This is a genomic window from Trichocoleus sp. ST-U1 (assembly GCF_039961835.1).
GTDB lineage: Bacteria > Cyanobacteriota > Cyanobacteriia > Cyanobacteriales > FACHB-T130 > FACHB-T130.
The window spans coordinates 1-45,449 of the sequence record NZ_JAMPJZ010000046.1; the positions used below are offsets into that span (position 1 = coordinate 1).

At 47.0% G+C, this 45,449-nt stretch carries 42 protein-coding genes and 2 pseudogenes; 24 read left to right on the forward strand and 20 right to left on the reverse strand.

The genetic code is table 11. The features are described 5' to 3' along the window. Window positions 1-396: 396 nt before the first annotated feature. Together aroC and NDA06_RS16540 are read left to right on the forward strand one after the other, a co-directional pair. Entirely contained in the window at window positions 397-1,491 is a 1,095-nt protein-coding gene (aroC, locus tag NDA06_RS16535) for a chorismate synthase (RefSeq protein ID WP_190414330.1), read from the forward strand. A gap of 7 nt (window positions 1,492-1,498) precedes the next feature. Then, entirely contained in the window at window positions 1,499-2,353 is an 855-nt protein-coding gene (locus NDA06_RS16540; RefSeq protein WP_190414328.1) for an MBL fold metallo-hydrolase, read from the forward strand. Between the two features lie 41 nt (window positions 2,354-2,394). Here NDA06_RS16540 and NDA06_RS16545 read toward each other — a convergent pair whose 3' ends face one another. After that, a complete protein-coding gene (locus NDA06_RS16545) occupies window positions 2,395-3,333 on the reverse strand; it encodes a phosphodiester glycosidase family protein (RefSeq protein WP_190986141.1) in 939 nt (312 codons plus the stop codon). A gap of 168 nt (window positions 3,334-3,501) precedes the next feature. Here NDA06_RS16545 and NDA06_RS16550 point away from each other — a divergent pair, with 168 nt between their 5' ends. Beyond that, the gene (locus NDA06_RS16550; RefSeq protein WP_242047480.1) at window positions 3,502-4,563 is read left to right on the forward strand and encodes a hypothetical protein; all 1,062 of its coding nucleotides are present in this window, start codon (window positions 3,502-3,504) and stop codon (window positions 4,561-4,563) included. Window positions 4,564-4,722: 159 nt separating this feature from the next. Next, complete coding sequence (locus tag NDA06_RS16555) at window positions 4,723-5,871, forward strand: isomerizing glutamine--fructose-6-phosphate transaminase (RefSeq protein WP_347277039.1); 1,149 nt, start codon at window positions 4,723-4,725, stop codon at window positions 5,869-5,871. Window positions 5,872-5,898: 27 nt separating this feature from the next. Here NDA06_RS16555 and NDA06_RS16560 read toward each other — a convergent pair whose 3' ends face one another. Together NDA06_RS16560 and NDA06_RS16565 are read right to left on the reverse strand one after the other, a co-directional pair. Further along, window positions 5,899-6,759 (reverse strand): SH3 domain-containing protein, encoded by an 861-nt coding sequence (locus tag NDA06_RS16560; RefSeq protein ID WP_190986140.1) that lies wholly within the window; start codon window positions 6,757-6,759, stop codon window positions 5,899-5,901. A 930-nt stretch (window positions 6,760-7,689) separates the two neighbouring features. Then, window positions 7,690-8,805, reverse strand: coding sequence for a serine/threonine-protein kinase (locus NDA06_RS16565; protein WP_190687509.1), 1,116 nt, complete (start codon window positions 8,803-8,805; stop codon window positions 7,690-7,692). A 235-nt stretch (window positions 8,806-9,040) separates the two neighbouring features. Between NDA06_RS16565 and NDA06_RS16570 the strand changes: the two genes are divergently transcribed. Next, entirely contained in the window at window positions 9,041-9,790 is a 750-nt protein-coding gene (locus NDA06_RS16570) for a DUF561 domain-containing protein (RefSeq protein ID WP_190414319.1), read from the forward strand. 183 nt (window positions 9,791-9,973) lie between these two features. On the opposite strand, the gene NDA06_RS16575 is transcribed toward NDA06_RS16570, so the two are convergent. Beyond that, the gene (locus tag NDA06_RS16575) at window positions 9,974-11,098 is read right to left on the reverse strand and encodes an aminotransferase class I/II-fold pyridoxal phosphate-dependent enzyme (protein WP_190986139.1); all 1,125 of its coding nucleotides are present in this window, start codon (window positions 11,096-11,098) and stop codon (window positions 9,974-9,976) included. A 346-nt stretch (window positions 11,099-11,444) separates the two neighbouring features. Between NDA06_RS16575 and fetB the strand changes: the two genes are divergently transcribed. Beyond that, on the forward strand, window positions 11,445-12,224 hold the full coding sequence (gene fetB, locus NDA06_RS16580) for an iron export ABC transporter permease subunit FetB (RefSeq protein ID WP_190414315.1): 780 nt from the start codon (window positions 11,445-11,447) through the stop codon (window positions 12,222-12,224). Window positions 12,225-12,519: 295 nt separating this feature from the next. Here fetB and NDA06_RS16585 read toward each other — a convergent pair whose 3' ends face one another. Beyond that, complete coding sequence (locus NDA06_RS16585) at window positions 12,520-14,442, reverse strand: hypothetical protein (protein ID WP_190986138.1); 1,923 nt, start codon at window positions 14,440-14,442, stop codon at window positions 12,520-12,522. Between the two features lie 243 nt (window positions 14,443-14,685). Between NDA06_RS16585 and NDA06_RS16590 the strand changes: the two genes are divergently transcribed. The 3 genes from NDA06_RS16590 to NDA06_RS16600 all read left to right on the forward strand — a co-directional run bounded on the left by NDA06_RS16590 (window position 14,686) and on the right by NDA06_RS16600 (window position 18,179). Further along, entirely contained in the window at window positions 14,686-15,603 is a 918-nt protein-coding gene (locus NDA06_RS16590; RefSeq protein WP_190427258.1) for an SDR family oxidoreductase, read from the forward strand. 134 nt (window positions 15,604-15,737) lie between these two features. Next, window positions 15,738-17,039: an ATP-grasp domain-containing protein gene (locus NDA06_RS16595; protein ID WP_190427262.1), complete on the forward strand. Its 1,302-nt coding sequence runs from the start codon at window positions 15,738-15,740 to the stop codon at window positions 17,037-17,039. Window positions 17,040-17,249: 210 nt separating this feature from the next. Beyond that, complete coding sequence (locus NDA06_RS16600) at window positions 17,250-18,179, forward strand: CoA-binding protein (RefSeq protein ID WP_190535721.1); 930 nt, start codon at window positions 17,250-17,252, stop codon at window positions 18,177-18,179. A 64-nt stretch (window positions 18,180-18,243) separates the two neighbouring features. Here the strand turns inward: NDA06_RS16600 and NDA06_RS16605 are convergent, their stop codons facing one another. The 3 genes from NDA06_RS16605 to NDA06_RS16615 all read right to left on the reverse strand — a co-directional run bounded on the left by NDA06_RS16605 (window position 18,244) and on the right by NDA06_RS16615 (window position 22,762). After that, a complete protein-coding gene (locus NDA06_RS16605; protein WP_190986137.1) occupies window positions 18,244-19,863 on the reverse strand; it encodes a hypothetical protein in 1,620 nt (539 codons plus the stop codon). A 111-nt stretch (window positions 19,864-19,974) separates the two neighbouring features. Next, window positions 19,975-21,705: an ABC transporter permease gene (locus NDA06_RS16610; protein ID WP_190535724.1), complete on the reverse strand. Its 1,731-nt coding sequence runs from the start codon at window positions 21,703-21,705 to the stop codon at window positions 19,975-19,977. 106 nt (window positions 21,706-21,811) lie between these two features. Beyond that, window positions 21,812-22,762: an ABC transporter ATP-binding protein gene (locus NDA06_RS16615; RefSeq protein ID WP_190414301.1), complete on the reverse strand. Its 951-nt coding sequence runs from the start codon at window positions 22,760-22,762 to the stop codon at window positions 21,812-21,814. A 909-nt stretch (window positions 22,763-23,671) separates the two neighbouring features. Here NDA06_RS16615 and leuB point away from each other — a divergent pair. The 11 genes from leuB to NDA06_RS16670 all read left to right on the forward strand — a co-directional run bounded on the left by leuB (window position 23,672) and on the right by NDA06_RS16670 (window position 30,757). Further along, window positions 23,672-24,763: a 3-isopropylmalate dehydrogenase gene (leuB, locus tag NDA06_RS16620; protein ID WP_190986136.1), complete on the forward strand. Its 1,092-nt coding sequence runs from the start codon at window positions 23,672-23,674 to the stop codon at window positions 24,761-24,763. Window positions 24,764-24,866: 103 nt separating this feature from the next. After that, window positions 24,867-25,130: a hypothetical protein gene (locus NDA06_RS16625; RefSeq protein WP_190414298.1), complete on the forward strand. Its 264-nt coding sequence runs from the start codon at window positions 24,867-24,869 to the stop codon at window positions 25,128-25,130. 87 nt (window positions 25,131-25,217) lie between these two features. Next, complete coding sequence (locus NDA06_RS16630; RefSeq protein ID WP_190986135.1) at window positions 25,218-26,039, forward strand: A24 family peptidase; 822 nt, start codon at window positions 25,218-25,220, stop codon at window positions 26,037-26,039. A 54-nt stretch (window positions 26,040-26,093) separates the two neighbouring features. Further along, entirely contained in the window at window positions 26,094-26,306 is a 213-nt protein-coding gene (locus NDA06_RS16635; protein WP_190414294.1) for a hypothetical protein, read from the forward strand. A gap of 42 nt (window positions 26,307-26,348) precedes the next feature. Continuing rightward, entirely contained in the window at window positions 26,349-27,287 is a 939-nt protein-coding gene (gene accD, locus NDA06_RS16640) for an acetyl-CoA carboxylase, carboxyltransferase subunit beta (RefSeq protein ID WP_190414293.1), read from the forward strand. 72 nt (window positions 27,288-27,359) lie between these two features. Beyond that, the gene (locus NDA06_RS16645; RefSeq protein ID WP_190414291.1) at window positions 27,360-27,554 is read left to right on the forward strand and encodes a translation initiation factor IF-2 N-terminal domain-containing protein; all 195 of its coding nucleotides are present in this window, start codon (window positions 27,360-27,362) and stop codon (window positions 27,552-27,554) included. 179 nt (window positions 27,555-27,733) lie between these two features. After that, entirely contained in the window at window positions 27,734-28,225 is a 492-nt protein-coding gene (gene psbV / locus NDA06_RS16650) for a photosystem II cytochrome c-550 (RefSeq protein WP_190414289.1), read from the forward strand. Window positions 28,226-28,302: 77 nt separating this feature from the next. Further along, on the forward strand, window positions 28,303-28,794 hold the full coding sequence (gene psbV2, locus NDA06_RS16655; protein WP_190414287.1) for a photosystem II cytochrome PsbV2: 492 nt from the start codon (window positions 28,303-28,305) through the stop codon (window positions 28,792-28,794). 138 nt (window positions 28,795-28,932) lie between these two features. After that, the gene (gene petE / locus NDA06_RS16660) at window positions 28,933-29,352 is read left to right on the forward strand and encodes a plastocyanin (RefSeq protein WP_190414285.1); all 420 of its coding nucleotides are present in this window, start codon (window positions 28,933-28,935) and stop codon (window positions 29,350-29,352) included. 157 nt (window positions 29,353-29,509) lie between these two features. Beyond that, window positions 29,510-29,842, forward strand: coding sequence for a cytochrome c6 PetJ (gene petJ, locus NDA06_RS16665; protein ID WP_190414283.1), 333 nt, complete (start codon window positions 29,510-29,512; stop codon window positions 29,840-29,842). 189 nt (window positions 29,843-30,031) lie between these two features. Next, window positions 30,032-30,757 (forward strand): rhomboid family intramembrane serine protease, encoded by a 726-nt coding sequence (locus NDA06_RS16670; RefSeq protein WP_190414281.1) that lies wholly within the window; start codon window positions 30,032-30,034, stop codon window positions 30,755-30,757. Between the two features lie 228 nt (window positions 30,758-30,985). Here the strand turns inward: NDA06_RS16670 and NDA06_RS16675 are convergent, their stop codons facing one another. The 8 genes and pseudogenes from NDA06_RS16675 to NDA06_RS16710 all read right to left on the reverse strand — a co-directional run. After that, complete coding sequence (locus NDA06_RS16675) at window positions 30,986-33,160, reverse strand: tyrosine-protein kinase domain-containing protein (protein WP_190986134.1); 2,175 nt, start codon at window positions 33,158-33,160, stop codon at window positions 30,986-30,988. Between the two features lie 167 nt (window positions 33,161-33,327). Beyond that, window positions 33,328-34,620 carry a polysaccharide biosynthesis/export family protein gene (locus NDA06_RS16680; protein ID WP_199324116.1) on the reverse strand — a complete coding sequence of 431 codons (1,293 nt, stop codon included), beginning with the start codon at window positions 34,618-34,620 and terminating at the stop codon, window positions 33,328-33,330. 394 nt (window positions 34,621-35,014) lie between these two features. Then, window positions 35,015-35,749 (reverse strand): cyanoexosortase B system-associated protein, encoded by a 735-nt coding sequence (locus NDA06_RS16685; protein ID WP_190986133.1) that lies wholly within the window; start codon window positions 35,747-35,749, stop codon window positions 35,015-35,017. Next, window positions 35,746-36,630: a cyanoexosortase B gene (crtB, locus tag NDA06_RS16690; RefSeq protein ID WP_190414275.1), complete on the reverse strand. Its 885-nt coding sequence runs from the start codon at window positions 36,628-36,630 to the stop codon at window positions 35,746-35,748. Before crtB ends, NDA06_RS16685 begins: the two co-directional genes overlap by 4 nt. An 86-nt stretch (window positions 36,631-36,716) precedes the next feature. Further along, the gene (locus tag NDA06_RS16695; RefSeq protein ID WP_190986132.1) at window positions 36,717-37,862 is read right to left on the reverse strand and encodes a DegT/DnrJ/EryC1/StrS family aminotransferase; all 1,146 of its coding nucleotides are present in this window, start codon (window positions 37,860-37,862) and stop codon (window positions 36,717-36,719) included. Between the two features lie 265 nt (window positions 37,863-38,127). Beyond that, window positions 38,128-39,096 (reverse strand): hormogonium polysaccharide biosynthesis glycosyltransferase HpsE, encoded by a 969-nt coding sequence (gene hpsE, locus NDA06_RS16700; RefSeq protein WP_190428898.1) that lies wholly within the window; start codon window positions 39,094-39,096, stop codon window positions 38,128-38,130. A gap of 246 nt (window positions 39,097-39,342) precedes the next feature. After that, window positions 39,343-39,504, reverse strand: a complete 162-nt coding sequence (locus tag NDA06_RS16705) for a hypothetical protein (RefSeq protein ID WP_190428899.1) — start codon at window positions 39,502-39,504, stop codon at window positions 39,343-39,345. A gap of 360 nt (window positions 39,505-39,864) precedes the next feature. After that, window positions 39,865-40,026: pseudogene (locus tag NDA06_RS16710) on the reverse strand (Uma2 family endonuclease); the annotation flags it as partial. A gap of 8 nt (window positions 40,027-40,034) precedes the next feature. On the opposite strand from NDA06_RS16710, the gene NDA06_RS16715 reads away from it, so the two are divergent. Continuing rightward, complete coding sequence (locus NDA06_RS16715; RefSeq protein ID WP_190435874.1) at window positions 40,035-40,178, forward strand: hypothetical protein; 144 nt, start codon at window positions 40,035-40,037, stop codon at window positions 40,176-40,178. A gap of 77 nt (window positions 40,179-40,255) precedes the next feature. Here the strand turns inward: NDA06_RS16715 and uvrB are convergent, their stop codons facing one another. Continuing rightward, window positions 40,256-42,253: an excinuclease ABC subunit UvrB gene (gene uvrB, locus NDA06_RS16720; RefSeq protein ID WP_190428900.1), complete on the reverse strand. Its 1,998-nt coding sequence runs from the start codon at window positions 42,251-42,253 to the stop codon at window positions 40,256-40,258. Between the two features lie 734 nt (window positions 42,254-42,987). Here uvrB and NDA06_RS16725 point away from each other — a divergent pair. The 3 genes from NDA06_RS16725 (at window position 42,988) to NDA06_RS16735 (ending at window position 44,431) form a co-directional block, all read left to right on the forward strand. After that, a complete protein-coding gene (locus NDA06_RS16725; RefSeq protein WP_190414269.1) occupies window positions 42,988-43,176 on the forward strand; it encodes a CsbD family protein in 189 nt (62 codons plus the stop codon). Window positions 43,177-43,306: 130 nt separating this feature from the next. Next, window positions 43,307-43,759, forward strand: a complete 453-nt coding sequence (locus NDA06_RS16730) for a hypothetical protein (protein WP_190414267.1) — start codon at window positions 43,307-43,309, stop codon at window positions 43,757-43,759. Between the two features lie 147 nt (window positions 43,760-43,906). After that, window positions 43,907-44,431 carry a hypothetical protein gene (locus NDA06_RS16735; protein ID WP_190414265.1) on the forward strand — a complete coding sequence of 175 codons (525 nt, stop codon included), beginning with the start codon at window positions 43,907-43,909 and terminating at the stop codon, window positions 44,429-44,431. Between the two features lie 128 nt (window positions 44,432-44,559). Here the strand turns inward: NDA06_RS16735 and NDA06_RS16740 are convergent, their stop codons facing one another. From NDA06_RS16740 to NDA06_RS16750, 3 genes and pseudogenes are all read right to left on the reverse strand, one after another. Further along, window positions 44,560-44,814, reverse strand: coding sequence for a DUF2283 domain-containing protein (locus tag NDA06_RS16740; RefSeq protein ID WP_190687545.1), 255 nt, complete (start codon window positions 44,812-44,814; stop codon window positions 44,560-44,562). A 12-nt stretch (window positions 44,815-44,826) separates the two neighbouring features. Beyond that, complete coding sequence (locus NDA06_RS16745; protein ID WP_190687548.1) at window positions 44,827-45,081, reverse strand: hypothetical protein; 255 nt, start codon at window positions 45,079-45,081, stop codon at window positions 44,827-44,829. A gap of 43 nt (window positions 45,082-45,124) precedes the next feature. After that, window positions 45,125-45,394: pseudogene (locus NDA06_RS16750) on the reverse strand (protein kinase); the annotation flags it as partial. Window positions 45,395-45,449 lie beyond the last annotated feature (55 nt).

Consider the following 45,449-nt stretch of genomic DNA (forward strand, 5'->3'; position numbering starts at 1 on the left):
CGACTTGGCAGCAGGTGAGTCCACCCCAGTGGCTCTGATGGCTCCCAGCATCAATGGCTAATCGCTAGAAACTCTAGCTAAATAAAAACGCTCTCCGCAAGGGGGGCGTTTTTTGTTTGGGGAAATAGAGAAAGCAAAGGACGTACAAGAAGCGATCGCACCCGATACAGAACTTTGCTTGATAAGGTGAGCAAGCGTGCTGGAGTACGTGTGGCTGCTGATAAGTAGATAGGAAAATTAAAAAAATATAAGCTCTCTCTCCTCTTACCTCTGCGCCCTTTGCGTCCTTGGCGGTTCGTTTAAATAAAAACAGTTGCAGCGAGAAGCGCGATCGCTTCCCATCTCAATCGCGATCGCTGTTAAGATACAAATCGCTATGCATCCTCCTTAAGTATTATGGGCAATACCTTCGGGCATCTATTTCGCATCACTACATTTGGCGAGTCCCACGGCGGTGGCGTCGGGGTGATTATCGATGGGTGTCCACCGCAATTGGAAATTTCTGCCGAAGAAATTCAGGTAGAACTCGATCGGCGGCGTCCGGGACAAAGTAAAATCGTCACACCCCGCAAAGAAGCTGACACCTGCGAAATTCTTTCCGGCGTATTTGAAGGCAAAACCTTGGGAACGCCAATCGCAATTTTGGTGCGAAACAAGGACACTCGCCCCCAAGATTATGATGAGATGGCGCAGAAATATCGCCCTTCTCATGCTGATGCGACTTACGATGCGAAATATGGCATTCGCAACTGGCAAGGTGGCGGCAGATCCTCAGCGCGGGAGACAATTGGACGAGTAGCCGCTGGCGCGATCGCTAAAAAAGTCCTTCATCAAGTTGCTGGAGTTGAAATCATCGCCTATGTCAAGCGCATCAAAGACTTAGAAGGCGTTGTCGATCCCAATACTGTCACTTTAGAACAAGTAGAAAGTAATATTGTCCGCTGTCCCGATGCCGAATGTGCAGAGCGGATGATTGAAAAAATTGAGCAGGTAGGGCGAGAAGGCGACTCTATCGGTGGAGTTGTAGAATGTGTTGCCCGTCATCTACCCAAAGGGCTAGGTTCGCCAGTATTTGATAAGCTGGAAGCAGACCTGGCTAAAGGTGTCATGTCTCTACCAGCAAGTAAGGGATTTGAAATTGGCTCTGGTTTTGCCGGTACTTTGTTATCGGGCAGCGAGCATAATGACGAATTCTCGATTGACGAAAGTGGCGAAATTCGCACCAAAACGAACCGTTCCGGCGGGATTCAGGGGGGCATCTCCAACGGAGAAAATATTATTCTTCGGGTGGCATTTAAACCAACAGCCACTATTCGCAAAGAACAGCGCACCGTGACCCGCGAGGGTGAAGAGACTATACTAGCAGCTAAGGGGCGTCACGACCCTTGCGTTTTGCCCAGAGCGGTGCCTATGGTAGAGGCAATGGTGGCTTTGGTGCTTTGCGATCATTTGCTACGCCATCAGGGTCAGTGCGGTACTTTAAAGCCTTGAGAGTGAAATGGAAACCAGCCCTTCTTCCGAGTTTTTGCTTCAGTTTTGGGGTGTGCGAGGCAGTATCCCCTCCCCTGGAAAAGATACCGTTCGCTACGGTGGCAATACTTCTTGTATAGAAATGCAAATCGGTGGAAAACGCCTGATCTTTGATGGCGGCACCGGCTTGCGTCTTCTATCTAAGGATTTGATAAACCAGCAGCAGTCAGTAGAAGCTTATATGTTTTTTACTCACTACCACTGGGATCATATTCAAGGAGTACCGTTTTTTAAGCCAGCTTTTATGGAAGGCAATTGCTTCCACATTTATGGGGCAGTACCACCAGATGCAGACTCCATGAAACAGCATTTCTGCGATCGCGTGATGCACTCAAATTCTCCAGTGCCACTGCAAGGCATGGAAGCTGACTTGAAGTTTTACGAGTTAATTTGTGGCGATACCTTTCAGGTGGATGATATCACCATTGAAACCGGCCCGCTGAACCATCCCAACGGCGCGATGGGATATCGGGTGACGTGGCAAGGGCACACAGTCTTCTACTGTACGGATACGGAACATTTGCCGGATCGTCCAGATGAAAATGTGCTGCACTTAGCCCGCGAAGCCGATGTCCTAATTTACGATGCCATGTACACCGATGAGGAGTATAACAACCCCAAATCTCCGAAAGTCGGCTGGGGACACTCTACTTGGCAGGAAGGGGTGAAAGTGGCGCAGGCAGCAGGAGTCAAGCGGTTGGCAATTTTTCACCACGAACCGAACCACAGCGATGACTTTCTCGATCAAATTGAAACGCAAGTTCAAGAAGTCTCGCCGGGTTCGTTCCTTGCCCGTGAAGGGATGATTGTGCAGGTAAATTAAAAAATGCAAAATTAAAAATTAAAAAATAAGATTGTTTATTTTTAATTTTTAATTCTTATCGGTCGCGCATAAAAGCCCAGATGGTTCGCCACTGGGCGCTGTCGCATGGGGATTCGAGTATGAATCGGTGAATTGAGCGATGCTGCTAACACTTCGCTAGGCTTCTCTCCACGACGCGCTACCACCAGCGTTGTCGAACCGCCGCCATCCAAGTTCAGCGCCCGATAAACACCCAACTCGGCAAGAATATTTTGCAGCTCAATTATACTGACACCCTCACTATAGAAACGCTGGCGACCATCAACCAGAATTAACCACAATTTCTCGCCGCTTTCATCAGTCGCAACCACTGTGCGCGGAAATAACTTTTTTTGATCGCGGTTATCTTTCATCACCACTAAGTTGCCGCGTTCGATGATGATTTCGCCGCCTGCCAAAGCTTGAGCCGTATCCGCAGGACAACTCGCCATGCTGATTTGGGCACGATTATCCTGAGAAAAACACAAAACAGGCCAGCCTCGCTCAAACGCAGAGTAGGTGACGCCGTTAGAAATCGCCTGCCCCAATACGTTCACGGGTTCGCCACTGTGGGGATAATATAACAGCCATTGCTCTTGGAATGGGTAAAAAAAGCTACCATTGATTGCCAATTGCAAGTTAAATTCCCGCAAAAAGTCACTGGTCGTTTGTGCTACGGTTTCTTTTCCTTGGGTGGGTTTTCCTGGCGTTACTAACACCCCAATTCCTGGCGCTTTTAGGTCGATAGTGACAACGTGGATCGTTAGGGGGCGCGGTGTTGAGCGGGGAATGCGCCGATAAACGATACCTTGAAATAGCGGTTGCTGAACGTCGGTGCGGGGTGGACGACTGAGACACGAAACGCCATAGAAGACACCATAGAGTCCCAGAGACAACAGCACCAGACTAAGGGCAATGGCACTGAGCGATCGCGTCCAGGGAAATTTGCGTCGTTTGCTCATACTGGTTGAGGATTTTTCGACAGCCACGGATTATCCCAAGATATCCGCTAATTTTGAAGCAAGAGTCGCGATCGCATTCTGATTGCATTCTCTATTAATAAGAGCGATCGCGCATCATTGAATAGCACTTAGGATAAAAAAGAGTTTTAAGTTCGTAGGACGCAAGCCATGCGATTACAGTGGTTACTGTGGGGAGCAATCCTCAGCGTTGGGCTGTCAGCACTGCCCGCTCAAGCACAGATAACAGATGCTAAAGTAGCGGCATTCGCAGAAGCGCTCAGGAAGGCAGCACCCCAAACCGGAAAACAGGACGATGGACTCTACAGCGACTGGCAAATCAAACTAAACAACATTCCCCGCTGGTCAAAACAATGCACCGGACGTGCCCTAAGCATAGCGGAATTTGAAGCAAATCCCGCCACCGCACGGAAAGTTGTAGAGTGCATCATGGGCAATATTCTTCGCCAACAGTATCAAGCCGCGGGTAACAATGAATCCGTAGCGGTACAACGGGCGGCTGCTTGGTGGATGACAGGCGATCCCACCCGCTATAACAGTAAAGACATCGCTTCCTACATCCAAAAAGTTTCTGGTTTTTACCAGCAGTCGCGTTCAACTTCATCCGCAGTACCGCCTGCCTCAACCCCACCCAAACCTGCTACCCAACCAGCGGCTAAACCAACTCCAACTCCCACGCCATCACCATCACCCACCTCAAACCAGCCACCCGCAAAACCCCCTGTCACAACGGCGGCGGCTACCAATTCAGCAAAGATTTCTGATACCCATGTAGGGGCACTGGTGGAAGCGTTACGACGGGCAGCACCGCAAACTGGCACCGCTGATGATGGACTGTACAGCGAGTGGCAAGTTAAACCAGACAATATACCCGGCTGGTCACAACAATGTATCAATCGGGAACTAACACCAGCGCAATTTGAAAGCAGTCCCGTAACCGCACGAAGCATTCTGGTGTGTGTCATGCGCGACGTGTTGCGGGACGAGTTTCAGGCGAGTGGCAACAATGAGGTGGTAGCGGTACAACGGGCGGCTTCCTGGTGGATGACGGGCGATCCGACCCGCTATAACAGCAACGAAACCGGCCCTTATACAGAAAAAGTTCTTGGTTTCTATCAAGAGTTGCGCTCAACTTCATCGGCTTCACCACCTACCTCTAACCAGGCAGCTACAAATTCAGCGACAGAGCCGAAGTTATTTCCCCATCGCTAAACTGTTCGTAGTAGGGCATAGGAACCTAGAACAGGGAGCAATTTCCTTTTAAGGGTAGGTTATTTTTCCTTCTTCCCCAACTAAGTCCGGGAATACTGCTGATAGGAGGCTCTAGCTCCTATCGGCAGCAGCCAATCCAATTAACATTTCTAGTGCAGCGTGAATTCTCCTAAAGAAAAGGTATTTTCCCACTTCATGCTCAAGGAAATCCATGAGCAATCAGAAGTTGTCCGAACTTGTTTAGAGGCTTTCTCAGAAATTCGTTTCAACGATCAACAGCCACGACTTGAATTGACTCAACAACCTCTAAACTTAGGTTTATCATCCAACTTTTACGATGGTATAGACCAGATTAAAATTCTTGCTTGTGGCAGTAGTCTTCATGCCAGCTTGGTAGGTAAATATCTATTAGAGCAAGTGGCTAAAGTGCCAACAAGCGTACACTATGCCTCAGAATTTCGGGATGCACCATCGCCTGCAACTCCGAATACTCTCATTGTTGGCGTTACCCAATCTGGAGAAACCGCAGATACTCTCGCTGCCTTAGAAATAGAAAAACAGCATTGTTCTGGTGAAACTCGATTTTTAGGAATTACCAATCAGGCGGGAAGTTCCTTAGAAAAGCTGGTAGATCGTACAATTCATACTTTGGCAGGAAGTGAAGTAGCGATCGCTGCCACCAAAACCTTTGTCGCTCAGTTGATAGCGTTTTACTGTTGGGCGCTTGATGTAGCATACTGCCGTCAAACTCTATCGAGCGATCGCCTGCATCAAATTCTCACGGAATTGCACCGAATCCCCGAGCAAATTGATTTAATTTTACAAAGCCAAAAGCACGTCATCGAGCAGCTAGCCAAAGATTTTACCCATACCCAAAACTGCATTATTTTAGGGCGCGGGATTAATTTTCCTATCACTCTAGAAGCAGCACTAAAACTGAAAGAAACCAGCTATATCCACGCAACAGGTTATCATGCTGGAGAGTTTTTGCACGGCCCAATTGCGATGCTAGATTCTTCTGTGACTGTAGTAGCGATCGCAATGCCCGGAGTTGTTTATGAAAAAATCCTTGCTAATGCCCAAAAAGCAAAAGCAAGGGGGGTTCAGCTCATTGGGGTGACATCCACAAACAATCCAGAAATTACAGGCATCTTTGATCGGGTATTGACTGTCCCGGAGGTGGACGAATTACTTTCTCCGATCCTGACAGTTATTCCGCTGCAACTCTTAGCCTATTACGCGGCTGTTCATCGGGGATTGGATGTTGACCGCCCCAGAAATTTGACGAAGACTTTGGCTGTGGATTAACCTGTTGATTTCAGAAATTGCGATCGCTTAATTCCCATTTCCTGGCAAGAAGTAACGTAGCCGCCATTGTCCGCGAGTCCGAACAAAACTGACACGGTAATCGGTTTCTGAATCGTACACATAGCGGTTGAGAACCCAACCTTTTTTACCAGTCCGGAGTTTCACTGGCGTCCAACCATCGATAACCTTTTCCTTCACCGCTTTCTGCATCTGCTCTGGTAGGCTATTAAAGGTGTTGCCATCAAACGCTACAAAATCGTAAGACACAACCCCCACAACTTTGCTACCTGCCCCAGGGTTTGCACGGACATTCACATTTTGTCCTAAGATTGCCAGTTGTCCAACATTCGGTTTATCTGGACGAATCGACTCCAGTGCTTTTGCGATATCTGGACACACCCAAACATCAGATCCCGGTTCTTTGTTCGCCACTTTTGCCTGATTGTCGGTAGCACAACCTAAACTAAGTGCCTTATCCATATATGCCCAAAATTTAGAATTTTTGTCATCAATGTTGTAGCTGTCCAAATTGAGCGTACCGCCATAGTTCCATTCAGTTTCTGAGGTGACAAGCGTGCGAATAAAATTAGCATCCCGCCGACTAATGGCATCTAAAAGACGCACGCGAAACTGAGAAAACGAACTTTTGTCTGGCGGAGTTGTTTGAGTCCCAGTTGGTTTTGGAGTCGGCGGCGTATACGGTGGGGGCGATACCGCCACAGACGGGGGTATTTTCGGTTCTAGTGTCTCCGTTGTCGCTGGAGGAGATGGAACTTCAGTTGTGGGTTGTGGTGCTTGGCTGTTGCGGTAGCTAATCGTTGCTAAAGTGGAACCTGCGATCGCTCCTATAGCGATCGCGCATGTTATTAAAATTTGATAAGGTTTCATTCTACCCTCTTGTTCGGTATTCTAAGTTCCTACGTTTTCAATGCCTTATCTTTGGCGGAGTCAGTGCAAATCCTGCTTGTTTGTTTTTACTGTTTTCAGGATTAACTTGCTAAAGCGGTTGGGTATTTATTCCCATTTTTTTACTCATAGAAACACCCTCACCAATCATTTTTTGACGACTAAATAACTTATAAAACTGATTCTGAGCTTTCTAAGTAGCAAGCTTCATCAATGCGATGCCAGTTTGTTAAGTTGCCACATAATTTCTAAGTTATTTTCGTGACCAAAGCTTCTTCGATTGAATGCCCTTTCAAATAACTGTCACAACCTCATTGGCTTTTCTATGGTTAATGATTATGATCTAAAACAAATTATTTTCATAAGATTTTACTTTAGTCTTTGGTGATACACATCAGATACCTCACCCCCTGAGGTGGGAGTGCTGCTACGCTAGAAGGAAGATAGATAATAAGAAACTGAAGTGTAGCGCTTAAACAGGTGAATTGATATCAGCTCGCTCTCAAACTTTTTACTAAACTAGACGCTTGAGCGATCTAAATGTTTCCATCTGTAAGTTTGAGAAATCTAAAACGACTTTTTATATTTTATCAATTAATAATAGACCCGGATAATACAGTGAGCCTAAACGATTCATGAAGGTGATATCCTCGAATTCTTAGAGAAGTTGAGGATATGAACCGCTGGTTTGCCACTTAAATAGGATTGCTATATAAGCAAGCGTTCCCCTTTTTTTCTATCTTTAGGGAAAGAATTTTTTAGAAGATATCTGAAAGGAATATTGGCATCTTGTTTGGGCTTTCACTCTCAGGAAATAAACTGCTGCACCCAATAGGAAACTTCTGCTCAAAAGCGGAAGCCTTTGTCGAGCAATGGTGTAATAACCAACTATAATTTTTCCACTACCAATTTCTAAAGTCCTGAGTTACCAGAACTGCTAATGATGCTATGACGGGGTCTTTTCTTATGATCTCGTTGCTTTGCCTGCCACCTAGCTTTCCAGTCTCGAAGCGCGATCGCTGTTCTGGCGGTAGGAGAAACATAATTTGGTGAATTTGCTTCTGATTTTTTCTTATCTGAATCTTTCCCTGAAGGACGCTGAGTTGTCATAAACTGCGCTAAATTGTCTTGAGGCGATTCCCAGCCAAATGCCTGCATAATCGCTGTTGCAGATTGATAACGTTCGCGTAAAGAGATTTTCAGCATTCTGTTGAGAATTTTGCCAAAGTCTTTACTGACTGATATCGTGTCCTGCCACTGAATCTCACCCGTAGAGCGATCGCTATCAAATTCTAGCGGCGCTTTCCCACTCAACAAGTAAAGACACGTTACGCCTAACGAATAAATATCGCTGGCATAAACAGGACGCAGTGAAAATTGTTCCGGCGGTGCAAATCCAACCGTGCCGATAAACTGGGTGGTTTGCTTCTGACCTCCTGTATCGCTTAAAGGAACCATCTCCTCTTTGACAGCTCCAAAGTCAATCAGCACCAGCCTCCCATCGTCCTGGCAACGGATGATGTTCTGGGGCTTAATATCGCGGTGAATTACATTATTGCCGTGGATGTACTGCAACAATGGCAGGATTTGACGAAGGAAATATTTAACGCCTTCTTCCGATAAGGGACCTCCGCGCCGCACCAAGCGTGCGAGGGTATACCCTCGTACATATTCTTGAACTAAATAGAATTCTCCCTCGTTTACAAAGTAATCTAGCAGCATGGGAATTTGGGAATGGCTGCCCAACTTACTGAGGGTTCTTGCTTCTTGCTCGAAGCGTTTCCGCGCTGTTTGCAGTCCAATCGGATCGCTAAACTTGGGACACAGCTGCTTAATCACGCACAAAGGATCGCCTGGCAAGTTGGCATCTCTGGCTAAAAAGGTGATACCAAAGCCACCTCTTCCCAACATTCGCAGGATCTCATAGCGATCGCGGAACAACTGCTCGGTACCACACAGCTGCCCTAGTTCAGTTTGCTGTAAAACATCTGAGTGAAAAGTTGACAGATTTGTGGGTGGAAAATTCATGACCGTCACTGGCAGGAGGAGGGCAGGAGGGGGGCAGGATCTGCGCTATGCTCCTAGTCTAGATCCCAGTTGTGATAAAAAGCAGAGCGTAATTTTTATTTCCTGATGGTATGGCAATCAGCGGGGATGCACAACCTTCCGCAGTAATATTCCCAGGTAGATCGTTCTGAATGTAGAGACCGGATGATTCGGTCTGTACAATTAAGATGCAAAATTTGCGAGCCAAATCGGGCTTATGACCATGAATACTACACTACAGCGTGTCTTTGACCAAGGTCGTGCTTTAAAAATTATTACCGGATTGAATAACTTCAATCCGGAGCGAGTTGCTGCCACCGTTAAGGCAGCCGACTTAGGCGGTGCTACTTTCGTCGATATTGCCGCAGAACCCAATTTGGTGCGGTTGGCTCGTCAGTTGACAAGCCTGCCAATTTGTGTATCAGCAGTAGAACCAGAACTGTTTGCGATCGCAGTGGAAGCTGGAGCGGATTTGATTGAAATCGGCAACTTTGATAGTTTTTACGCGCAGGGACGGCGGTTTGAAGCAGAAGAAGTGTTGGCGCTGACGCAAGCAACGCGATCGCTGCTGCCAAATATCACCTTGTCTGTCACCGTGCCCCATATTCTGGAGCTAGATCGGCAAGTTCAACTCGCAGAAGCATTGGTAAAAGCCGGTGCCGATATTATCCAAACCGAAGGAGGCACTTCCTCAACCCCGACTCACGCCGGTACGCTAGGACTGATTGAAAAAGCGGCTCCTACCTTAGCAGCAGCTTACGAAATTTCCCGCGCTGTTTCCGTCCCAGTCCTGTGTGCTTCCGGAATTTCTAGCGTTACCGCACCGATGGCGATCGCTGCCGGTGCTGCGGGTGTCGGCGTCGGTTCTGCCATCAACCAACTCAACAGTGAAGTCGCGATGGTAGCGGCTGTTCGTAGCTTGGTGGAAGCACTATCCACTGTCAGCCGCGAACGTATTCATGCGTAATCCCTAAGCGGTCGGAGTGATGAGTGATGAGTTTTGAATTTTGAATAAATCTTGGCTAAGGAACGTGGATTAAAAAACTTACACTGATTCACGTTCTGTAGGGACATGGCAGTGCTATGCCCCTACGCCAGAAATCGAGGTTAATAAATCGACCCTCAAAACTCAAAATTCAAAACTCAAAACTTATCCCAAGCAGTCTTTCAAGCTGTAAACCACTTGCTCCTGTTCCTCCAGAGAAAGTTCTGGGAACATGGGCAAGGCCAAAACCTCGTGACAGACTTGCTCTACCACAGGGAAGTCCCCAGATTTATAGCCTAAATTCTTGTAGACCGGCTGTAGGTGTAAAGGCAAGGGATAGTAAACCATCGAACTAACGCCTTGCTGCTGTAGCTGATTGCGAACCTCGTCCCGATAGCTGCCGTTACTAGATTGGGTGAGGCGAATCGTGTATTGATTCCAGACACAGCGACCTCCTGGCGTTTCTTGCGGCTTCACCACCCCAGGCACCGGCTCTAACAATCGGTGGTACTGCTGTGCAACCGAGCGACGCAGGTCATTCCACGTATCCAGATAACGCAGTTTAATTTGCAGAATGGCGGCTTGTAGAGCATCCAAGCGGCTATTAATGCCAGTTGCTTCATGATGGTAGCGATCGCGCATTCCATGCTCCCGCAGCATCCGTATAGCAGAAGCGATCGCTGGATCGTTCGTCGTCACCGCACCGCCATCCCCACAAGCACCCAGATTCTTAGTAGGAAAGAAACTAAAGCAGCCAATATGCCCGATGCTGCCAACTTTAGATCCTGCCCACTCAGCGCCTGTGGCTTGGGCACAGTCTTCAATCACCGCTAGATTATGAGCCTGTGCTACGTCCATCACTGTCGTCATATCCACCGGCTGCCCAAACAGGTGAACTGGGATAATGGCGCGAGTTTTAGCGGTAATCGCCTTTTGCAGCTGATCGATATTGAAATTAAACGTTTGGGCATCAATATCAACAAAAACCGGCGTCGCCCCCACCACGCTAATTACTTCAGCAGTGGCAATAAAGGTGAACGGCGTCGTAATTACCTCATCCCCCGGCCCAATCTGTAAAGCCCTGAGAGCTAGATAGAGGGCATCTGTACCAGAGTTACACGCTACACACTCTGAAACGCCTGTGTAAGCTGCAAACTGTTGCTCGAAGCCTGCAACCGAAGGACCACCAATATAACGACCAGAAGCCAAGATGCCTAGAACGGCTGCATTCACTTCTTCACTGATAATTTTGTACTGCCGCGACAGGTCTAGGGGGGGAATATTATTCACTCGTTGACACCACAAATTTTTATCTACATAGAACCAAATTTTGCTCAGAAAGGGAATCCACGCCTCACCATCCTTTTTGATTCAGAATGCCGAACTTACAAAATTGTTTCGCAGAATTTGGCAGATAGAGGGACGATAACAGGAAAACGAAGCAGACCCACAGAGGACAAGGGGAGCATTCCTATTTTCACTCAGTCCTAACTCCTAACTCCTAACTCCTCAGCACTCAGTCCTCAGTCCTCAGTCCTCAGTCCTCCGCCCTCCGCCCTCCGCCCTCCGCCCTCCGCAATCAAAACTTCCTCAACCCTGGCAGAATTAGGGAGAAAGCAAGACCTCATTTTGAACTGTGGATTCTTTAATCGCACTGAACTTTACAGACCTTGTCTTGGCGTTGGGCATGATGGCAGTTGCCATTGGTTTATCCAGGATTCAACAACTCGGATTAGAAGGGCAATTGGCGATCGCGACTGGTCGCACTATTATCCAGCTGTTGGGCGTTGGATATGTATTAGCCTTCGTCTTCGCCTGGAAAAATCCTTGGGCAGTTTTGGCACTTTTGATGGTGATGCTGAGCATTGCCGCAATTGTTGCTCGCAATCGCATCGGCAAAAAAATTCCCCAAGTATTGCCCGTGGTGTGGGGGTCGATTTTGGTGAGTAGCGCCCTGACATTGAGTTACACCACTTTGTTGATCCTTCAACCGCCCATTTGGTATGAACCCCAGTACCTGATTCCCTTAGCGGGAATTGTACTCGGAAATGCGATGAATGGAGCAGCGATCGCAGGCGAACGTTTGAGCAGCACCGTCAACGCTAGTCGCGCCGAAATTGAAACCCACCTGAGCTTAGGTGCAACGCCACAACAGGCGGTTGCACAGTACCGCAAAGATTCCATCCGCGCCGGTTTGATTCCCACTCTGAACCAAATGATGGTTGTTGGAGTCGTGACACTACCGGGAATTATTACAGGTCAATTATTGAGTGGTGTTGACCCGCTGAATGCTGCATCCTACCAAATTTTAATTATGTTTATGCTTGCTTTTACCAACTTAGTGACAACTTTATTAGTCACTCAAGGGCTTTGCCGCCAGTTTTTTACTAGCGAAGCCCAACTCAAGAATCATTAAAAATAAAAAACGAGTTTTCTTAAAAAAATCCTAGGTAGTTTAACTCAAATTTTGCCCAGTTTTATTACGGCTTTGCATCTGTTGTTTATTAATTTGACAAATGCAAGATGTAATCCTAATTTCCCTTGATGATGCTACACATTTGATCCGCTCAACTGGGAAGGAAGACGAAGCAGTAAGTGTAGCAGCACAAAAGTGAAATGGTATAAGTAGCAACAGCAAAAGCTAACGCAACCTCAGGATTTGGTGGGTTGAGATAGAAAACATAACCGACCCTAATGTGAGACTTTTATTCCTAGCTAACTTTAGGATATTTGTTAATCAACGAACCATCTGGAGTATAGAGTTCAAGAGGAATACGGGCGTTATCGCTAATCGCTTCCAGTGCGTCTCCTAGCGTTCGCAAATGAGCGGCTATCCCAGCTTGAGCATTAGAATCTCCTCTCAATTGTGCGGCGTTTACGGTTTGCGTCACCATCTGCATATAAGCGGGTGTCAACTGAACTCTGATTAGCTGACTGGTGACAGTGTATTCACAGACTTTCGGCGTCCCAGCGCAGGTTTTAATAAGATCGGTACTCGCTTTTTGGAGCAGGCTGGCATACCCTAGTTGGATTTCTGCTTGCCTGAGTTCGGCTTTATAAGAACTCATTAGGGAATCGCCTTGATTGTAGAAAAAAGTACCTCTGGGAATTTTTTGAATGTTAACGATTGCATTGCGCCAGTTCAGCACCGCTAATGTCCATTGGTTGCGCTGTTCGTAATTTTTGGCATTACGTGCGAGGGTTTGAGCAAAATTGTAGGCGTTAGCGGCAATTTGTTCTTTGTTTTTGCGATCGCGTGCTGCTGACAATTTGGGCAGATTCGTCGCCAGCAGTTGCTGCGCCTCCGGACGGGAAGTCGTGCCGACAGGAATCGCCTTGAGCCGATTGATTGCCATCTCCCAGTTCATTTCAGCCAGTCGCCAAGTGGCGATCGAATTAGCCACTCCTTCACGGGCTTCTGCTACCTGAAGCCCTTCTTTTGCAGCGTCGAGGTTTTTAAGCGCCTGTCGTTCGGCATTCACTCGCCCGTTAATCGCGGCTAAATTTATTCGATAGTCCTTAATTTTCTGCTGAGCCAGTTGGTAGACCGTGCTATTTTTGGGCACGGGTTCCAAAAGCGCGATCGCTTCTCGCCATAGCTTCTGAATTTCTAACCATTCTGTCGCTGAATGGGGAGGATTTTGGCTCTGTCTAGCCGCCGCGGAACCTTTACTCAAAGCCATTACCAGCTGATCGAGCAATTCGGCTTGCTGCGAATTGTCGTTCAATTGCTTCTGAGCTTCGGAATAAGAACCAGACCAGAATGGAATCAGCTTCAAAAGGCGGATTGCCTCTTGTTGTTTCTCTCTTGCTTCTAATATTTCTTGCCCCGATTTTGGTCGCTGAAGGGTTGCAGATGCCTCCTGGCTCAACGCTTGTGCCGTGAGTAGTGGCGTACAGGTTCCGATGACGCAGGGACGTGTCAAGGCGTAGAGAGTGAGCAGAAACGTCAATAAACTTACTCCCGCGCTTGCCAACAGTACCGGCAATGGCAATCGCTGGAGTTTACCAGCCAGTGAAGTCGGTGGTGCCTCGCTTTTAACCTCCCCCGGCGAATCATCCGGCTCTAAACTGAGTTCATCGGCAGGAAGGGAGGAAGATTCATTAATCGTGGGTGCTGAGCCGATTTCTGCCGGGTCGGCATCCACTCCAATGCTGTCATCTGCCGCTGCTGGTGTCCCGCTGGGGAGATTTTCCGGAATTGTCTCCTTGCGCCTCAATTTTTTGGGTGGATTTTTGACTTCTGTCGAATTTGGGATTGTCTCCTCGATAACAGATGTCTCATCAGCGAGAGCAGTCGTTAACGTTGACACAGTTGACGTTGACACAACAGGCGGATCGACACTGAAGGCATGGAAAGCATAGGGTTGCTTTTGCCCGACTACTCTTAGATACAGCTGGACTTGACGGGCAAATTCCGGTTGCAGACTTTTGAGAGTTTGCTCTAACGTTCTAAAGGTTCGTTGCGGGTCAGGCAGAAAATCCGCTGGGTGTTGCGTCAAAATAATTAACGCTTCCTGCGGTAAGGCACACCGAACTTGAAAGGGAACCTTCTCCGGTAATGCCGAGTAAAGGCGATTTTGTAGAATTCGCCCCAGTACCTCTAATTCGCTTTCGCGGGCTACTGTTTCCATCCAGCAACACCCTCCGTTTCACTTTCTTCCATTTTGAGGCAGGACAGCTAAAAAGCTTGCTCAATTTTCTACTTTCAAGCAGAGGAATCGCATCAGTAGTGCTTGCAATAATTAAAAAATCTAATCAAAAATCTAAAAATTTGTCTTGGCTACAGCGAATTGGCTATTGCTTGCAATGCTAGGGCTTACCATTAACAACTGTACGGGCACGCGGCTAAGGTGTTAGCCTACTGAACTCAAGTTATGAAGATCGATACTCCACCGCTATCTGAACAAGTCATCCTAATTACAGGAGCTTCTACTGGGATTGGCGCTGCTCTGGCGCAAGTTTTAGCGACTCAGTCGTTGGGAATCCGGCTCGTCTTAGCAGCTCGAAACCAGGAAAAATTGGAGGAAGTCGCAACTTTCTGCCGCAAAGCGGGTGCTGATGTGCTGGTTGTTCCCACCGATATCTCTCAAGTTGAGCAGGCTAAAGCTTTGGCAACTAAAACGATCGACCATTTTGGGCGCGTGGATGCCTTGGTCAATAATGCCGGATATGGACAGATGGGACCAGTAGAGTTGATTCCATTTGAGGCGGTGCAGCGGCAGTTTCAGGTCAATTTACTCGGCCCGCTTGCCTTAATTCAAGCTTTAATTCCAGGAATGCGGGACCAAGGGGGTGGACGGATCGTTAATATTAGTTCTCTAGGCGGACGGCTTGCGTTTCCCTTTGGAGGGTTATATAGTTCCTCTAAATTTGCTTTGGAAGGAATTAGCGATGCACTTCGGATGGAACTGGCTCCATTCAATATCAAAGTCAGCGTGATTGAACCAGGGCCAGTCAGTACGGAGTTTTTCGCGGTAGCAGCGCAACGGGTTGAGCAAGCGATATCAACTCCACAAGATACACCTTACCGGGCTGCTTTTGAGCGGCTAGAAGGGCTAGAGGAACGAACCAGTAGTCGAGCTTGGACTTCCGAACGGGTTGCTAAAGTGGTTGTGCGATCGCTCACCGACCGTCATCCTCGTCCCCGCTACGTGGCTGCTACTGGGGGAGATATTCTACTGTTTTTAATGAACAAAGTGTTGCCTACCAGGGCGGTTGATGCCTTTTGGCAGCGTTTCTATGGAATTGATAAAGTCGCCAAAGACTGGCAAAGTCGTCAGAAACAGGGGTAATCGGGATTGGGTAATTGTCACTCGTCATTATCGTTAGCCATTCGTCTTTGGTTTGCTGCGACTGCCGAATAACGAATCCCTTTTTTCTCAATTACCATTCCCCATTCCCCATCCCTCATCCTTAATTGCCATTCATGGATTTACTAGAATATCAAGCTAAAGAATTATTTCGGGAGATGGGCATTCCCGTTTTGCCTTCTCAACGAATTGATAATTCCAGAGACCTCAAGGGTTTGCAAATTCCTTACCCGGTTGTCCTAAAATCGCAGGTGCGTGCTGGTGGACGGGGTAGAGCGGGTGGAATTCGATTTGCAGAAAACACCATCGATGCGATCGCGGCAGCACGGACGATTTTTAATTTGCCGATTCTGGGTGAATATCCCCAAGTGCTTCTAGCAGAAGCAAAATACGATGCTACTCGTGAATTTTATCTAGCCGTCACCCTAGACTACGACCTTCGTCGCCCGGTGCTGCTAGGTTCCTCACAAGGAGGCATGAACTTGGAAGCGGTGATGGAGCTTCTTCAGCAAGTAGTTGTTGACCAAGAATTTTCCTCTTTTTATGCCCGCCATCTGACTCTGAAAATGGGACTCCAAGGTTCCTTGATCCAGTCAGTTAGCACCGTTATCGAAAAGATGTACCATCTGTTTGTCCAAAACGATTTAGATGGAGTAGAAATCAATCCCCTAGGTGTAAGTCCTACAGGCGAATTGATGGCTTTAGATGGCAAAATTACAGTCAATGATGCTGCTCTTAGACGTCATCCCGCTTTGGCTTCTCTAGCGGCAAAAATGCCTCAGTCCGATATCGCGAAGGAAACGCCTACAGACATCGATCCCGGTAAGTTTCTACCCATTCAGAACTGGCTGAATCGAGATGGTAATATTGGGATTCTCTGTAACGGCACCAGCTTGGCGATGGCAATGGTAGATTTGGTTTACAGCGCTGGCGGTAAGCCGAGACTTTGCCTAATTGTGGGTGAGGAGGCGAGTGGAAATTTGACACCCGCATCTTGGAGAGAACAGCTCGAACAAGCGCTGGAGCGTCTCACTCAAAATAAAAATATTAAAGTATTGCTGGTTAATATTTTGGGCAATACCGCAGCGAGTCAGGAAGTCGTTGCAGTGATTGATTCATATCTGCAACGAAAAGTTAATGAAATGACAGAGCATCCGCAGCGAATGACTCGACGGGTTAGTACACCCAGCCCCAAGGACTCTCGCACCCGGATCGGCGATCGCAGACCAGAATTTCTCACCCTGCTTCCCCAATTTGTTGTCCGCTTAGCAGGTGGCGAACTCGACAAAAGCCAAGAGCCTCTAGCCACGATGCCCGTACACTGGAGCGATAATCTGGATGACGCTGTTGAGCAAGCGATTTCCCTAGCCAAAGCAGCAGCTAAAAGTAGATCCGGGACTCCCAGCACCAAATCGTGAGGCAAGGTTGTTTTAGCGGTCGAGCTTTCATGCTGCTTTGCTTGGCATTAAAGTTACATTCAAGACGTTGGCTTGCTCCTGTCAACCTGACTCGCTCATCTCAACCTGATATAGATGTATGGGAGATGTTAGATACCGACATTTGTTATTAGACCTCATGTGCTGTTCGCGCACGAACGTTGCATGGAAAATAGACTTTGGTAAAGGATCATGAAGTTAACGCCAGACAGTAAAATCCTGATACAAGGCATCGCAGAACCACTTGCGTCAACCTACACTGCCCGAATGATAGCTTACGGCACGAAGGTAGTAGCTGGGGTCAGTGCCGGTCAGGGAGGGCAAACGCTGGATGGCATTCCGGTGTTCGACCTGGTAGAGCAGGCGATACAGTCGGTCGGAGCGGTTGACATTAGCATTATCTTTGTACGACCTTACGCGGCGCTTGATGCTGCGCTAGAAGCAATCGCAGCAGGTATCCGACAAATTATTCTGATTACGGGTGGGATACCTCCCCTGGATATGGTTCGGCTGCTCAGAAAGGCAGAGGCGACTCAAACTCTCATCGTCGGTCCCAGCAGTGCTGGGATTATTGTTCCAGGCAAGGTTTTACTAGGCACTCATGAACCTGAATTTTATAGTCCTGGATCGGTGGGGCTGCTCAGCCGCAGCGGCAATCTCACCTACGAAGTAGCCGGAGAAATGACACGAGCCGGTTATGGTCAGTCGATTGCCGTCAGTATTGGCAGCGAGCCGTTTGTCGGATCTTCTGTCGTACAATGGCTGGAAATTTTGGCAGCAGATAAAAACACGAAGGTCATTGTTTTAGTCAGCCATATCAGCCATACCAGTTCTAGTGATGAACAGGCGGCAGCAGAATACATCGTTGCTACACTTGATAAGCCAGTAATTGTATATTTTGTCGGTCGCTTGCTTCCACAAGAAAAACTTTTAGGCCCAGGGAATGCACTTGGTTTTTGGCGTCAGGAAGCGATGCTCGCTTCTCCACAGGCTGAACTTGCGGCCGAACAGACACCTGAAAACCGAAAAATTGCCGCTTTCAAGCAAGCGAAAATTCCAATAGCAGAGCGCCCTTCCCAAATTCCAGATTTGGTGAAAAAGGCGCTCAAAAAGTCGGGTTGAAAATTGAGTTAGAGCGGGAAGAGAGGGAGAAGCAGTCGCGATATTTCTCCCTCTCTGAAGTGTTCTAGCGGGCGGGCGCTGATGGACGATTGGCAAAGATTGCTTTGGAGGAAGATGCGCCTGCTAATCGCATCTGCCGCGTCAATTGTAAGCTTAACAATGTCGTAACGCTCCACTGTCCCAAGATTGTCAGAAAAATGGGAATTGCGGAGGCTTCTTTTACCCCTATCCACGGAAAGGCGGTAAGCAGCCACACACCAGAGCTTTGATAAAATGGCATCGACAGCACGCTGAAAAAGATTGGGGGAAATGCAATCAAGGCTATTACAGTTATGCCAGCCCAGAGCGATCGCTTTGCTGTTTTCATAAATAGCAGCGTCTGAGCGATACCCGCCAATATCAGGAGCCAGTTTAGACTCAAGATCAAACCTAAAATAGCTGAAATCTTGGCACTGTTTTGAGGCCAAAACAGAATCCAAGCACCCCAAATTACGGTTTTAATGCCCAAATTTACTGCTACTGCCACCAGTGATGGGCTTTTTTCACCCCACAGCAAATCCTGCATTAAGCCGCTTTTCCAAAAACTTTTACGGTTAGAAACCTTTTCGCGGCGGTAACGCGCCCAATCCTGTAATGCCTGACGGTGAGGGGATAAAGCAGCAATTAAACCCAAGAACCATAGCAGATTTACGGTTTCCATAAAGACCAACAATCCCCACAGAAATCCAGATTCAGCAAATTGTGCCGGATTTAAGTGGTTCTTTTGTAGACAAAAACCTAGAAGCAGGAATTCAAAATAAGCGACCATCCAGTAACTTTGTTTTTTGCTGATAAGCGTGGCGTTGGCATTAGCAAAACGCCGATTTAAGGCTTGCCAAATCCAGTAAGTCCACAAACTAAAAGTTAGAATTGCAAAGGTCTCAGCTAACAAAAAGTTACTACCGAGCGGTATATAAAACCATTGCCAATAGTATAGTACTGAATCGCTCCAATCATAATTGGCCTGTGTAACCAGGGACACAGACCAATTAATTACATTTAGCCAAGGCAAAGCAAATACAAAGGTTAAAAAACTGGCTGACGAAGCTTGAAATTCGCTCAAAAATCCATAAAGTAAGGCAGCGCTATAGAAGAAATAGTAACTAGCACCTGAGAGCAAATAAAAACTCACCAGAAAGTAAAAAGGTACACCGGCACTAATCGCAGACCAGCAATGCAATGGTAGTGCTAGGGCCACACCCAGATAAAGTAAAATAGGCACTCCCAGGATTTTCCCCGTCAAAATGCTTTGACTTGATTGGGGACTCAATCGAATGAAATTCAGGGTGCCTCGACGCTCTTCTTTACCAAGGTCGCTGAGAATCATATAGACCCCAGCGAGTAATAAGATAAGAGGCAAAGTCCAATTCAAAATGCTGAATAGGGTTTGCCACCACTGCTGCCAGTCAATGACAATCTCACCGGCAGCATCCAACCGGCAGTTGTAGTTACTGGTTCTTACACAAAAGCTGCTGTAGGTTCCATCAAGATTTAGTTGTTCGTAAAAATATAAGACCAGTAAAAACTGACTAATCAAAGAGACACCGATAGCGATCGCTAACTTGCGAGTTTTCAGTTGTCCTTTGAGTTCGCGCAGAAACTGAGGGTTCCAATCGCCCAATCGCTCCATCCAAAGTAGGTTCATCTCTGTTTTCCTTGATCGCAAGTTTTGAGAAGAAACCCGTTTTCTGCCTCGAAAACGGGTTTTTCTAGATTTAGTTTTTCTGTGTCTGCATCGATTCGAGCGATCGCTTCTCTACAAGCCGTTAGCAGGCAAAGAGGGACGATTGGACATCAGCGATTTCGACGCGGACTCGCCCGCTTGTCGCAACTGTCGTGCTGTCTGAATACTCAACAAGCTGAACATTAGCCACTGACCCAGCACTGCCAGACCTAGGCTAGTCGCAGCAGCATCTTTGACAGCACCCCAGGCGAAGACGGAAAACAGCCATACACCAGGGATTTTAGCGGGAGAGATTGATAGTAAGCCGAACACAATCGGCGGCAATATAATCAATCCAGCCACTGTACTTGCTGCCCAGAGCGATCGCTTCGGCGTCTTCATGAACAGCATTAGCTGAGCAACACCTGCGTAAATCAAGATTAAATTGACACTCAGCAGGATGGTCGCCAGCGCTGATGCTTTATACGCACTTGCAGGCCAAAGGAGTATCCAAGGCACCATGATAGTTGAAGCAATCAGTAAATTCAGTGCCACTGCTCCCACTGAAGGGCTTTTTTCCCCCCAAACCAAATCCTGCACCAAGTTTTTCACGCGAGAAGATGTTTTCTCCCGTCGGTAACGCGCCCAATCCTGCAAAACTTGGCGGTGAGGCGACAACGCCGCCATCAGACACAAGAACAGCGGCAAATTTAACAACAGCAAACCACCAAAATTATCAAACAGTCCGCCTGGTATAGATTCTGGATTATCTGCGCGCCATTTGGGTAGGGTTAGGGCAAATCCCAGAACAGCCACTTCAAAGCAAGCCGTCATTATATAACTCTGCCGTTTGCTGAGGAGAGTCGTACTGGGATTGTGAAAGCAACGCTTCATCCCTTGCCAAAACCATAAAGTTCCCACCGCATAGTTCAGCACGCTAAAGCCGATGACATTCCAGATGCTGGTACCTAGAGGTAAGTAAAACCATTTCCAGGCTTCCAGTTGCGCCATTCCCATTGACGTTGAATAGGCACTTCCTTGAGAACTGGCATTAATGAGGTATGCCAGCACAATTGAAGGAGAAAATAGATGCAGCCAATCTAGGGGGGAATTATGGATGATTGTGCTGCTGTTAAGGCTCAAGCCAGTCATGAGGGTCAGAAACATCAGCACGATGCCACTGCCAATCCAAGACTGAAATCCACCGAGTCCACCAGCGACCAATCCATAAAGTAAGGCGGCGCTGTAGATGCAAGCGGCGCTGGCAACCACGACACCATAAAAGCCCAGAATGAGGACTAAAGGAATTTCAGCCGACAGACCCGCAAACAAATGCAAAGGAATCGCCAGACCGGCTAGGAGATAAAGTAAAATCGGCACTCCCAGCAGCTTGCCGCTGAAAATACTGGTTGTTGACTGGGGGCTGAGGCGAATGAAATTCAGCGTGCCGCGATTTTCTTCCCGCGATAGGTCGCTAATTAGCATATAGGTGCCAGCCACCAAGACGGTCAGGAAGCCAATAACACTCAGCCAGACGAACACATCTAGCCACCACAATTGCCAGTTAATAACAATATTGCCAAGGGGGTCTAGAAGGCATTTCTGCCCATAACCAGGGCGATAGTCTAGGCAATATCTACTGTAGATATCGCCCGTACCCGTATCAACCGGCAGTTGAGTCGCGAAACTCATCAGCAGTAGCATTTGACCCATCAGCGCGATCGCTACTGCAATTAATACATTTCGGGGTTTAAGACGCCCTTTAATTTCTCGTAACAGCTGGGGATTCCAATCTCCCAGCCGGTCGCTCCAATTAATTTTCATCACTAAAAAATCTCCAGAATTAAATTCAGTGCTGAGTGAAGAGTAAGCATTGTTAATAACTCAGTCCAAAGCCTTCAGTCCTCAGCCCTCAGTCCTCAATCTTGTCTTATGATGCTTGCTGGTGTCCCAGCTTCAGGAAAATGGTTTCCAAGTCTTCCTGAGTGCAATGAAATTCGGTCAGAGGGATGTCAGATTCAACAAGCGATCGCAACAACTTAGCACAATCTTCCTGACCCCCAGAAAAGTAAAGGCGCACTCGCTCTTGTCCCGCCATCACCTCCAATTCTTCGACTAAAGGATGGTTTCTCAGCTTTGATACAAGTGACTCTAGCTTACCCAACGTAGACAAGAAAATTTGCTGGCGGCTGAGGCGGCGGCGAAGTTCCTTGAGTGGCGAACTTTCTACGAGAAAGCCGAGTTCCATGATGCCTACTGAGGTGCAAAGTTCCTCTAAGTCGCTAAGGACGTGTGACGAAATGACAATCGTCATCCCGGCTTCCTGCAATACTTTGATGATTTCCCGAAACTGCATCCTGGCAAGAGGATCTAATCCGGAAACGGGTTCATCCAACAGCAGCAAAATCGGTTCGTGAATAATTGTCCGCGCCAGACTTAGGCGCTGTTTCATCCCCCGCGAGAGAGTGGCAATCATGCTATTGCGCTTACCCGTTAGCTGCACCAGTTCTAAAACTTCCCGCAGGCGCTGGCTGCGGTGTGGTTCTCGCAAGCGGTAGAGACGCCCAAAATAGTCTAGGTAGTCCCAGACTGTCAAATCGTCGTACAGGGGGAAGTCATCAGGTAGATAGCCGAGTCGCCGCTTCAGGGTAGGGTTGCTGTGATCGCGTTGCAGGCGATCGCCATTAATATAAATTTCACCTGTCGTTGGCTCTTCAGCCGCCGCCAACATCCGCAGCAAAGTTGTTTTACCGGCTCCATTCGGTCCAATTAGTCCATAGACTTCACCAGCTTTTACCTGTAAATCAATATCATTAACTGCAATATGTCGATCGAATTGCTTGGTGAGTCCACAAGTTTGAATTGCCAGTTCTTTTGCCATAGCTGCTGAGGGTTGACTGTAAGATGGCTTGCTTGAGTGCTAGCGTAGCCTTTACCTACAGCATTTGCCACGAGCGTTTCTGAAATTTAAACAAGATTGCAGAACCGATTAGCCTTGTAATTCCTTAATTTGTCCCAATTAGGATACTTTCAGGGGGATCAGACATTTTACTATTTGGTTCAGCTAGCACCTTCAAGCATAGAAGGCTCTTACAAGAGCGATCGCACTTTTGGCTCTGTGTCAATGCCGTTCGTTAATATTCGGATGCTCTGTTCTTCCAATCCTCAAATAGCACGCCTGTAATCTTTAATAATTCTCTGCAAGCATTTTAATTAATTTTATTTAATAAAGTTTACTGTTTTTTTGGACATTCACAACTCCAATACATTACATCATTTATTGAAAAAATATTTAATAAATTTGCTTGCGAATCAGCCTTAGATATTTTATTCTTTCATCTTGAACTTTCTTACTTGCAACTATTTAATAAATTCAAAAGAGGTTCAAAAGCCAGTTAGTAAAAGACACGAGTCCTAAATCAACTTCGACAATGGCACATAAATCATCCGATATCGAGCTGATAAAATGCTGAAAAATAGTATTGGCATTTTATAGAGACGAAGCGATTCGAGCGGCAATTTCTCCTTGTTAGCAGCATTGACTGAATGCTTTGCCCATTACATTATGGATGGTGTTATAACCAACTTCTCAGACATCCCGCTCCTAGCTGCCCTCACCGCCTTCTTTTTTGGCAGAAAGTTAGCAATCAGAGGAATTGCTGGTATTCCCGCACCTATTTAGGTCTAGCTGGGCTTTAGCTCTAGCTGGGCAGATTGTAACTGAATCTGAACGTTTTTCAGGTACATTTCCCCTGTATGATTAATAACTCGCAAGAGTTTTGAACAACCTATGACACAGCAGAACTACCGTATTACCCTACTTCCCGGCGATGGCATTGGCCCTGAAATTATGGCAGTAGCGGTAGACGTGTTGAAACTTGTCGGGAAACAATTTGAGATTCAGTTTGAATTTCAAGAAGCCCTTGTGGGGGGTGCGGCGATTGACGCTACGGGAGAACCGCTACCCGCCCAAACGTTGGAAACATGCCGCAATAGCGATGCTGTTTTACTGGCTGCTATTGGCGGTTATAAGTGGGATAACCTCCCTCGCCATCAACGCCCGGAAACGGGTTTGCTAGGACTCAGGGCTGGTCTTGGGTTATTCGCCAATTTGCGTCCCGCCAAAATATTACCCCAGTTAGTGGATGCTTCGTCCTTGAAACGGGAAGTGGTCGAGGGCGTTGATATCATGGTGGTGCGCGAATTGACTGGTGGTATCTACTTTGGGGAACCGAGGGGAATTTTTGCTACGGAAACAGGCGAAAAGCGCGGCGTCAATACAATGGCTTATACGGAATCAGAGATTGACCGGATTGGGCGAGTAGCCTTTGAGACAGCGCAAAAACGCAGTGGGAAGCTATGTTCGGTGGATAAATCAAATGTGCTGGAAGTGTCGCAGTTGTGGCGCGATCGCATAACTGCGCTCTCTAAAGAATATCCAGATGTGGAATTGTCTCACCTCTATGTAGACGCCGCTGCTATGCAACTTCTTCGCTGGCCTAAACAATTCGACACAATTGTGACAGGTAATCTATTTGGTGATATCCTGTCTGATGCTGCCGCTATGCTTACCGGCAGTATTGGAATGTTACCTTCTGCCAGTTTAGGTGCATCTGGTCCTGGTGTCTTTGAACCCGTCCACGGTTCTGCCCCCGATATCGCTGGGCAGGATAAAGCAAATCCGCTGGCGCAGGTTCTGAGTGCAGCGATGATGCTGCGCTACGCCTTAGACCAGCCTGCTGCTGCCGACAGAATCGAGCAAGCGGTGATGCAAGTTCTGGATGAGGGCGATCGCACGGGTGACATTATGTCTGAGGGGATGAATCTTTTAGGGTGCAGTGCAATGGGCAATGCATTAATCCAAGCACTAGAAAAGCCTTAAGAAAATTTCATCCTCAACTGCAACAAAAATTGGTATACCTATTGCAGTTTGCAGGAATTGCACGGGTAGATTATAGACTAGCTCAAATAACAGGGGTAGACGAGTGGTTTACGCTTCACAGCAACGGTTAGAAAATCGGACGGAAAGGATAGATATCCCCGTGTTGCTAGACCCCAGCATCGTCAGAGCAGCTCGACAAATCTATCGGACTTACTCGGAAGTCCATCCAGACCGTATGCAGCGCCCTCTAGGGGTGGCAATCGATCGGTATACCTATCGGGGCAAGCTGATTTTTGCAGGCAAACCGATTCTGTTGCCGCAAGAATGTTTTGTGCCTTTTAGTCAAATTGAGTCGGAAATATATTAGTGATTAGTCTAAATTGTCCTTAGTCATGAGTCATGACCCACTACTAATGACCCATGACTCATGACCCGTGACTGATAACTAATTGCTATGGATGATTTGATGGCGTTGCCTGCTGCTGCGATTGTCTTCGCATTGGGTGCCTCAATTGGCAGTTTTCTCAATGTGGTAGTTTATCGATTGCCAGCAGGTTTATCGATTCTTTGGCCCCCTTCTCGTTGCCCGCAATGTCTGCATCGACTGGGTAAAGGTGAAAATGTCCCAATTGTCGGTTGGCTGCGGTTACAGGGGCGCTGTCGCCACTGTAGAAGCAAGATTTCCGGGCGCTATCCACTGGTAGAAGCGGCAACAGGGATGTTGTTTTTGCTAGTTTTCTTGACGTTTGGCATTTCGGTGCAAACGCTAGGATATTGGGCTTTTTTTAGCTGGTTGTTAACACTATCGCTGATCGATTTAGACACAATGACATTGCCCAATCCACTTACTCAAACCGGCTTAATTTTGGGTTTAGTGTTTCAGGGGATCGCAGGTTTTCTGCTAGCAGCAAGTTGGGCGGAAAGTGCAAATCATTTGATGTCAGGCATTGTGGGTGGTGTAGTCGGAATTTGGTTGTTTGACATCATTGCTTTTGCGGGAGCGATCGCTTTGGGACGAGCGGCAATGGGTGGAGGAGATGCTAAACTGGCGGCAATGATGGGAGCCTGGTTGGGCTGGAAGAATTTGCTACTGGCTGGGTTTTTGGCTTGTGTACTGGGAGCCTTTGCCGGTGGGGGAGCGATCGCGCTTGGCTGGCTTGACCGGCACCGCCCCATGCCGTTTGGTCCCTTCCTAGCACTGGGAGCGCTTTTGGCAGCTTTTTGGGGTGAGGCGATTTGGTCTGCTTACCTGCAACTCTTTTTCCCCCTCAATTAACGCATTCCCCCTGCCCTGATTTACCGCAATACTGCCGTATTGTAAGATATTCCAGTGTCTTGGATTACCCTAAAAACAAATTGCGCTCGCTGGGAAGCTGAATTAATGCAGCAAATGCTAGCGGCTCATCAAATTCCTAGTCGGATTCTCGACCTCGGTGTGGCACCTTATTTTGGTGCGGGGAGTCCTACTGCCTTACAGGTGCGATCGCAGGATCGGTGGGCCGCTCTGCTATTATTGAGTCCGATTCAGGAAGAGCAAGCTTAAAGCGTAGGAAAATCATTTTAATAAGAGGAATTAACCGTTTTCATGTCTCTATTTGATTGGTTTGCAAATCGACGAAAATCAGAGCCAATTAGTGAACAGCGGCAAGAGCGTGAGATTGCGGATGGGCTGTGGACAAAGTGCGAGGCATGTAGTGTCCTTGCTTATACCAAAGACCTCCGCTCAAACAATATGGTTTGCCTGGAGTGCAACCATCACAACCGGGTGTTCAGCGATGAACGCATCCGCCAGCTGATCGATGCCAATACTTGGATGCCGTTGGATGAACAGGTGTTTCCCACCGATCCGTTGAAGTTCCGCGATCGCAAACAATATTGCGATCGCTTGCGAGAAACTCAAGACAAAACTGGCTTGGTGGACGCCGTGCAGACAGGAATGGGGCAATTGGAAAACTTGCCTGTCGCCCTCGGTGTCATGGACTTCCGCTTCATGGGCGGTAGCATGGGTTCTGTCGTCGGAGAAAAAATTACCCGCCTGATTGAACGAGCTACCTGGGAAAGAAAGCCAGTCGTAGTTGTCTGTGCCTCCGGCGGTGCCAGAATGCAGGAAGGAATGTTAAGTCTGATGCAAATGGCGAAAATCTCCGGAGCCTTGGAGCGTCATCAAGAAGCCAGACTGCTGTATATCCCGGTTCTCACTCACCCTACAACGGGAGGCGTCACGGCTTCTTTTGCCATGTTGGGAGACATCATTCTCGCAGAGCCAAAAGCCACAATTGGCTTTGCAGGGCGTCGCGTGATCGAACAAACCTTGCGAGAAAAGCTCCCCGATGATTTTCAAACTTCTGAGTATTTGCTCCAGCACGGTTTTGTAGATGCTATTGTGCCCCGCACTCAGTTAAAGAAAACTCTAGCCCAACTCATTCGGCTACACCAATTTCTCCCCCCTGCACCGCCCCCCGTTCCCCTGTCAGAAACGATCGACTCCGAGCGTCCAGTTTCTAGATTGATCCCAAGCAACTAGACAGGGAAGGGAAAGCGACCGCAAGAGTGGGATGATATTGATATTAGAGCGGTTCAATCTCTCTCAATCATCATGGGTTTTGCAGACCTGTCCATTGCCGAAATCGCAGCAGACTATAACCTCCCAGTAGAGGAGGTTTTCAAGCTGTGCGAACAATTGGGAATCGCCTATAAAACCCAACAGAGCCGTCTGGCTCTGGAGGATGCCAAGGCCATCATTTCTAAGATTCTGTCTCAAAAGCAGGGATCGGGCACGGACGGAGGGTAAAATTAATCCCGACCAACTATCCTGAGTCCCAACAGTCGATTTTCCTTTTTGGCAATCGGCTTGCTTCTTTTTGTCCAGATGATTGGTTGAGAAGCCTGCAACTTAGGGGTCGGCTTACTAAGATTGAGTCCAGCTGTGTTGTGGATCAAAAACTCGCACCAAATTTCTTAAGGAGAACCATGCTTAAGCGATACATAAGTCTGGCTTTAGCCACTGTAATTTTCACCTTCGGATTGCTTGTCACTCAGGTAATGGCAGTCGAACTAACTGACGAAGTTCGCACTGTAAAATTAAACGATCGAGGACAGCAGGTGACATTAAACCTAAAACAAGTCGCCGAAGGCAAACGCCTATTTAACTATGCCTGCGCTTCGTGCCATGCTGGGGGCGTTACCAAGACTGATTTCAACGTCGGTTTAGGTCCGGACGATTTGGCTGGGGCAACCCCACCGCGCGACAACATTGCCGCTCTGGTGGATTATATGCATCATCCCACGACCTACGATGGGGAAACTGCAATCTCTGAAGTACACCCCAGCATAGAGAGTTCCGATATTTATACGGTGATGAGAAATCTCACAGATGATGACCTGTTTAAGATCGGCGGTCATATCCTTCTACAGCCGAAAATCCTCGGCGAACAGTGGGGAGGCGGTAAAGCCGTGCGCTAAGTAAAGTTATGAGTTATGAATTTTGAATGAATTCATAACTCATAATTTTTATATTTTGTCAATCCATAAGATGGTCAATGCTGCGTCAATTCTTCTCACTTCGCCGTTTATTTTTGATTTTTGGCATCTGCTTGGGCGTCTGGATGGTCAGTTTACCGGCTCAAGCCGCAACCTCCTACATTCGGCAGTACCTGCGAGTTACTGAACCCATTTCTTTAGATTTAGATGGGCAAGGTCAGACCCGCCAGTTCTCTGTGGAAGATTTCTCAGCAGGCAAGCAGTTATTTGAACAACACTGTCTAAATTGTCATGTCGGCGGTGCGACCTTGCCTAACCCCGCTGTATCCTTGTCTCTGAAGGACTTGACTGGTGCCACTCCACCCCGCGACACCATCAACAGCATTGTGGCTTTCCTTCGACAGCCGATGACCTACGACGGGAGCGAAGAAAGCTTTTGGTGTCGTCAAGTACCGGAAAGTTGGATGCCGCGACAGGAGGTGGAAACGATAGCAGCCTTTGTTCTAAGAGCCGCGCAGGTAGCACCGGGATGGGGTACAAATGATTTCTGATCTTCGTGCCGGTTCAGGATGCATCTGCCAATGCCTCCGATTGATAGAAAGCAAAAATGTTTTAATCTTCTACAGAATGTAAGCGTTAAAGCTAAAATATTACTAAACAAAATTAATTGACAATTTTGGGAGGAAACGATGAGATTGAGAATGGCAATTCCACGAAGCTTAGGTTTACTAATTTGCACAATTCTGCTAGTAGTCTCTAGCTTTGTGTTGTCAGCTTCTCCTGCATCAGCAGAAACCTATACGATTAAAATGGGCACAGATGCCGGGATGTTGAAGTTTGAACCGGCTAAACTCACAATCAAGCCGGGTGACACAGTAAAATTTGTCAATAATAAACTAGCTCCCCATAATGCTGTTTTTGATGATAAGGGAGTGCCAAACGGAGATAAAGCGCTGGCTAAGGATCTGTCTCACACCAAGTTGCTAAACTCTCCAGGAGAATCCTACGAAACGACTTTCCCCGCTGACACACCACCAGGCACCTATACCTACTATTGTCAACCTCACAGAGGCGCTGGGATGGTTGGTAAAATTACCGTCGAGGGTTAATAGAATCGTTCCTTTAGGCTGGCAATTCAATCATAATCACCCTTGAGGTTTAAGATTTCTTCTCCTCTTTGGTGATAGAAAAAGCCTTGAAGAAGCTTAGAATAGTTCTGCAAGGCTTTTTTTTATGACTGTACCTGTTAAGAAGAGGAGAATCAAGTTGAGGAAACTGTTATCGGTTTTACTGTTGACGATTGCGGTGTTGACAGGTGCCTTAACTCGCCCAGCCAATGCAGCTGATACAGTCAGTGGTGCTAAAATTTTCAGCGCTAACTGCGCTGCTTGCCATGTGGGCGGCGGTAACGTGATTATGGCTAATAAAACTTTAAAGAAGGATGCCCTAGACAAGTATGGGATGTACTCGATGGATGCCATTGTCAACCAGGTAATGAATGGTAAAAATGCTATGCCAGCCTTCAAAGGACGTCTGAATAAACAACAAATTGAGGATGTTGCTGCCTATGTCATGGAAAAGGCTGCACAGGGCTGGTAGTCTGACAATAATTTCTTCATGCACCATGATTAAACCCCTCTAATGTCCCTAGAGGGGTTTATTTATTGCCTCTACCTTCTCACCGAGAGCGTCTCATACTGGATCTCTATCCAGAGGTGAAAAGACAGCTAGGAAGAAATTAAGTTATGTTGTTTCCAGCTTTTGCTTGGATAGTTAGGAAAGACGCCTGTGGTTCCTTTACGTGATGATAATCCTACACGCCTCACTCCGTATGTCACTTATGGACTGATTGCTGCGAATATTTTGGCTTTTATATATGAGTTGACTTTGGCTCCACAACAGCTGGAAGGTTTTTTTCGCCTTGCCGCTGTGGTTCCTAGAGAGTTATCTGCTAGCTTTAGTGGCATACCTGTGAATCAGCCGGTACCGGAGTGGCTGACACTGGTGACATCGCAATTCTTGCACGGCGGGTTTTTACACCTTGCCGGTAATATGCTGTTCCTCTGGATTTTTGGCAATAACGTTGAAGACAAGCTGGGTCACGTTAGGTACTTAATTTTTTACCTGACTTGCGGGATTCTAGCGGCTTTAACTCAGTGGTATTTTTCAATGAACTCTGGCATTCCTTCCTTGGGGGCCAGTGGCGCGATCGCGGGTGTCTTAGGAGCCTACATTCTCAGATTCCCTAATATACAAGTGCTAACATTAATTCCTCTGGGTATCTTCTTCACCACGATTCGCGTTCCTGCTGTTTTCTTCCTCGGTTTTTGGTTTGTTCAGCAGGCTTTTTATGGTGTTGCGAGTCTGAATGCGCCTGCGAATATTGGTATGGAGCAAGGTGGAGTTGCCTATTGGGCACACGCTGGTGGCTTTGTTTTCGGGGCAATCTTAGCACCGCTGTTGGGATTGTTTTCTTCCAATTCGGACAATCATCCAGAACAACAAACTTTTTAGCAAGCGGTTCTTGGCGGAACTGGCATATTGTGAAAATCAGGAAAACAGGAAAAGCAGTCACTTCTTCTCCTGTGCTACAACCAAGAATCTAAACTGGTTTTTTTAGACGTTTTACAGCTTGGTTTTTACGAATGGCTAACTGCTCATTACCTTTCTACAATGAGCGGTTAGCCATTTGTCATTAGCGGTTTCCATTGGGGATGGATATCCGAACCAGATTTGCGATGATTAGCGCTTAATGTACTCATTTGGCACTTTTTCGGACCGAGAAGGAGAAGGTTCTAATTCTTCTTCTTCTTCTATGTCGGCTTCAATGTCCTCATTGTTCACACTGGGAACCTGTACTGGCGTGTCTACCGCATTGATGAGTGCTCCCACGAGTGGTAGTTCTGCTTCGGTCAATTGATCGACTGCCTCTACCAAAATACTCTCCTGGGTGAAACCGGGTCGAGTCACCAGCACGATACCATCGGCGTAAGGTTCCAATAGGAGAGCATCGTTGCACCGGCTTAAGGCGGGGGTATCGAGAATCACCAAGTCAAAACGACCTCGCGCATCTTCGATCAGCCGCCTGAGTTCGCTGGATTCTAAAATGGCAGCAGCATTACGTACCGGACCGGGACTAGGCACCACGTATAGGTTTTCAATATCTGGAACTAAACGGATACACTCACTTAACTGAGTGTAGTACCGTAGGGGTTCTAGACTAGCACCTGGATCGGGAGAGACTTTCAGGAATTTGGACTCAGAAGGCGATCGCAAATCAGTTTCTATCACTAGAGTGCGCTTGCCAGCACAAGCCGATGCGATTCCAAGGTTATAAGCATTGACTGTCTTACCCTCTTGGCTAATCGTGCTGGTCAATAACACAACTTTCAAGGGTTGATCGCTGGCTCGCCGCAGATTGCTGCGGAAGCGTTCGTAATACTCGTGATAAACAGAATCCTGCTGGAGCAGAACTGGCGTTTCGCCCAATTGCGGATCTTGGAGGGCAACGAAAGGCACTTCACCCAGCACCAGCACATCCCGTTGTCGTAGTGCCGCCCGCACTTCCTCGACCGTGTAGAACGTGCCATCCAGCATCGCTAACAGGAAAATCAATCCGCCACCCACTAATACCCCGACCAAAGCTCCCACGGCTACCGTTATCGGTAAGCTTTGGCTCTTCTGCTCGCTAGCGGCGACTTGTGGCGGTTGGGCAATGGTGAGACTGCTAACCGTCTCGGCTTCTGCTGCCTTGGCATCTACTAATGCCACCTGCATCTTATCGTACAGACCTTGTTTGAGCTGAACCTGCTGTTGTAGTCGGGCTTGATCCAGCTGTTTATTGGGGATTTTTACATATTCAGCACGGAGTTGCTGCTCGGTTTTGCGACTAGCCTGTAGTTGCTGTTGCAGCGTTTCGCGCTGGGTTTGTAAAGCTACCAGCGTGTTTGCCATACCTTGCCGCGTGGGGTCGAGGCTGCTGTCTCTCCGAATTTGGCTGGGGGGCAAGGGTGCTGCTACACCGCCTCCACCCATCACCTCCGATGCTCGCGACGATAGCAGTTCATTGTAGGCTGTTAACTGTTTTTTCAGCTGAATGATTTGAGGATGCTCCTGCCGCAAATCCCGGCTGAGAATTTGCAGTTGGGTTTCAGTTTGATGGATTTGCGATCGCAAGCTGTTAATAATTGGGTCAGCACTCAAGGCAGAAGACGTGTAAGCTTCAGCCGCCGTCAAACCCAACTTGTTTTGCAGACTGCGAATTTGGGTGTCAATTCCCTCCAAAGTCATCTGAAGCTGACGTTGCTGCTCTTGGCTACCAGAAATTGCACCCAGTGTCCTCCCATCCTGAGCGGCAACCAGTGCAGGTCCCTCCTGGCGGATATACTGCTCTAGTCTCTGTTGCGCCTCTTTAAGTTGCATCTCAGCAGGAGATAACCGGGCACTGATGGAGTCAATAATCGCTCGTAGCCGGGAGCTGTTAATCAAACGGCTCTGTTCCACCATTCCCTGCATTAGCGCTTCCAAGGTAGCACCCGCCCGCTTCGGGTCGCTATCGCTGTAAGAAACTTGAATAACCTTCGGTCCGTCCTCCTCCGGCAGCTTTACTTTCGCATTTTTAGCAATTTGTGCTGTGTCTGCTTTCACGCGCGTTGCTGCTGCTTTGACCACATTCTCTGCTAGCAGCGTATCCTCATTCAGCTCTTGACCCTGCTTTTGAATCGCTTGCGTCGTCGTTGAAAATGGTGCAATCGGCCCGTTATAAGCCAGCACCCCTGTGGCCTTGAAAACAGGAGCTGGTGCTGGTTGTATACCCATGACGGCTGACGCACCGACAATGATAGTAAAACCAGCTAATCCAATCCATTTATGTTGATCCAGGGCGATCAGATAACGCTTAACAATAGGAGGAGTCATGGTCGTTTTTGGGCCTAGGGGCTAATGAGGAAATCAGGAGTAGAAACAAGTAGAAATCAAAAGTTCACGCTAAATATTTTTCTTATTTTGCTGCTTTGGCTTGATATTTTCTAACATTTATTTTCTTGGATATTTTTGGTTTCAGGTAGCATTTATTACCAGCTTCTCTAGTCGGAGTTATTGTTACTATCAGTCGTCGGACCAAACAGATCGGTAGCACTTTCTCTTAGCTGGTCAAAAAATAGCAGGAATCCCAAAATATCCCGGAAAGGTTGAGTAAAAGTACTCAAGGCATAAGTGATTTTACCAACCAAGTTACGGCCCACCACAATGACATCGTTGTTCCTTAGGGGGACATTTTGAGCAATGTTTCCCAGTAGCGCTGCTTTCCCGTCTATTTTCTGAGTCACTGCTTTGCCGCGTTCGGGATCGAATCGAATCAGGGCAATATTTCGCAGGTTAGAATTATCTGGGCTAGGGCCAATCGCGCTTAAAGCATCAACAAATGTACTACCGTTGGGCAAGCTAATACTACCAATTCCCCCACCAGCGTAGCTCAAAACTCGGATGTTGATCTGCTGCTGAGACACAGTAGAACGAGAAACTAGCGAGCGATCGTAGTTTTGCTCCGTGGCAACTTCTAGCTTCGGGATGACTACTGCATCGCCATCTTGTAAGCGTAAATTGGGGAGTGACTGTCCATTTAGCAGCGGCGTAAACAAATCAACCCGTTGCTCAATTGTCGAGCCATCGATCCGGGCGCGACGCACCAAAACCGATCGCATATCTCCGAGATTAGTGCTGCCACCAGCGATTAGCAATGCCGCAGAAAGTTGAGCGCCAGGAGCCAGGGTGTAAAAACCAGGTCTAACGACTTCGCCGCTGATAGTAACTTGGGCTGGACGTTGGCCTGCCAGCGTTACAGTGACCGCGGGATCGATGACAAAGCGGTTTAATCCCAAGCGAATTTTTTCCTGGGCTTCTTCCAGAGTCAGACCTAGTACAGATATTTTCCCTAATAGGGGTGCCACGATGTTTCCTTCCGCGTCAATGACGCTTTGAAAACTCAAGTCTGGAAAACGCTCAACCAACGCCGAAATCGTATCTCCCGTTCCCAGCAGGTAGCGATTATTAAACTGGGTCGGCTGTCCCTCAAACGGCTGAGGCGGTGGATAACCCAGCGGTGGTGGTGGACTGGTGGGATCGATAGGAGCTGCTGGAATCACCACCGGCGATTGTATGTTCTCGTTCGTATTAGGGGGAGGAGGTGGAGGCGGGAGGGGAGGCGCAACCGAGTTGGGTAAGGTGGGTAAAGTTTGACTCATCCCTCTACCAGCAAAAGTCCCTGAGTGCAGCATCCAGAGTAGGACACTACTCGGCAACGTGTAGACAGTGGTGTGGAGAGTGAAGAGAAAGAAGGCGGCGAAGCGGTGGAACCGGCCTCCAGAAGTGCGAGACATAAGTATATTCACTAAGACCTTAGGGAACCGATCATCAAATTTATCAGTTATAACTCACTGTGCAACTTTCTTTGCATTCTCAACAAAGCGATCGCGTCTTGAAGTTCCTCCCCAGAAATTCATCCCGTGATGTTTTAGACTGGCACGATTGCAAATCCTAAAACCCTTATGGAGCTTTAGGTTCCCTTCCAACATCCTTGGATCAAGATGCGATAAACTTCTACCCGTTAGAAAACCGTTTGGCTTCTAAACTCCACCGGGTTGCATCAAGGGTGACAATTCTCAAAAAGTTGCACATCTCGAAAAGTTGCACAGATTGCACAGAGTGTAGTTATCAGTAAATTCATTCTTCAAATCCAAGCGAGTCAAGCAAATTTCTCCTCCCACTCTCAACTCATAACTCTTTCATCAAAGCAGCTTGAACCGTTTGACCGAGCGATTTAGCCAGTGGTAGAGCTGTGTCAACCTCAGCCAAAGGCTCCATCGGTATCAAGATGCTAACAGCAACCCAAGGCAAGCGGCGACGGTGCAATTGAGCCATTTGATCCGCCCAGAACCAACCACTAGGAGACGGATTGCCTCCTCCAGGCCAAGCGTACCACTGAAGCACGGCGAAGGTCTGCTGCCGAGTCCAACCGCGAAAGAAACGAGCTTTAACATCGGAAGATGTCGGACGTGTAGCAGAAGTTCCAGATTCTGTAGTGTTTTGAGTTCCCCTTTGTGCTTGAGTTTCAACCTTAAACTGCAACCGCTGCTCTTGATCGGTTTGCCACTCTTTAAACCCATTAATATCCATCCACTCAACCTCTGGTTGAGCCTTGCGATCTTCTTGAGGCAAAAGCAGCAAAGTTACCTGGGTTTTTTCATCCTGCTGGAGTTCCTGAATCGACCATTTATGACCGCCAATCGTTACGGTATCCTGTTGTTGAGTCTGCCAGCCGGGAAGCGCTAGACCAGCCTGCCGTATATTTTTGAGTTGTTTGAGGTTGGTCACTCGTGGGGGATTTGCCCAAGACCAGCGTCCTGTCAAGTAACTAGGAACTGCGCCAATTGCCATCAGTCCGACAAGAAAACTCAGTAAGACGACTTTAGAAAATTGAAAGCGCTGCAATTTCTTGGGCAGTTTCATGCTTCATCCTTCTGAGGCTCATCTGAAATATATCGATCGATCGCATTGAGTAGAAGCACAATTAACCCCAACATACAGGCAGAATAAACATCACCGCCCCAGCCTTCGTGCAGCCAATCAAAAGTTTTTTCTTGGCCAGTACCATGAAAGAAAGTTAGCAGCGTATTGCGGACGATATTACCAGTAACGCTAATGACTACTGCACCGACGACTAACAAAATCGTCTTCGTGCGAGATGCCCAAGCACCCGTCCAGTAAAGCAACATCAAGGTTACATAAAGACTGGTGAATAACATCTTAAGTCCAGCGCAGAAAGGCGCAACTTCTACAATTCGTCCGCCTACGAATAAGTAAATCTGGTTGACAGTAACATTCATCCCGAACTGAGTCAGGATGAAACCAGCTGTTGCAGCAATGAATCGCTGGAGGGGCAAGGTATAGGGAGCTAGTAAGTAAGGAATTTGGGTCGGCGTTGCCAAAAATACGAGTAACAAGGGAAAGCCTTGAAGTTTGAAGCCAGGAACTCCTTTCAGCCACAGACAAAGTCCAGCTAATACAGCGGGAAAGGATAAATTTATCAGGTCAGTAATGCCGCTGAGATAAAATACCCCGCCCAAGGCTAGCAAGGCTGCGCCTAGTGGATGACTTGTATCTGGTAACTGACGCCATTGTTGTCGATTTGACCAGGTTATATAGGCGGCAAAAGGCAACCCAATTAAACCGTGGCTGTAATATTCATGTTCAATACTGATATTTTTGTTCAACCAGCCATCGTACCAGTGCCATAACAGTGGAGCATACAGAATCACCAGCAAAGCAACAATGGTTCCTTCTAGCAAGTAACGCTCAATGGCAATTGGAATCTTTCTCTCAAAATGCATAGTTTGACCTTAATTTTCTAAGCTTTTTTAATGCTAAGCGCAAAGTTAGAATCATTATTCTTAGCGTTTTTTACATTGAAAATTCATCAGGTTCTCACACACAAGGTTTGCAAAGTATCAATGACCTGATGGACTTGGGTATCGCTTAAGCCTGGATACATCGGTAAGGATAAAATTTCCAGTGCTAGAGCTTCGGCTTGGGGGAAGTCTCCGGCTTGATAGCCGAGATTCTCGAAGGCGGGTTGAAGATGACAGGGAATGGGGTAGTGGATGCCGGTTTGAATACCAACAGCCGCTAGTTTGTCTTGAATCGTCTGCCGGTCGAGGGGACAAGCTTCAGTGACACGAACAACATAAAGGTGATAAATGTGACCGTTGCCACTTTGGTTTTGGATGGGGAAAATTCCAGAGTTTGCCAACGGCTTCAATAAGGCGTCGTACTGCTGGGCTGCTTGGTTACGTGAGTGGTTCCAGTCGGCAAGATGAGGGAGTTTGATGTTGAGGACAGCGGCTTGCAGGGTATCAAGTCGGCTATTGGTACCGGGTTCGGTATGGTAATACTTACGGGAACACCCGTAATTGCGGAGCGATCGCATTTTCTTCGCGACTGCTTCATCATTGGTAATGACCATACCTCCATCTCCTATGGCACCCAAATTTTTACTGGGATAGAAGCTAAAAGCTGCTGCTTTGCCAATCGAACCAGCACGATAACCTTCTCGCTCTGCCAGGTGAGCCTGAGCCGCGTCTTCAAATACAATCAGGTTGTGGGCGCTGGCAAAGTCCAAAAGTTGACGGGGCGAAACCATTTGCCCATACAGATGCACCGGAACGATCGCTTTGGTTTTGGCTGTGACTGCTTTTTCGGCGGCTGTAAAGTCAATTAGCGCAGTTTGAGGGTCGCAATCGACTAAAATCGGTGTGGCACCAGCATGGACAACGCCGATCAGAGTGGCGATGAAGGTATTGGTGGGTAAAACGACCTCATCCCCGGCACCAATACCACAGGCTTCTAATCCGAGCGCTAGCGCATCTGTTCCCGAAGCGACCCCAATGCCATAAGCCACACCACAGGCACTGGCAAACGCCGCCTCAAAGTCAGCTACAGCCTGACCTAATATAAAATCTCCTCGTTGAATCGTACCCCGCACTGCCTCCTCTATCTGTGTTTGAAGAGGCTGGTGTTGGAGTTGAAGATCCACAAAAGGAACTGCTGTCGTAATATTGTTCATACGGTATGAGAATTCAGTGTGAGAATTAAAGTTACCGAGAGTTTTTAGGGTTTTTGAATCGCCAACGAGAATGCCTTTTGAGGTATCAACAGCACTGATTGGAAGAAAAGCTTAGGCTTTTAGAGCGATCGCTTCCATAAAGTTTTCACTGTTGATCCAGCTAAAGACCAGTTTAAGCGAGACGAATACTCCCTGTATGAAGAGAAAGTAAAGCTTTTATATTGAGAATATTTACAATATAAACGGCAAATTCTCTACACAGAATTTAATCAATTTTTATGTTATAAGTACGTAGTCGGGTTTTCCAAATATAAAAAGGGCTAATCAGGCTATTAGTAAAAAGCTCCATTTGGCAAGCAGCTACAATATCATCTTTCAAGGAAAATTTATACTTGATGAGATGAAATAATATTTTACGTAAATCGTTAACCATATACATAAAAAAAACGGCGGGTCGCTGCCAAGGTTTGAAACTTAGCATCCGAGTCCGATGGCGGCTCAAACCAATGCCGCGACATAATTTGATTAAATAGTCTTTCTCTAAGCGCCAGTGGGGAATTCGATGGTAAATACACATTTCAGGGTTGTACCAAATTTCCCATCCAGCTTGTTGAATATGTAATAGCGCTTCTAAATCTTCTCCTGCCAGCATATTGTCGCCAATTCGCCCGTGAAGAATAAAATTTTTCGGCACGCTTTCCAGCCAGACTTGGCGACGCACAACTAATCCAGCTCCAGGTGGTAGAACCTTTTTGTGGGGTTCGTAGCATAGAGCATTTGTTCCCCTGTCTGCAATAGCGAGCAGACAAGCGATTTCTTCAAAATTTTTGGGAGGAGTCCCTTGCAAGTCACCATAAATGCGGCTCCCATAACCGCCAACTTTCGGATGATTTTGCCCGAATGTGTATGCTGCCGAAACCCACGTAGATGTTGGTAAATTATCGTCATCAAGAAATCCAATCAACTTACCTCTGGCTTCTTGGACTGCACGTTGACGGGAAAAGGCAAGTCCTTGTTGGGGTTCAAAACAATATCTTAAAGGATAGGCGAAAGGCCAGTTTGCTTGGTATTCTCGAACAACTTTGGCGGTATTGTCTGAGCTGTTATTATCAACAACTAAAACTTCCCAGACAATTTGCTCGGTATGAATTTGCGATCGCAGTCGCTCTAAGACATCAGGTAAACGGTCTTCCCCGTTATAAGTCGGAATGGCTACAGTAAAATCAACAGACATCGGTTTCAGAGCAGTTTTTTCAGATACGCGATCGTAATTAAGCATATGTTACATTCCTAAGCTTAATGATGCTCTTCTATACTCTTAGTATGCCCAGAAGTACTGGTTGAAATCGCAACCCCACGAACATAATTAGGACTGCGCGAATTGCCAACATTATCGAGAAGCTCTGCCCTTTGCAAACAAGATCGAAGATGCAAATTTAATTTTTCTGGTTTCAGCACTGCCTAATCTGGAAGATCGTCGTCAGCCGCTGATGACGCGGGGAGATGACTCGGCTGTGGGTAGATGCCGGAGAAAAATCGACATTTGACGATTCAAAGCCAGATTGACGCTCCACGAGCCGCCAGGGACGCTAGGTTTTCTCGTGGCACCCTGAACGTTGGGGTTATGAGATGGGCACGACAAAGTAAGAGTCGCCTCTTATAAAGTTTAACTGCATTGACGGCAGTGAAGTTTCAGACAGCGATCGCCAACATTGTACGAATATCGCCAGTACCATTCACCACAATCAAAAGGTAGAAATTTAGGGTAAGGTTTATTTTCCTTGAGAGCATGATTTCTGGATGAGGGGATTAGCTGGGATGACAAAAAATTGCGCTTGCTAAATTTTCCAGAAATCCTTGGTATGCCTTATCTAGCGCCCTTCCGGAATATGCGGAACTAATGAGGTGGTGCCGCTCGTACCGAGAATTGGCATCTGTGTAGCAATGTTCTAGCAGTGAATCCCATTCGGGTTGGATGCGATCGCTTACCAAAAATCAGCTTTCACCATACCTCATTCAAATCCAACTCAAATCCAGGTAGCACATCCTCGCCAGATAGAGTTAAAGGAAACTCCAACACCTCTACATCTTGCCCTAAACGGTAAATTTCTATCTGCTTCGTCTTGGGATCAATCAGCCATCCTAAGCCAACGCCGTTGGTGATGGCTTAGGATGGCTGCACGGGTGATGCCTGAGTCGGTGAACTCAATTATGAAGATTGCTCAACTTGGCTTTCAGATGGCTGATTGGTGTATGGATGCGATCGCTCTTCACCCTGTTTTTCCAGTCAAAGTGCGATCGCTGTTGAATTTTTGAACCGCCTTGGCGAAGCCTGCGCGAAGCGCTTAGACGCGAAGGACGCCAAGTAAGAAAAGAGAGGCGCTTAAGCGTTTTTAATGACCGAGTAATTTGTCTCGTAGATGCTTAATGCGATCGCGGTATTTTGCAGCCTCTTCAAACTGCAAATTCTTTGCTGCTTCCTTCATTTGCGCTTCCAGTTGGGTAATCAACTCTGGAATATTCTCTAAAGGCAAATCGTCCGCCTGTTCGTAAATTTCTTCCAACTGTTGAGAATTCAGCCGTCGCGAAACATCTAGGTAAGCCAAAATTGAGTTATTGACTTTTTTGATAATCGGTTGGGGTGTAATGTTGTGCATTTTGTTATATGCCATCTGAATCCCCCGCCGCCGGTCGGTTTCGTCGATCGCTTTGATCATGCTATCGGTGAGATTATCAGCATAGAGGATGGCTTGTCCCCGGATGTGACGAGCGGCGCGACCAATGGTTTGAATGAGCGATCGCTCTGCGCGTAAGAAACCTTCTTTATCTGCATCCAAAATTGCCACCAGAGAAACTTCCGGCAAATCCAACCCTTCTCGCAGCAAGTTAACCCCAATTAGCACATCGAAATTGCCCTCGCGCAACTCTTGCAAGATTTCAATTCGCTCAATCGAGTTAATCTCTGAGTGCAGATAGCGGACTCGAATTCCTCGTTCTTGTAAATATTCTGTCAAATCCTCCGCCATGCGCTTAGTTAAGGTAGTAACTAGCACCCGTTCTCGCTTGTCAATCCTGTCTTTAATCTCACCTAACAAGTCGTCAATTTGTCCTTCCGTGGGACGCACAAAAATTTCTGGATCGAGTACGCCAGTCGGACGGATTACCTGTTGTACAATTCGATCCTCTGACTGTTCTATCTCCCAGTTACCGGGAGTTGCAGAAACAAAAATACACTGATTTACCTTCTCCCAGAACTCTTCTGACTTCAGAGGACGGTTATCAGCAGCACTGGGGAGGCGAAAACCATGCTCAATCAGCACTTTTTTTCGTGCTTGGTCGCCATTGTACATCCCCCGAATTTGCGGGACGCTGACGTGAGATTCATCCACCACTAACAGCCAATCTTTAGGAAAATAATCAATCAAGGACTCTGGCGGTTCTCCCGCACGCCGTCCTGCTAAATGTCGGGAGTAGTTCTCAACGCCGTTGCAATATCCGACTTCCCGCAACATTTCCAAATCGTAGCGAGTACGCTGATCGAGTCGTTGCGCCTCTAGTAATTTCCCGGCTTTTTCTAATTCTTCTAGCCGATCTTTGAGTTCCTGTTCAATGTCGTTGCAAGCTGCTTCTAGCCTATCTTCTGGGGTGACAAAGTGACGGGCTGGGTACACATTTACGGCGTCCATACTCTGAAGAATTTCGCCGGTTACGGGGTCAACGTAACGAATAGCGTCAATTTCATCTCCAAAAAATTCTACGCGAATAATCCGATCTTCGTAAGCAGGACCAATTTCCAGCACATCGCCCCGAACTCGGAACTTTCCTCGCCCCATTTCTACATCGTTGCGGCTATACTGCACGGAAGCTAAATCTCGCAGCAACTCCCGTTGATTCACTTCTCGCCCCATCTTTAAGGGAATCGCGGCTTTGAGATATTCCGAGGGAATTCCCAAACCATAAATACAGCTAATGGAAGCCACGACAATGACATCGCGCCGCTCAAAAAGCGATCGCGTGGCGGAGTGTCGCAACATATCAATTTCGTCGTTAATTGCAGCACTTTTCTCGATATATGTGTCGGTGACGGGAATATACGCTTCTGGCTGATAGTAGTCGTAGTAACTGACGAAATACTCCACCGCATTTGGGGGAAAGAACTCCCGCAATTCGTTACACAATTGAGCAGCGAGCGTTTTGTTGTGCGCCAATACCAGCGTGGGTCTGCCGACATTCTCAATAACGGCTGCTACTGAGAATGTCTTGCCCGTTCCCGTCGCTCCCAGTAGGGTTTGAAAGCGATCGCCTTTTTTTACGCCTTTCGTGAGTTGCGCGATCGCATTCGGCTGATCGCCCGTCGGTTGAAAGGGAGCTTGCAGACAAAATTGCGTCATACAGTTTTAAGAAGCTTTAAGAAAATTGTTTTTCGTGCCTGGAGCTTGGTCGGCAGATTACCACATCTCTCTTCTCTCTCATCCTAGCCATTTGCCCTCTTCTATGCCTTGCTCATCTAAGCGATCGCCAGAAATAAATCCTAACTTGTCACTGCCATGCACGTTCATCGCCAACAGCATAATTATTTTAATAAATATTGACAATTCTTATTTTTTGTATTCAAGCGGTAAAGCGATCGCTGATTCGTTTATCGGCTTCAACATTGCTTGCAAATGAGATTGTGTCATCCAAGTTTTTAGCGATCGCATTTTAGTTGCACTTGGGACTAAATTACTTCTCCCCATTTACTTGACTAGCACTCCCTCTGCAACTTTGGGAAGCCGCTTGTTTCTAGCGCAGGGGCGCTTTTACTGCAAAGGTTCGAGAGAGCTTTTGAAGGGAACTTATGAATGGGATAATAATCCCACGTTTTTAGCCGAGACAAGATTTCCTATTGTAAAAATTAATAATTTTTTTAAATTATCATCTACCTTTAGCCGTAGGAAATACTCATTCTTTGAGCATAGGTAAAGAGTAATAATAGCGATCCCCATTTTTTCTGTCTGGGGGCAGAAGGCTATGTAAACAAAACTAGATACATTGAATACATAGAAGCAAAAGAAGACTGCGGCAGTAAAGCAAATTTAACGCATCTTCTAACTTATAAAACTGTTTGAAAGATTAGGAGAAAAAAATGAGCGTTGAAGATAGAGCTAAAGCAACGGGCAAAAATATCGAGGGCAAAGCTCAAGAAGCGCTCGGCAATATAACTGGCGATCCAGAAGATAAAGCTGAAGGAAAAGCCAAGCAAGCTGAAGCCCAAGTAAGTCACACCAAAGAAGATGTGAAAGATAAGGCAAAAGATTTGGTTGATAACGCCTAATACTTGACTTTGAAGGTCTAGTTACTGAAAAGATTCATCTAGACCTTCTCCCTTATTTAATGCAGCCAATACCACAGACAGGTAACACCCTGATTCTGTCTTGTAAAGACAAGTTTAATAGGAGACTGAGGTGAATTTTCTTCAGCAATTTCGGAAAATTTTTACGGCTTTAGTCTTGGTTCTGTTCCTCTCTACAGCTACAGCTTGTAGTGGAGCCAGCCAAGCAACTCAACCGAAAGCTCTACCGGGTGCGAGTAGCGGTGCTAACAGCATTGTCGCATATCAACAGTTGGAACGCGGTAGCACTGCCGCCGGTCAAGAATTTGGTAACTGGGTAGTCCAGACAGCGAAAGGATTAGTCAAGGATGCCTACGTCCGTGATAACAACAAATTGGGAGTTGTCATTACGCCGCAAGTCCGTCCAAATGAAGTCAAAAGTTTAGCAAGCTCTTTAGCTCAAGGATTCCACAAGAATTTTCCCAACCAAGATTTAACCATTTTGATGTATGCGCCAGATAAAAAACTGATTTTGACAGCCAAATATGATGAGCAGTCAAAACAAATTCAGTATCAAGGCGCTTAGTTTAACTAAGGGGAAATCGGTGAAAGCTGGGGCAACTCATCTAGCTTTAACTACTTTAAAAGGTGCATTTGTAGAGATGGGGTGAATCCCCTCTCTACCCAGAATTTACGATTTTTTCTTTTAGCTTTTGAATCAGGAGATAAGAAAATGACCAGCAGCGAACAATATAAGCGTCAAATCATGAATGATTTGGCTGGTGGTGACTCCGAAATGATGCAGGATGCTCCAAGCGATCCTAGCAGCGACTATCAAAATTTTGATGACTTTGCTCAACGTTCCTCTAGAGACGAACGCCGTCAACTGTTTGGGAAGTCTCTACATCCAGACAGCATTCCTGTCAGCCAGATGGAACCAGAACTGCAAAAAGCGATCGCGCAGATTCAACCCAGCGAACGGGATGATGTGGCGCGGGAGTTCTTCAAGCGGTTAAAGGAAAGAGGACTCAATGACCGCCAGTTAGAGCAACAATTAAGTCTCTCCACCCATCACCCCAGCCGCATGAGTGCAGATGATGTTAGCAAACTGGCTACCTTCACCTATCACACTCATCCTGACATCTTCCAAGATGTATTAGCTGACAAACCAGCTATTATGAAGTTTCTGAGCAATCCAGTGGTTGCCGCTGTATTTGGCATCATGGCAGCTAAGTGGCTGGGCGGTCGCAGACACTAAAACCCGTTACTGTTAGACAGTAATAGCTAGTAAAAAAAGGCGCTCCAGTCAAATTGGAGCGCCTTTTTCGGTTTAACAACTTAGCACTTTAAGAAATTCAATGTTTCGAGTAGATGTTAGCTAGGTGGTCAATTTTTAGACTTTTCCAGTGCCAATTTAATCTCAGAAGATTCTCCCAAAGCTTCATTTACTAAAACCAGCTTTCCCTGATTATCGGCTCCCAATTGTTGATTGGCATTAAGGAGTTCAATTCCATAAATAGTTCCATCAGGCGCTATATCTACATTCATTTCATCGCTCACTTGGATGGTTTCCACCTGTACTGTTTTTTCTTGTAAGTAGATATAAGCGACGTTGTATCTAGGATCGTAAGTTAGTCTCATAAAATATTGTCCCTAAAAAAATTTGACAATTACAGTGATAACCAGCCAGTCTTCTTCGTTTTCTTTAACAGCGATAACCTCCACCTTCTTCGTAGAATAATAATTTCCTCGCCACTCAGCATTGAAGGGAAAGTTACGCCTAAACCCTGTTCGCTCCAATTGGGCAGGAAATAGTGTATCACCTTCAACAGTGGCAATAACTTCTGCCTCAGCTGCACCACACTCAATTAATCTTGCTTGAGCATGAGGATGTAGCTTAACGCTCACCTTTGTTAATCCCTTGAGATTCTATAAATTAAATTGTCCTTTTTTAGGAAGACAACCGCCAAATCTTGATAGTCTTGTCCACACTGCCACTAGCCAGTATCTGCCCATCCGGGCTAAAGGCGACAGAATAAACTGTGTGGGAATGACCAGTGAGGGTGCCGATTTCTTTGCCGGTACTCAGTTGCCACAGTTTAATCGTTTTGTCCCCACTGCCACTAGCCAGTATCTGTCCATCCGGGCTAAAGGCGACAGAATTATAGCAACCGCCAAGATAGTTAGGACGTAGAGTAGAGATCACCTGTTGTCCTGAAGTTATTCAAGCTGCTCATGGCAAACCCCTATAGTTATGACCTGCGTCAGAAGGTGAT

Excerpts from the sequence above, each read along its gene's own strand:
- petE (WP_190414285.1), top strand. The coding sequence starts at position 28,933 with ATGAGATTGAGAATGGCAATTCCACGAAGCTTAGGTTTACTAATTTGC.
- NDA06_RS16540 (WP_190414328.1), top strand. The coding sequence starts at position 1,499 with ATGGAAACCAGCCCTTCTTCCGAGTTTTTGCTTCAGTTTTGGGGTGTG.
- NDA06_RS16550 (WP_242047480.1), top strand. The coding sequence starts at position 3,502 with ATGCGATTACAGTGGTTACTGTGGGGAGCAATCCTCAGCGTTGGGCTG.
- accD (WP_190414293.1), top strand. The coding sequence starts at position 26,349 with ATGTCTCTATTTGATTGGTTTGCAAATCGACGAAAATCAGAGCCAATT.
- crtB (WP_190414275.1), bottom strand. The coding sequence starts at position 36,630 with ATGCATTTTGAGAGAAAGATTCCAATTGCCATTGAGCGTTACTTGCTA.
- NDA06_RS16715 (WP_190435874.1), top strand. The coding sequence starts at position 40,035 with ATGGCTGCACGGGTGATGCCTGAGTCGGTGAACTCAATTATGAAGATT.
- psbV2 (WP_190414287.1), top strand. The coding sequence starts at position 28,303 with ATGCTGCGTCAATTCTTCTCACTTCGCCGTTTATTTTTGATTTTTGGC.
- leuB (WP_190986136.1), top strand. The coding sequence starts at position 23,672 with ATGACACAGCAGAACTACCGTATTACCCTACTTCCCGGCGATGGCATT.
- NDA06_RS16605 (WP_190986137.1), bottom strand. The coding sequence starts at position 19,863 with ATGAACCTACTTTGGATGGAGCGATTGGGCGATTGGAACCCTCAGTTT.
- NDA06_RS16570 (WP_190414319.1), top strand. The coding sequence starts at position 9,041 with ATGACCATGAATACTACACTACAGCGTGTCTTTGACCAAGGTCGTGCT.
- NDA06_RS16735 (WP_190414265.1), top strand. The coding sequence starts at position 43,907 with ATGACCAGCAGCGAACAATATAAGCGTCAAATCATGAATGATTTGGCT.
- uvrB (WP_190428900.1), bottom strand. The coding sequence starts at position 42,253 with ATGACGCAATTTTGTCTGCAAGCTCCCTTTCAACCGACGGGCGATCAG.
- NDA06_RS16545 (WP_190986141.1), bottom strand. The coding sequence starts at position 3,333 with ATGAGCAAACGACGCAAATTTCCCTGGACGCGATCGCTCAGTGCCATT.
- NDA06_RS16560 (WP_190986140.1), bottom strand. The coding sequence starts at position 6,759 with ATGAAACCTTATCAAATTTTAATAACATGCGCGATCGCTATAGGAGCG.
- NDA06_RS16680 (WP_199324116.1), bottom strand. The coding sequence starts at position 34,620 with ATGTCTCGCACTTCTGGAGGCCGGTTCCACCGCTTCGCCGCCTTCTTT.
- psbV (WP_190414289.1), top strand. The coding sequence starts at position 27,734 with ATGCTTAAGCGATACATAAGTCTGGCTTTAGCCACTGTAATTTTCACC.
- NDA06_RS16725 (WP_190414269.1), top strand. The coding sequence starts at position 42,988 with ATGAGCGTTGAAGATAGAGCTAAAGCAACGGGCAAAAATATCGAGGGC.
- NDA06_RS16565 (WP_190687509.1), bottom strand. The coding sequence starts at position 8,805 with ATGAATTTTCCACCCACAAATCTGTCAACTTTTCACTCAGATGTTTTA.
- hpsE (WP_190428898.1), bottom strand. The coding sequence starts at position 39,096 with ATGTCTGTTGATTTTACTGTAGCCATTCCGACTTATAACGGGGAAGAC.
- NDA06_RS16615 (WP_190414301.1), bottom strand. The coding sequence starts at position 22,762 with ATGGCAAAAGAACTGGCAATTCAAACTTGTGGACTCACCAAGCAATTC.
- NDA06_RS16675 (WP_190986134.1), bottom strand. The coding sequence starts at position 33,160 with ATGACTCCTCCTATTGTTAAGCGTTATCTGATCGCCCTGGATCAACAT.
- NDA06_RS16685 (WP_190986133.1), bottom strand. The coding sequence starts at position 35,749 with ATGAAACTGCCCAAGAAATTGCAGCGCTTTCAATTTTCTAAAGTCGTC.
- NDA06_RS16610 (WP_190535724.1), bottom strand. The coding sequence starts at position 21,705 with ATGAAAATTAATTGGAGCGACCGGCTGGGAGATTGGAATCCCCAGCTG.
- NDA06_RS16645 (WP_190414291.1), top strand. The coding sequence starts at position 27,360 with ATGGGTTTTGCAGACCTGTCCATTGCCGAAATCGCAGCAGACTATAAC.
- NDA06_RS16740 (WP_190687545.1), bottom strand. The coding sequence starts at position 44,814 with ATGAGACTAACTTACGATCCTAGATACAACGTCGCTTATATCTACTTA.
- NDA06_RS16600 (WP_190535721.1), top strand. The coding sequence starts at position 17,250 with ATGAAGTTAACGCCAGACAGTAAAATCCTGATACAAGGCATCGCAGAA.
- aroC (WP_190414330.1), top strand. The coding sequence starts at position 397 with ATGGGCAATACCTTCGGGCATCTATTTCGCATCACTACATTTGGCGAG.
- NDA06_RS16585 (WP_190986138.1), bottom strand. The coding sequence starts at position 14,442 with ATGGAAACAGTAGCCCGCGAAAGCGAATTAGAGGTACTGGGGCGAATT.
- NDA06_RS16595 (WP_190427262.1), top strand. The coding sequence starts at position 15,738 with ATGGATTTACTAGAATATCAAGCTAAAGAATTATTTCGGGAGATGGGC.
- NDA06_RS16590 (WP_190427258.1), top strand. The coding sequence starts at position 14,686 with ATGAAGATCGATACTCCACCGCTATCTGAACAAGTCATCCTAATTACA.
- NDA06_RS16630 (WP_190986135.1), top strand. The coding sequence starts at position 25,218 with ATGGATGATTTGATGGCGTTGCCTGCTGCTGCGATTGTCTTCGCATTG.
- NDA06_RS16695 (WP_190986132.1), bottom strand. The coding sequence starts at position 37,862 with ATGAACAATATTACGACAGCAGTTCCTTTTGTGGATCTTCAACTCCAA.